Annotated in this window: 47 protein-coding genes and 1 tRNA gene; 45 read left to right on the forward strand and 3 right to left on the reverse strand. The window is 36.9% G+C overall.

Annotated elements, in window-relative coordinates; translation table 11 throughout:
* Positions 1 to 102: 102 nt before the first annotated feature.
* Both HMPREF1865_RS00275 and rpsT read right to left on the reverse strand, forming a co-directional pair.
* Entirely contained in the window at positions 103 to 2307 is a 2205-nt protein-coding gene (locus HMPREF1865_RS00275; protein ID WP_008713789.1) for an RNA ligase, read from the reverse strand.
* A gap of 145 nt (positions 2308 to 2452) precedes the next feature.
* Positions 2453 to 2713, reverse strand: coding sequence for a 30S ribosomal protein S20 (rpsT, locus tag HMPREF1865_RS00280; protein WP_004692998.1), 261 nt, complete (start codon positions 2711 to 2713; stop codon positions 2453 to 2455).
* Between the two features lie 267 nt (positions 2714 to 2980).
* Between rpsT and polA the strand changes: the two genes are divergently transcribed.
* From polA to HMPREF1865_RS00360, 16 genes are all read left to right on the forward strand, one after another.
* Positions 2981 to 5602 (forward strand): DNA polymerase I, encoded by a 2622-nt coding sequence (gene polA / locus HMPREF1865_RS00285; RefSeq protein ID WP_060918824.1) that lies wholly within the window; start codon positions 2981 to 2983, stop codon positions 5600 to 5602.
* A 29-nt stretch (positions 5603 to 5631) separates the two neighbouring features.
* Entirely contained in the window at positions 5632 to 6234 is a 603-nt protein-coding gene (gene coaE / locus HMPREF1865_RS00290; protein ID WP_060918825.1) for a dephospho-CoA kinase, read from the forward strand.
* Positions 6235 to 6395: 161 nt separating this feature from the next.
* On the forward strand, positions 6396 to 6950 hold the full coding sequence (locus HMPREF1865_RS00295; RefSeq protein WP_004693001.1) for a lytic transglycosylase domain-containing protein: 555 nt from the start codon (positions 6396 to 6398) through the stop codon (positions 6948 to 6950).
* Positions 6934 to 7629 (forward strand): hypothetical protein, encoded by a 696-nt coding sequence (locus HMPREF1865_RS00300; protein WP_004693002.1) that lies wholly within the window; start codon positions 6934 to 6936, stop codon positions 7627 to 7629. Before HMPREF1865_RS00295 ends, HMPREF1865_RS00300 begins: the two co-directional genes overlap by 17 nt.
* 262 nt (positions 7630 to 7891) lie before the next feature.
* Positions 7892 to 8350, forward strand: coding sequence for a ribosome maturation factor RimP (locus tag HMPREF1865_RS00305; RefSeq protein ID WP_004693003.1), 459 nt, complete (start codon positions 7892 to 7894; stop codon positions 8348 to 8350).
* Between the two features lie 17 nt (positions 8351 to 8367).
* Positions 8368 to 9444: a transcription termination factor NusA gene (nusA, locus tag HMPREF1865_RS00310; protein WP_004693004.1), complete on the forward strand. Its 1077-nt coding sequence runs from the start codon at positions 8368 to 8370 to the stop codon at positions 9442 to 9444.
* Positions 9445 to 9446: 2 nt separating this feature from the next.
* Positions 9447 to 9716 carry an RNase P modulator RnpM gene (gene rnpM, locus HMPREF1865_RS00315; protein ID WP_060918826.1) on the forward strand — a complete coding sequence of 90 codons (270 nt, stop codon included), beginning with the start codon at positions 9447 to 9449 and terminating at the stop codon, positions 9714 to 9716.
* Between the two features lie 12 nt (positions 9717 to 9728).
* Complete coding sequence (locus tag HMPREF1865_RS00320) at positions 9729 to 10034, forward strand: L7Ae/L30e/S12e/Gadd45 family ribosomal protein (RefSeq protein ID WP_004693007.1); 306 nt, start codon at positions 9729 to 9731, stop codon at positions 10032 to 10034.
* A gap of 15 nt (positions 10035 to 10049) precedes the next feature.
* On the forward strand, positions 10050 to 12497 hold the full coding sequence (gene infB, locus HMPREF1865_RS00325; RefSeq protein ID WP_060918827.1) for a translation initiation factor IF-2: 2448 nt from the start codon (positions 10050 to 10052) through the stop codon (positions 12495 to 12497).
* Between the two features lie 9 nt (positions 12498 to 12506).
* Positions 12507 to 12863, forward strand: coding sequence for a 30S ribosome-binding factor RbfA (gene rbfA / locus HMPREF1865_RS00330; RefSeq protein WP_004693011.1), 357 nt, complete (start codon positions 12507 to 12509; stop codon positions 12861 to 12863).
* A gap of 17 nt (positions 12864 to 12880) precedes the next feature.
* Positions 12881 to 13822, forward strand: a complete 942-nt coding sequence (locus tag HMPREF1865_RS00335) for a DHH family phosphoesterase (RefSeq protein WP_004693013.1) — start codon at positions 12881 to 12883, stop codon at positions 13820 to 13822.
* Positions 13823 to 13824: 2 nt separating this feature from the next.
* Positions 13825 to 14766, forward strand: a complete 942-nt coding sequence (locus tag HMPREF1865_RS00340) for a tRNA pseudouridine synthase B (RefSeq protein WP_004693015.1) — start codon at positions 13825 to 13827, stop codon at positions 14764 to 14766.
* Positions 14767 to 14768: 2 nt separating this feature from the next.
* Positions 14769 to 15701, forward strand: coding sequence for a bifunctional riboflavin kinase/FAD synthetase (locus HMPREF1865_RS00345; protein WP_004693017.1), 933 nt, complete (start codon positions 14769 to 14771; stop codon positions 15699 to 15701).
* Between the two features lie 12 nt (positions 15702 to 15713).
* Positions 15714 to 16478, forward strand: coding sequence for a shikimate kinase (locus HMPREF1865_RS00350; protein ID WP_004693019.1), 765 nt, complete (start codon positions 15714 to 15716; stop codon positions 16476 to 16478).
* Positions 16478 to 18631, forward strand: a complete 2154-nt coding sequence (gene recD2, locus HMPREF1865_RS00355; RefSeq protein WP_004693020.1) for an SF1B family DNA helicase RecD2 — start codon at positions 16478 to 16480, stop codon at positions 18629 to 18631. The genes HMPREF1865_RS00350 and recD2 overlap by 1 nt, the downstream gene beginning before the upstream one ends.
* Complete coding sequence (locus HMPREF1865_RS00360; protein WP_004693022.1) at positions 18631 to 19326, forward strand: ComF family protein; 696 nt, start codon at positions 18631 to 18633, stop codon at positions 19324 to 19326. Before recD2 ends, HMPREF1865_RS00360 begins: the two co-directional genes overlap by 1 nt.
* 41 nt (positions 19327 to 19367) lie before the next feature.
* Here the strand turns inward: HMPREF1865_RS00360 and HMPREF1865_RS00365 are convergent, their stop codons facing one another.
* On the reverse strand, positions 19368 to 19970 hold the full coding sequence (locus HMPREF1865_RS00365; protein ID WP_004693025.1) for an HD-GYP domain-containing protein: 603 nt from the start codon (positions 19968 to 19970) through the stop codon (positions 19368 to 19370).
* 903 nt (positions 19971 to 20873) lie between these two features.
* Here HMPREF1865_RS00365 and HMPREF1865_RS00370 point away from each other — a divergent pair.
* The 29 genes from HMPREF1865_RS00370 to HMPREF1865_RS00510 all read left to right on the forward strand — a co-directional run bounded on the left by HMPREF1865_RS00370 (position 20874) and on the right by HMPREF1865_RS00510 (position 49373).
* Positions 20874 to 21680, forward strand: coding sequence for a basic amino acid ABC transporter substrate-binding protein (locus tag HMPREF1865_RS00370; RefSeq protein ID WP_008600779.1), 807 nt, complete (start codon positions 20874 to 20876; stop codon positions 21678 to 21680).
* A gap of 11 nt (positions 21681 to 21691) precedes the next feature.
* Positions 21692 to 22348: an amino acid ABC transporter permease gene (locus HMPREF1865_RS00375; RefSeq protein ID WP_004693053.1), complete on the forward strand. Its 657-nt coding sequence runs from the start codon at positions 21692 to 21694 to the stop codon at positions 22346 to 22348.
* Positions 22345 to 23070: an amino acid ABC transporter ATP-binding protein gene (locus HMPREF1865_RS00380; protein WP_004693054.1), complete on the forward strand. Its 726-nt coding sequence runs from the start codon at positions 22345 to 22347 to the stop codon at positions 23068 to 23070. Before HMPREF1865_RS00375 ends, HMPREF1865_RS00380 begins: the two co-directional genes overlap by 4 nt.
* A 516-nt stretch (positions 23071 to 23586) precedes the next feature.
* Positions 23587 to 23784, forward strand: a complete 198-nt coding sequence (locus HMPREF1865_RS00385; protein ID WP_004693056.1) for a cold shock domain-containing protein — start codon at positions 23587 to 23589, stop codon at positions 23782 to 23784.
* A gap of 241 nt (positions 23785 to 24025) precedes the next feature.
* A complete protein-coding gene (gene hpf / locus HMPREF1865_RS00390) occupies positions 24026 to 24553 on the forward strand; it encodes a ribosome hibernation-promoting factor, HPF/YfiA family (protein WP_008600782.1) in 528 nt (175 codons plus the stop codon).
* 218 nt (positions 24554 to 24771) lie between these two features.
* Positions 24772 to 27207 carry a preprotein translocase subunit SecA gene (gene secA, locus HMPREF1865_RS00395; protein ID WP_155640495.1) on the forward strand — a complete coding sequence of 812 codons (2436 nt, stop codon included), beginning with the start codon at positions 24772 to 24774 and terminating at the stop codon, positions 27205 to 27207.
* Positions 27208 to 27327: 120 nt separating this feature from the next.
* Positions 27328 to 28435 (forward strand): peptide chain release factor 2 gene (gene prfB, locus HMPREF1865_RS00400; RefSeq protein ID WP_230949585.1). Its coding sequence is split into 2 segments (ribosomal slippage): positions 27328 to 27384 and positions 27386 to 28435, totalling 1107 coding nucleotides; the frame shifts between segments, so codons are not numbered across the junction.
* Between the two features lie 8 nt (positions 28436 to 28443).
* Positions 28444 to 29139, forward strand: a complete 696-nt coding sequence (locus HMPREF1865_RS00405) for an LmeA family phospholipid-binding protein (RefSeq protein WP_004693153.1) — start codon at positions 28444 to 28446, stop codon at positions 29137 to 29139.
* 12 nt (positions 29140 to 29151) lie between these two features.
* Positions 29152 to 31194 carry a DUF5693 family protein gene (locus HMPREF1865_RS00410; protein ID WP_004693155.1) on the forward strand — a complete coding sequence of 681 codons (2043 nt, stop codon included), beginning with the start codon at positions 29152 to 29154 and terminating at the stop codon, positions 31192 to 31194.
* Positions 31187 to 32287 (forward strand): polysaccharide pyruvyl transferase CsaB, encoded by a 1101-nt coding sequence (gene csaB, locus HMPREF1865_RS00415; protein ID WP_060918830.1) that lies wholly within the window; start codon positions 31187 to 31189, stop codon positions 32285 to 32287. The genes HMPREF1865_RS00410 and csaB overlap by 8 nt, the downstream gene beginning before the upstream one ends.
* 33 nt (positions 32288 to 32320) lie before the next feature.
* A complete protein-coding gene (locus tag HMPREF1865_RS00420) occupies positions 32321 to 33157 on the forward strand; it encodes a transketolase (protein WP_004693160.1) in 837 nt (278 codons plus the stop codon).
* Positions 33157 to 34089, forward strand: coding sequence for a transketolase family protein (locus HMPREF1865_RS00425; protein WP_024061787.1), 933 nt, complete (start codon positions 33157 to 33159; stop codon positions 34087 to 34089). The genes HMPREF1865_RS00420 and HMPREF1865_RS00425 overlap by 1 nt, the downstream gene beginning before the upstream one ends.
* Before the next feature lie 14 nt (positions 34090 to 34103).
* The gene (ftsE, locus tag HMPREF1865_RS00430) at positions 34104 to 34790 is read left to right on the forward strand and encodes a cell division ATP-binding protein FtsE (protein ID WP_004693165.1); all 687 of its coding nucleotides are present in this window, start codon (positions 34104 to 34106) and stop codon (positions 34788 to 34790) included.
* Positions 34780 to 35667 carry a permease-like cell division protein FtsX gene (gene ftsX, locus HMPREF1865_RS00435; protein ID WP_004693167.1) on the forward strand — a complete coding sequence of 296 codons (888 nt, stop codon included), beginning with the start codon at positions 34780 to 34782 and terminating at the stop codon, positions 35665 to 35667. Before ftsE ends, ftsX begins: the two co-directional genes overlap by 11 nt.
* 5 nt (positions 35668 to 35672) lie before the next feature.
* Positions 35673 to 36854 (forward strand): murein hydrolase activator EnvC family protein, encoded by a 1182-nt coding sequence (locus tag HMPREF1865_RS00440; RefSeq protein ID WP_004693169.1) that lies wholly within the window; start codon positions 35673 to 35675, stop codon positions 36852 to 36854.
* 1 nt (position 36855) lies between these two features.
* Positions 36856 to 37995 (forward strand): S41 family peptidase, encoded by a 1140-nt coding sequence (locus tag HMPREF1865_RS00445; protein WP_008600791.1) that lies wholly within the window; start codon positions 36856 to 36858, stop codon positions 37993 to 37995.
* Between the two features lie 17 nt (positions 37996 to 38012).
* Positions 38013 to 39284, forward strand: coding sequence for a GTPase ObgE (gene obgE / locus HMPREF1865_RS00450; RefSeq protein WP_060918831.1), 1272 nt, complete (start codon positions 38013 to 38015; stop codon positions 39282 to 39284).
* A gap of 8 nt (positions 39285 to 39292) precedes the next feature.
* Positions 39293 to 39577, forward strand: coding sequence for a ribosome assembly RNA-binding protein YhbY (gene yhbY, locus HMPREF1865_RS00455; RefSeq protein ID WP_004693176.1), 285 nt, complete (start codon positions 39293 to 39295; stop codon positions 39575 to 39577).
* Positions 39578 to 39648: 71 nt separating this feature from the next.
* Positions 39649 to 40770, forward strand: a complete 1122-nt coding sequence (gene proB / locus HMPREF1865_RS00460) for a glutamate 5-kinase (protein ID WP_004693178.1) — start codon at positions 39649 to 39651, stop codon at positions 40768 to 40770.
* A gap of 9 nt (positions 40771 to 40779) precedes the next feature.
* Positions 40780 to 42039 carry a glutamate-5-semialdehyde dehydrogenase gene (locus tag HMPREF1865_RS00465; protein ID WP_060918832.1) on the forward strand — a complete coding sequence of 420 codons (1260 nt, stop codon included), beginning with the start codon at positions 40780 to 40782 and terminating at the stop codon, positions 42037 to 42039.
* Between the two features lie 139 nt (positions 42040 to 42178).
* Entirely contained in the window at positions 42179 to 42793 is a 615-nt protein-coding gene (gene nadD / locus HMPREF1865_RS00470) for a nicotinate-nucleotide adenylyltransferase (RefSeq protein ID WP_060918833.1), read from the forward strand.
* A gap of 3 nt (positions 42794 to 42796) precedes the next feature.
* A complete protein-coding gene (yqeK, locus tag HMPREF1865_RS00475) occupies positions 42797 to 43366 on the forward strand; it encodes a bis(5'-nucleosyl)-tetraphosphatase (symmetrical) YqeK (protein ID WP_024061792.1) in 570 nt (189 codons plus the stop codon).
* A gap of 12 nt (positions 43367 to 43378) precedes the next feature.
* Positions 43379 to 44500, forward strand: a complete 1122-nt coding sequence (locus HMPREF1865_RS00480) for an LCP family protein (RefSeq protein ID WP_021148082.1) — start codon at positions 43379 to 43381, stop codon at positions 44498 to 44500.
* A 16-nt stretch (positions 44501 to 44516) separates the two neighbouring features.
* The gene (gene rsfS / locus HMPREF1865_RS00485) at positions 44517 to 44879 is read left to right on the forward strand and encodes a ribosome silencing factor (RefSeq protein WP_060918834.1); all 363 of its coding nucleotides are present in this window, start codon (positions 44517 to 44519) and stop codon (positions 44877 to 44879) included.
* 1 nt (position 44880) lies between these two features.
* Positions 44881 to 45789, forward strand: coding sequence for a CvfB family protein (locus HMPREF1865_RS00490; protein WP_060918835.1), 909 nt, complete (start codon positions 44881 to 44883; stop codon positions 45787 to 45789).
* A gap of 5 nt (positions 45790 to 45794) precedes the next feature.
* A complete protein-coding gene (gene trkA, locus HMPREF1865_RS00495; RefSeq protein ID WP_008713810.1) occupies positions 45795 to 47135 on the forward strand; it encodes a Trk system potassium transporter TrkA in 1341 nt (446 codons plus the stop codon).
* Positions 47136 to 47147: 12 nt separating this feature from the next.
* Entirely contained in the window at positions 47148 to 48635 is a 1488-nt protein-coding gene (locus HMPREF1865_RS00500) for a TrkH family potassium uptake protein (protein ID WP_060918836.1), read from the forward strand.
* Positions 48636 to 48650: 15 nt separating this feature from the next.
* Positions 48651 to 49247, forward strand: a complete 597-nt coding sequence (locus tag HMPREF1865_RS00505; protein WP_060918837.1) for an MBL fold metallo-hydrolase — start codon at positions 48651 to 48653, stop codon at positions 49245 to 49247.
* 50 nt (positions 49248 to 49297) lie between these two features.
* Positions 49298 to 49373, forward strand: a tRNA-Asp gene (locus HMPREF1865_RS00510).
* Positions 49374 to 49376: the final 3 nt, after the last annotated feature.

Here is a 49376-nt window from a genome sequence, read left to right on the forward strand (position 1 = left end):
GTTGATTATATATAATCAACTAATAGCTATTTTTAGTAGTAAGGGACTATTTGGTTATAGTCCCTTTTGCTTTTATCCTTAAAACAGGATGAGTTTATTTAACTATAACAAGCCTTGACTTTCCATCATATCTTTAATATCAAGTATGGTAGATTTACATACTACATCATAATCTAATGAACCAAGGAAGTTTGCAAATTTAGTGTCATCTTCATTTTTACAGTTTTCATATGGAATTTTACCAAATTTTTGATACGGTTCTAGAATGCGATTTCGTCTGTGTTTCCACATATTATAATAAGGCCCTTTGAATTTAGTCATAAAACCATTGCTATCGACTAATACAAAGCCTTCAGATTCATGGCATGAATTTAGTTCCTCATTTATAATGTCTTGGAGCTCATCCATGGTAGAAATTTGTTGAACTGTTTTAACAATGGAAATCAAGTCAGTGTCATATTTTTGTAAAATTGTATATAGTTCAGCTAATTTTTCTCTAGAGAATGGGACATCTATATGCTTACCATTTACGTCTAGAGTATTTTGAATCATATCAAGCACATAGAGATGGTCTTGGTCGTATTTAATGATATGAGTATCCTCTTGACTGATGACTTCAAATATCATGGAGCAGTTATTACGTGCTAATAAATCTTTGATTTTTGCTTGTAGATTTTCAGGTAATCTATGGAATAGTTTTTTAAATAAATCCACATGTATACCCTCTGTTGTAGATTTAGAGGCAAATACTAATTCTTCGTTGATAACGCCAAGAATAGCAAGGTAACCATTTTCTTTAGTTCTAATTTCAACTGGGAAAGAAAGAGTATTAGCTAGATTATCTAACTCTGTTTCTGGGCGTTCACCAAGATTAAAGAATTTATTATAACTACGTAATTTCACATCTCCTGTAATTCGATCCACAAATAATCCACGAGCGTGTACTGTACTTTCATTCCATAATCGCTTATGGAATACACGAGAGGTAAAGTTCAAGGAATATAGGTTAGGGAAACACTGTTTTACTTTTACTAATTTTGAATTGCCAATAATATTAATATCTTCATTTTGTGTGAAGATGATGTGTTGTGTCATATTTTGGAATTCATGGCGCATATAATCTTTATCATATACATCGTTTTTTATTCCATTTTTTGTGAAAGTATTTGCAGTGATATCGATGTATTTTAGTTCTCCACCAAATTCTACTTCTCCTTCCAAACAGAAGGAGTACTTTCCATCTGGAACACCACGATGACCGTGAATTTGAATGAAGTCCTGACACATGCCTTGTTCGTAATTAGTATCGTAAATATTAGCGATATTTGTTTCGTAAGCTCCAAAACCATTAATAAATGTTGAGGTGGCTATGAAGGTCATATTAGGTACATAGGAGAGGCCACCATGGGAAACTAAATATTTTTTGCCATGGAAGCTGAATGGATAACATTGACGAAGTGATTTATAAAAGAGTCGTAGTTCTCGTTGGAGTGATTCTACTTCTTTTTTCGTCATATCTTTTACGATAGGTGCTACCACATCTTTCATAAAGCGTTTGGAACGATCTAAATTTGTATGGAATGCAAAGTTTGCAATATGTCGCTCGTGATTACCTTCTAACATAATTGTATTAGGTAATGTGCTGAGACGCATCATTTCGTACATCATTTCTTTGTTTTCAATACCGCGTTCTAAATAGTCACCGCAGAAGATGTATAATGTCTTTTCATCCCATGGTGTAATAGCTTGTTGTAATGCGGTGTAGCAACCGTGAATATCACCGATAATACGTACTCGATTATATTTATTTGTTAGATTAGCCGTGAAGTAATTGTTAATTTCATCAATAGAGTTAATTCTTTTGCAAAAGTTTGGTAATGTGCTTGTTTTAATCGTTTTGTACATATAATGAATAACTTGCTCTGGCACACGTTTGTAATCGGTGCGTGCCGCATTACGGGCCAAGCAATCCTCTAAGGATGTATTAGGTTCATAGTAATATACAGTATATTTATATTTGTTAAGCAATTCTTTGTAAGCATTAATAGCTTTAGAGGTAGTGTGAGTAGCATCTAAGACAACAAAGTCGCCATTGCTCATTCGTTTTTCTAAACAATCTAGTAGGAGCTTCCATGTTGGACCATTATCCTCTTGTGAAATATACCAGCCGTTCTCACCAAGGGAAGGGCTACGTAAAAGCATACGGAAATGATCGGCTTCAAGGGTGTAAGCCTCAAGATTGTTGTCACGAATCCACTGAGACTTACCACTAGCAGGAGCACCACGCATTAATAATAGTGTTCTCATAGTAATAGTCCTCTAATCTGCCCATAGGGCGTAATAAAATATAACTGTATAACAAACGAAAAATTTTTTTATGACTAAATAGAAAAAAGGCATAAAAAAACAGTCTCAACGGATAACCGAGAGACTGTCTTGCTTGCTTTTAAAATTATAAAGCGTTTACTTTAGCTGCAAGGTTAGATTTTTTGCGAGCTGCAGTGTTTTTATGAAGTACACCTTTGGAGGCTGCTTTATCAATTACGCTAGTAGCATGAACAAGTGCTTGTTTTGCTTCTTCTACTGCGCCTGCTTGAACAGCTTCAACGGTTTTACGAGCTGCTGTACGAATTTGAGATTTTACAGCGGCATTTTTCGCACGACGTTCAGCATCCGTTTTTACGCTTCTAATACTGGATTTAATGTTTGGCAATTGAGTCACCTCCTTAAAAATCGTTTCTTATACCTGAATGATTATATCATACCAAATATTGATACGCAAGGACTTTTCAGCCCAATATTTTCCTTAATGACATGATTTGTAAAACATTTTCTACTGTTTATTAACAAAAGTATATATGTGGTTTTTAAAATCAAATTACTTACTCATTTTCTAGTGTAACAATATATTAATTTTTATTTATGAAAGTTAAAAGGGTCCTTATGTTATAATGAAGAATAGAATTAAGTGAGGTGTCTTATGAAAAAATTAATGATTATAGATGGCAGCAGTTTGTTATTTCGTGCATTTTTTGCATTACCACCGTTGAAATCCGCTCTGGGAACGCCAACGAATGCAGTATATGGTTTCTTAACAATGCTCATTAAATTGTATGAAGAGATTAATCCTGACTATATTGCCGTAGCTTTTGATAAAGGGCGTCAAACATTCCGAACAGAAATGTATAGCGAGTATAAAGGAAATCGTCCAGATGCACCTGAGGATTTACGTCCGCAGTTTAGTTTAATTCAAGATGTATTAAAAGCATTAGGCATTTGTGTCATCGAAGAAGAAGGTTTTGAAGGGGATGATATTCTCGGATCTTTAAGCAAGAAGTTTGGAGCCCCTGATATGGCTGTTCAAATTATTACAGGAGACCGCGATAATTTACAGCTTGTAACAGAACATAGCCATGTGTTCTTAACTAAAAAAGGTATTTCTGATATGTTAGAGGTTACTCTAGATAATATGGAAGAACTTTATGGCTATGGTCCTGATAAGGTTATCGAAATGAAGGCTCTTATGGGTGACTCTTCCGATAATATTCCAGGTGTACCAGGCGTAGGTGAGAAAACAGCGCTTAAATTAATTACCGAATACGGCAATCTTGAATCTGTATATGATCATATTGAAGATATTTCTGGTAAGAAATTAAAAGAGCGCCTTGTAGAGAATAAAGAGTTAGCCTTCTTGTCTCGTGAGTTGGCTACAATAAAAACAGACATGGAGTTATCTTATAAAGTAGAAGATTTTGTACAAAACTTTCATGCCTCTGAAGTACAACCGTTATTTGAAACTTTAGGTTTTACTAAATTAACACCTCGCATTGCACAAGTAATGGGGTGTGAGGAAGTAGCTCTTGGTGATCCAGGTTCTTTATTTGCACCACAAGAAGAGATTTCTTTAAATGATTTAGCGGATGCTAAATCATTAACCGCTGATTTTTATAAAGATAAAACGGTAGCAGTACATGTTATATTAGATGGTAAAACTCCATTTAGAACGGTAACGAATGCTTATCTATCTAATGGAGATACTATTGTAAAAACAGATGATACTAAAGCTGTTTTAGCTGTATTACAAGGTGCCAAAGCCATCGTTACAACTCAGACCAAGGAGATTATTGAAGCCTTTGGTGCAGATGTGCCAGCTGAAATTTCCTTATTTAATGCTGATAAAACTGTTCGTGTTCACGATATGTCGCTCATTGCGTATTTATTAGATCCTACGCGTACTAATTATGGTTATTTATACCTAACTGAGCGCTTTTCTGTACCTAGCATTGCTAACGGTAGTGTAGACGTAGAATGCGTGTCCATGGTGAAAGCATTACTCGCTATGAATGAAGTTGCTTGTGAGTCTGCGCGCCGTGAAGAGTTATGGTCTTTATATGAGACAATTGAGTTACCTTTGATTCATACCTTAGTTGTGATGGAGAAAAATGGTATCTATATCGATACAGAGAAGTTGGCGGAAACAACGACTCGCTTTAAAGAGGAGCTAACTCAAGTACAAGAAGAGATTTATGAACTAGCAGGAGAAACGTTTAATATTAATTCACCTAAACAATTGGGTGTAATCTTGTTTGAAAAGTTGAACTTGCCAATCATCAAGAAAACTAAGACTGGCTATTCTACAGATGCGGAAGTATTGGATATGCTTCGTCACGAAAGTCCGATTGTTGAAAAAATCTTGGCATACCGTTCTGTTGCTAAATTGGTATCTACCTATTGCGAAGGTTTGGCAGTTCTTATTAATGATAAGACACATCGTATTCATACAACTTTCAATCAAATGGTTACGGCTACAGGTCGTTTGAGCTCATCTGATCCGAACTTGCAAAATATTCCGGTTCGTACCGAAAAAGGCCGTGAAATTCGCGCTTTATTCTATCCAGGTGCTGGATATGATACATTGGTGAGTGCCGATTACTCTCAAATTGAGTTGCGTATCTTAGCTCATTTGTCTGGCGATGAAGCGTTGATTAAAGCTTTTGTGGAAGGTAAGGATATTCACCGCTTTACTGCGGCAGAGGTGCTTGGTAAATCTCAAGATGAGGTAACTAGCGAAGAACGTTCCCATGCGAAGGCTATTAACTTCGGTATTATCTACGGTATTTCTGACTTTGGTTTATCTCGTGACCTTGGTATTACACGGGGTGAAGCTAAAAACTATATTGATCTTTATTTTAGCCGTTATCCTAAGGTTAAAGAGTATATGGATCGAATGGTTCAAGAGGCTCATGAAACTGGCAAAGTTCGCACTATGTTTGGTCGTCAACGTGAGTTACCTGATATCAATAGTCGTAACTTTAACCGTCGTTCCTTTGCTGAGCGGACCGCAATGAATACGCCAATTCAAGGTACCGCCGCAGACATCATTAAGTTAGCTATGAATCAAGTGGAGCAAAAGTTAGAAGAACAAAACTTTACGTCTCGACTCTTATTACAAGTGCATGACGAACTAGTACTTGAAGTGGTGAACTCTGAATTAGAAGCTATAGAAGAGTTACTACGTAGTACAATGCAGTCTGTTGTAGAGTTACAAGTGCCTCTTATTGTAGACGTACACCATGCAGAAAACTGGGCATTAGTAAAGTAATATGTATTTATAATTAATAGAAGGTATATATGTTTAAAATTGGCTTAACTGGTGGCATCGCATCGGGCAAAAGTACAGTTCTTACATATTTTAAGGATAAAGGTATACCATATATCGATGCTGATATTGTGGCTCGTGAAGTTGTTGAGCCTGGTACAAAGGGTTTAGAAGCAGTTGTAGATGCATTTGGAACCGATGTATTGCGCGATGATGGGACATTAAACCGAGAAGCATTAGGAGCTATTGTCTTTCATAATGCAAAAAAGCGCCAACAATTGAATGGTTGTTTAAAGGAGCATATTCAAAATCGAATTATGGAACTTACAGCTCATTATGAGGAGCTACATACACCAGTTTTACTATATGATATCCCTTTACTTATCGAGGGAGAATGGTATACCATGATGGACGAGGTGTGGCTCGTATATGTGAATGAGTCGACTCAAATTGAGCGCTTAATGAGCCGCAATGGATTGACTGAGGAGGAGGCATTGGCTCGTATTAATAGTCAAATGTGTCTTGAGGATAAACGGTCTTACGCGGATGTAATTATTGACAATAATGGTACACCTTTAAATTTAAGGGAACAATTAGATAACATTTGGGATGAGCGCATCGAATTAGTTTTATAAGAACCTCAATGATAGTCATTTTATGTGTCAAAATTGGTATATAAAAATTACTATTAAATGGTATAATAAGCCCATAAAACTTCGTATAATATTAACCTAGTATTTTGTTATATTTTATATCTTGGTGACTATGTATAGTTTCTATATAGAAAGGGGGATATATGAAACGTGCAACGGCAACAGCACTATCTTGTGTCGTACTAGGATGGTTTTATTTTACATATCTAGATGACCATTTGGCGCGTCAGATTGCGTATCCCTTTAACTATAAAGAGGAAGTTATAGCTGCAGCTGAGAAAGAGCAGGTACCTCCATCTTTGGTAGCTAGTGTTATCTTAGCAGAAAGCAAGTATAAAAACACAGCGGAGTCTGAAACGGGGGCTCTTGGATTGATGCAACTCATGCCAGATACGGCTCGTTGGGTGGCACAGCAAGTGGGGCATGGTAACTATACAGATCGTCAACTTAAAGAGCCTACTATAAATATTGAGTTAGGTACATGGTATTTAGGTCACTTGTTAAAGGAATTTAATGGTGATCAGGTGTTAGCATTAGCTGCTTACAATGCTGGTCGTGGTCATGTGGAATCGTGGCTTCGTGAAAATAACTGGAATGGAATGGTCGATACGATTCCGTTCCCTGAGACCCGTAGCTATGTAAAGGCGGTCTTACAGTATCAAGAAAGATATGAGGCGTTATATGGAAACAATTATTGAAGCTTGTAAAGCCTTAGACTATTCTTGGTTACCTCAAACTGTTGACGGCTTTACGTTAGTTACATCTACTGAAAGTGACTATACAATATTAGCTAATCGTATTAGTGCTGGTGAAGACGTATTAAAGGTGCCTATTTTCCACTATCAAAATGAATTGGGGTGGCGTTGGTCTGCCTTATATGATAAAGAGGTAGAGGACTATACAGTACATATAGAAATGCCACTATTTTCCTTTGTGGACATTTCTTTTGTGCGAGCCGATTTAGAGTCTTTTTGGACAGGGCTACAAGAACGATGTGTAAAAGGGTTAACCAATATGTTAATAGAACCTGCTAATAATTTTACTTTTACTTATCGTCGCCGAGGGATTCCTGAATGGGACTTCTCACAAGTTATGCCTGAGGAGTTAGAAGGTTTTGTACGCGATATTGATCCAGCCCATGCGATTCGCATGATTAATGGGTCTTTTATCATCGGCGAATACCACAAGATGGATGAGTGTACAGGCTTACTATTGTATTATAATGAATTGCGTGATGAATACTTTGCGGAACTTCGCTATAAAAGCTATCCAGAAATCGACCATCATTTAGATGCAAAAAATCTAGATGATTTAGCAGTGCTATTGCGTGAGCATTTAGGTGCTATACTAAAAGGCTTGAATGAGCGCATTGATTAAAGTTTGGATAGATTTAACTATGCTATTTTTTGTCATTTTTTGTTTTTATAGAATGACTTATGTGGGATTGGTTTCTTTAATACCCATTCAAAAGCGTAGAATTTGTATATACACAGCAAATGTGATATACTATATATGACTTTTATATAATCTTTTAAAAGAGTGGGCTTATGTCCACTCTTTCATTTATGATTAGCTCAATTTTAGAGTATTTAGAATCAAGAGATATATACAAGATGTAGTAAGTAAGGAGGCGATGGCTATGAAAAGAGAAGCAGTGGAGGAGTTTGTATCCTCTGTAGTTGAAGGTATTATAGCCGGCACCGATATGGAACTCGTCGATGTAGACTATGTACGTGAACGGGATTGGTATTTACGTGTCTACCTTGATAAACCAGGTGGTGTAGATTTGGATGACTGTCAGTTGGTGAGCGAAAAATTAAGTGCTGTCCTCGACGAAAAGGATCCAATTACGGAAAATTATTTATTGGAGGTATCTTCTCCTGGCCTTGATCGAGTTCTAAAGAAAGATAAGGATTTAGTTCGGTATAATGGCCGTGATGTAGATATTCAGTTGTTTAAGCCTGTTAATGGCAGTAAACAATTTACTGGTGCATTACAAGGTTTTACGGACACATCTATCGACTTTACTATTAATGGTGAAAGCATAACATTTGAACGTTCTGCTATTGCACAAATTCGATTACATCTTGATTTTTAATATATGGAGGCATACGAGTGAGTCAAGAATTAATTCAAGCGGTAATGGTGCTTACAAAACAAAAAGGTTTTGCTCCTGAGGTTATTTTTGAATCCTTAGAGGCTGCATTACTGCAAGCATATCGCAAAGAACCAACATCTAATCCAGATGCGTACGTTGTGATTGACCGCGAAACAGGTGTTTATAAAGTAATGGCCAAAAAACAAGTTGTGGAAACTGTTGAATTGCCTGAAACAGAAATTAGCTTGTTGGATGCTCGCAAAAAAGATAAGCGTTTTGAGATTGGTGATGTAGTAGAAGTCGATGTAACTCCTGCTAACTTTGGTCGTAGTGCTGCCCATACTGCAAAACAAATGCTTATTCAACGTTTGAAAGAGGCTGAGCGCAGTGTAGTATATGAGGAATACTACAGTCGTGAAGGTGATATCATCACTGGTGTTATTACACGTGTCGAAGGTAAAAATGTGTTTATCGACCTTGGTAAAACAGAAGCAATTTTACCTCCAACAGAGCAAATTGCTACTGAAACATACCGTGAAGGGGATCGTATTAAATGCTATATCGTAGAGGTTAAGAAAACTACGAAAGGCCCTCAAATTATGATTTCTCGTACACATCCAGGTCTATTAAAACGTCTATTTGAATTAGAGGTTCCAGAAATCTTTGAAGGTGTAGTAGAGCTTAAGTCTGTAGCTCGTGAACCGGGGATGCGTTCTAAAATCGCCGTATATAGTCGTGATGAAAATATTGATCCTGTAGGTGCTTGCGTAGGTCCTAAAGGGCAACGTGTACAACATATTGTTGATGAATTACACGATGAAAAAATAGACATTGTTAAATGGGATGAAGATCCAGCAATTTATATTGCTAACTCCTTAAGCCCTGCGAAGGTTGTATCGGTAGATGTAAGCGAAGAAGAAAAAGCTTCTTATGTAGTCGTACCTGATTATCAATTATCTTTAGCTATTGGTAAGGCTGGTCAAAATGCTCGTTTAGCTGCTAAGTTGACTAACTGGAAAATTGATATTAAAAGCGAAACTCAAGCTGCTGAAGAACCTTTCACAGGTTTTGGCAATGCTGAGGATGGTGAATAGTCATGAAACCAAAATCCCAACCTATGCGTACTTGCGTAGGATGTGGTGAACCTAAGGCAAAACGAGAGTTGATTCGCGTAGCCTTGAGTCCAGACGGCAATATCACTCTTGATCGCAGCGGTAAAGCACCAGGACGTGGAGCTTATTTATGTGAGTCTATGTCGTGTTTTGAGCAGGCTTATAAGGCAAAACGATTAGAACGATCATTAAAACATAGTGTATCTAAAGAGATATACGAAGCATTACAACGTGATTTACAAGAGAATGAGTAATCACTGATATACATGAATGAAGATAAAATTTTGAATCTCTTAGGCTTAGCACAACGAGCAGGAAAAGTTATTTCTGGTGATTTTATCGTAGAAAAAGCTATAAAGAGAAAGGAACCGAAATTGGTACTTCTCGCTGGTGACTGTGCAGCCAATAATGAAAAGAAATATACTCAATTAGCAGAAACCCATCACATTCCACTTCACAGTATTGCCAATAAAGAGGCTTTAGGAACGGCCATTGGTAAGGAAGTTAGGGTAGTAGTTGCCGTACTAGATGATGGATTTGCAAAGGCATTACTTAAAGAGATTGATCGATAATAAGGGGGTATGTAGATGTCCAAAAAGCGCGTTCATGAAATCGCCAAAGAGTTCGGCGTAGAAAGTAAGCAGGTCATTTCTATCTTGCAACAAAATAATATCAATGTTACGAAAGCAGTTAATTCTGTAGATGATTCAGGTTATGAAATTGTAAAAAAACAATTAGGTAAAAAATCTGAAGCTCCTAAAGTAGCACAAAAAATAGAAAAAAAGGTAGAACAAAAGTCTGCTCCTGCAGCTCATAAACAAGAAGTTGCGTCACATAAACAACATCCAAATCGTTCTAACGAACAGAAAAAAGATAAACATAAACAATCTGGTCAAAAACAAGACGATCAATCTAAACAAAAGGACCATAAAAAAGGCAATGTACGTCATGTACAAATCTCTGAGCCTACACGCAAATCCGATGGTAACCAACATGGTGGAGACCGCGCTAACAATCGCCCTAATAATACCCGCAATAATGATAACCGTAATAACGTTCGTTCTAATGATGCGCGTAATAATGATAATCGCAACAACGATAATCGTAATAACGACAACCGCAATTCTAATAATGATCGCCGTAACAAGAAAAATAAAAAAGGTGGCAATAACCGCCCTCAATCCTTGTTATCTACATCTATGCAAAAAAAGAAGAATCGCGTAAAACATCGTAACGAGCAGTACTTACAGCAAAAAGCAGAAGCTGAACGTAAAGCTGAAGCAGCAATTGCTACAGAAATTGAATTGAGCGGTCCTTTAACTGTTAAAGAATTAGCTGAAAAAATGGGTCGTGAAGTATCTGAAATCATCAAGAAATTGATGCTTTTAGGTGTTATGGCCAGCATTAACCAAGAGGTTGATGTAGATACAGCTACTATTGTAGCTGAAGAGTTCGGTGTAACTGTAACTGAAGTAGAACCAGAAGAAGATCCTACAGATGTTATCGAAATTGAAGATGCACCAGAAACGTTAAAACCACGTCCTCCTGTAGTAACTATTATGGGTCACGTTGACCATGGTAAAACATCTTTGTTGGACGTAATTCGTCAAACTAATGTAACAGCTGGCGAAGCTGGTGGTATCACTCAACATATCGGTGCGTACCAAGTTCGCTACAAGGATAATAAAATCACATTCCTTGACACACCTGGTCATGAAGCGTTTACTGCTATGCGTTTACGTGGTGCAAAATCTACAGATATCGCAGTTCTCGTAGTAGCTGCTGACGATGGAGTAATGCCACAAACTATCGAGGCCATTAATCATGCGAAGTCTGCAGATGTACCTATTATTGTAGCCATCAACAAAATGGATAAACCAGGTGCTAACCCAGACCATGTTAAACAACAATTGTCTGAACATGGTCTTTTACCAGAAGAATGGGGCGGCGATGTCATCATGGTTCCTGTATCTGCTAAACAAAAACAAGGTATTGATGACTTACTTGAAAATATTTTGCTTGTAGCAGAGGTTATGGAATTGAAAGCGAACCCTAACCGTAAGGCATATGGCGTAGTTATCGAGGCTCAACTTGATAAAGGTCGTGGTGCTGTATGTACTGTCTTGGTACAAAAAGGTTCTCTTCGTGTAGGTGATACAGTACTTGCTGGTACTGCATACGGTAAAGTACGTGCCATGACAAATGAGCGCGGTGAAAAAGTAAAAGTTGCTCGTCCGTCTATGCCGGTAGAAATTTTGGGCTTCTCCGAAGTTCCACAAGCCGGTGAAATTATAAATGGTATGGATGACAACGAAGCACGTGCAATTGCTGAAAAACGTATTGCTAAGCAACGGGTTCAAGAATTGCAAGCTACACATAAAGTTACATTAGATGATATTTTCAACCAAATTCAACAAGGCGAGTTGAAGGATCTTAATATTATCATCAAAGCCGATGTTCAAGGTTCTGTAGAAGCATTGCGTCAATCTTTAGAAGGCATCAAAAACCCTGAGGTTCGTATTGTTATTGTTCATGCTGCAGTAGGTGCCATTAATGAATCGGATATCATGTTGGCATCTGCATCTAATGCGATTGTAATGGGCTTTAATGTACGCCCTGATGCTAATGTTCGACGTGCAGCGGAACAAGAAAAGGTTGACTTGCGTACATATCGTGTAATTTATGATGCTATCAATGACGTTGAATCTGCTATGCGCGGTATGTTGGCGCCTCAATTTAAAGAGGTTGTCGTAGGTCGTGCAGAAGTGCGTCAGGTTATTTCCACACCAAAGGCTATTGTAGCTGGCTCTTATGTAACAGAAGGTCGTATTACTAACGACTCTGAAGTTCGTTTAATTCGTGACGGCATCGTTGTATTTGAAGGTAAGGTTGATTCTTTACGTCGATTTAAAGATGAAGTTAAGGAAGTTAAAACATCCTTTGAATGTGGTATCTCCTTAGAAGGATACCGCGACATCAAGGAAGGCGACGTTATTGAAGCTTACTTGATGGAAGAAATTGCACCTCAATTATAGGAGGTTTATATGAGTGATGTTCGTGTCAGAAAATTACAAGAATTTATCAAACAAGAGGTAAGTCAAATGTTGATGCGCGGATTGAAAGATCCGCGTATCGGCTTCACTACTATTACCGATGTTCATGTAACAGGTGATTTACGTGAAGCTACGATTTATGTCTCCTTGTTTGGTTCCGATAAGGAAAAAGAAGATACCCTTATCGCATTAAAGCATGCAGCAGGTCATATTCGTACAGAGCTTGGTAAAGTACTTAAATTACGCCATATTCCTTCCATCACCTTTGATAAGGATACGTCTTTAGACTATAGCATGCATATTGAATCCCTTTTGAATGAAATCAAAAAGGATGAAGAAATAAATTAACAAAAAGGATACAGAACATGAGTAAGATTACTATTAATCAATTACATATGGCTCTGTGTGAAGCTAATTCTATTATGCTAACCGTCCATATTAGACCTGATGGTGATGCTATTGGGTCCATGGTAGCCTTTTACGAAGCCCTTGTAGGACAAGGTAAAACTGTATATATGGTAGTGGATGATGTAGTTCCTGAGAAGTACACATTCTTACGATATACGGACCACATTCATGATGTAGCGTATTTTGAAACTAATCCAGTTGATATTGATATGCTTATGGTTTTGGATGCTAGCACGTATGAGCGAATTGGCAAAGTAGGTGCACTTTGGAGTGCACCTATTTTTAATATAGATCACCATATTTCTAATACAGAATTCGCGGACCATCTATATTTAAAGCCTGACTTTGCTGCTACTGGTGAAATTGTTACCGACTTATGTACAAAATGGAATTGGCCTATCACTGAATCTATGGGTACTGCATTATATATGGCGATTGCTACAGATTGTGGTTTCTTTAAATTTAGCAATACTACAGCAAATACTCTTGAGATGGCTGCCAAATGTGTAGCTGCAGGGGCTAGACCAAATGTTATTTCTGAAACCATAGAAGCCGTATCTGCCAGTCGTTTAGAATTAACAAAACAAGTTATGCAAACTATCGAGTTTTACAAGAATGATACGATTGCTACCATCGAGTTGAATCGTGAGGCTATGACTATTCTTGGCGATGATACAGATGGTTTTGTAGATATTATTAGAAATGTTGATACTGTAGACGTGGCAATTTTATTAAAAGCAGAAGCTGATGATATAACACGTGTAAGTTTACGTTCCAAAGGTATTGATGTGAACGTTGTAGCAAGCCATTTTGGTGGTGGTGGTCATATTCGTGCTGCAGGTTGCACTATTAATCTACCATTAGAAGAGGCAAAACAAGCTCTCATTGAGGTAATTTAATAATGGATGGGATATTACCATTTTTAAAACCACCTGGCATTACAAGCCATGATGCCGTTGCTATTTGTCGTCGTATTCTAAAGGAAAAGCGCATTGGTCATAGCGGTACATTGGATCCTATGGCTTATGGTGTATTGCCTGTGTTTCTTGGTAAGGCTACGCGCCTTATAGAATACACGGATGAATTTGATAAAACCTATGTAGCAGAATGTAAATTGGGTACTTTTACAGATACTGAAGATAGCTCAGGACAACCTGTATTGCCAGATAATGATATGCTATTGCGAGATGGTATTGTATTGAATCGAGCTATTCAATCTACAGAAATCTCGACAACGATGGTTAAACCAGGCTTTGAAGAATTGGTTAGTATTTTGAGAAAATTTGCTGGCGTTCAGGACCAAAGGCCGTCTAAGTATTCTGCCATTAAAGTAAATGGTATTCGAGCTTATGAATATGCTCGTAAAGGTATTCCTGTAGAGCTACCATTACGTCAAATTCATATTAAAAATATTGAGCTCATTGCTTATGGATTCCCTTTTTTCACGGTTCGTGTGACATGCTCAGGGGGGACTTATATTCGCTCGTTATTACGCGATATTTGTATTGCTTTAGGTATTCCTGGCGCTATGACTTCTTTGGCACGTACTCAAGTAGGCCCTTTTGATATCGGCTCTGCTAAGATGGCCGAAGAATTGATGCTACATGGTGAAAGTCTGTTGTTGCCAACAGATACGGCTGTTTCTCATCTTTCAAAAGTAACTGTAAATAGTGTACAATTAAGAATGATGATAGAAGGCAAGCAGTTACCGATTGGTAAAGAATTTGCTTTCACAGAAATAGGTCAGCTCTATAGAGCTTATGGACCGAATGGTTTTATTGGTATTATGAAACGAAACAACCACACATTAAAAGTGGAAAAAAATATTTTTATTGAAGGATAAGTATGAAGCAACTACATTCGTTTGATGAACTACGTCAAATCAAAGATACAAAAGTATATGCCCTTGGTACCTTTGATGGCATTCATCGAGGTCATCAACGAGTTATACATAAGGCTGTTGAAGAGGCTATATCAGTCGATGGGGTTAGTATCATCATTACCTTCGAGCATCATCCATTGACTATATTACATCCAGAACGAGTACCTAAACGAGTGATTCAAGAAGAGATTATGGATACTGTGCTAGAAGAACTCAAAGTTGACTATATTTTGCGGTTACCTATGACTGAAGCATTATTAAAAATGACTGCAGATGAATTCTTACATGAACTCTGCAATGATATGAATGTGGAAGCTATTGTAATCGGTGAGAACTTTACATTTGGTGCAAAGGGGCTTGGTAATCCAGAATATATGAAACAAGTGGTAGCGGATAAGAATATACGAGTTCTTGTACAGCCTTTATTACCTTGTGATGGTAGTAGTACACCTATTTCTAGTACAGAAATTAGAAAAGCTATTCATGAAGGGCATTTGGAGGATGCAAATCATTGGCTAGGTAGGCCATTCCAGTTTAAAGGAACTGTGATTAAAGGTGATCAACGGGGACGCACATTAGGATTTCCTACATTAAATCTATTACTTCCTAATGAAATGGCTACACCTCCAGACGGAGTCTATGCTAATCGTGTATGTATTGATGGTATTTGGTATGATGGGGTAGGCAATATTGGAGATAATCCAACCTTTAGAAATCAGTACCATAGATGTGAAGTACACGTTTTTAACTTTGACCAAGATATATATGGAAAAGAAGTAATTGTACAGTTCATTTCTTATATTAGAGGGGAAGTTAAATTTAATAATTTACAAGATCTTATCGATCAAATGAAGGTAGATGAAGAACAGGCTCTAGCTATTTTGGCTAATGCATAAAAGGGGGTTCTCATGGATATTAAAGAAGCTCGAAAACAGATAGATAGTATTGATTCTGTATTAGTTACGGAGTTTGAGAAGCGACTCACACTGATTAAAGAAATTGGTAAATATAAGGATGAACATCACTTACCACTTATTGATGAAGAACGGGATGAAAGTATCATTGCTTTACATACTCAAAATTGTAAAGATAAAGTTTTAGCACCTTATGTTGAAAATTATATAAAAACCGTCGTTTCTATGAGTAATGAGTTCTTAAAGGAGCATATGCATAAGCATATTTTTCTCATTGGTATGCCTGGCGCAGGTAAAACTACTGTTGGTAAGGTTCTAGCAAAAGAGTTAGGCCGCGACTTTTTCGATCTAGACCAAACGATTCAAGACAAGGTAGGTAAATCCGTTCAAAATATTTATATTTACGATGGTAAAGATGCTTTCAGTGAATATGAATATAGTACAATCAAAGAATTAATTCACAATAAACCATCTGTCATTGCTACAGGTGGCGGCACTGTTACCTATGATAAAACTGTTAAATTGATGCGCAATAATGGTCTTGTTGTATTTGTTAACCGCGATGTAAATCATATTTTAGATGATTTGGATCTAGAGATTCGTCCGCTTGTAAAAGAAAGTATCGAATATATTTTTAATGTATATGAAGAACGTTATCCTTTATATGAAGAAGTAGCACATATTAAAATTGGTAACGAAGGCAGTATTACCGATGCAGTGCAAGAAATTATTGAAGCTTTGCCGAATACGGAGAAATAATGGACGCCATACGAGGATTTGTATACCGAACTATATATGAGAATACACAACGTACATATTGCGTGTTTATCCTAAAAGATTATAATGAGGAATACATTACTTGTACTGGCAAATTTGAGTCTCCTAAAGAAGGGGAAGACATCGAAGTACGGGGCCGCTATGTAGAACATGAAAAGTACGGCCGCCAATTTGATGCGAGCAGTGTTGAAAAGTTAAAACCTGATAATATGGGTGCTGCCAAGACTTATTTGTTGAATCTAGGAATAAAAGGTTTTGGTGAAAAATCCGTAGAGAAGGTACTAGAATATTTCGGTATTCGTATTTTAGAAATTTTACGGGAAGAACGTCCAGAAGAGATTAAAGATGTTCCAGGTCTCCGAAAGAGTGTTAAGGATGAGCTATTCAATACCTTACTTGGCGAAGGTATTTTATCTGATTTAAATCATTTTTTTGAAAGTCATCACATTTCATCGAAATGGAGTCGTATTGTATATACCTATTATGGTGTGCAGTCTGTCGCAGTTATAGAGGATAATCCTTATACATTATTACGTGTAGCACCGGATATGCTTTTTGGTACGGCCGATACACTAGCAGAGCATCTTGGTATTAATGGTAGTGATACACGCCGTTTAGAGGCTGGTTTAGAATGGATTCTACGTAGTCTAGATAATCAAGGTCATACATGTTTACCAGTAGACCAACTTATCGGTCGACTTGACGATTTATTACAAACTGATGTAGATGATATTGCGAACTTTATTGAAAGCCTGCTGGAACAAGGTGCACTGTATAGTACGTATTATGAAGATATCTTATATATCTATCCGCCAGAGATGTATGTTTCTGAAGTGGAAGGTGTCCACTATACTCGTGAGTTTCTATTAGAAGCTGATCCAATAGCATTAGATATTTCTAGTTTTATTGAAAAGTTTGAACGAGACAACTACATTATCTTTGGTGATGCTCAAAAAGAAGCTATACAGCTCTCATTTTTTGAAAAGTTTTCTCTTATAACTGGTGGTCCTGGTACAGGTAAAACAACTATCATCAAGGCACTAGTAAAAGGTTTCCAACTCGGTGGATTGGGGCGCATTATACTTTGTGCTCCTACGGGACGTGCTGCAAAGCGTCTGACCGAGGCCACTGAGTTTGAAGCTACTACAATTCATCGTCTATTGGTACCTGTTCAAGGTAGTGACTCCTATGACTTTACAAAGAATGAAGATGATCCTCTAGATATAGATGTCATTATCATCGATGAAGCATCTATGCTTAATGTGCGTTTATTCTATTCTTTGATGGCTGCTATTCCAAAGGAAGCCCATGTCATTATTGTGGGTGACGTAGATCAATTACCACCTATAGGTGCTGGGTTCGTATTAAAAGATTTATTAGATAGTGATTGTGTGCCCTATACACGACTTAATCAGATTTATCGTCAAAGCTCTGGTAATACTATCGTTGAAAGTGCTTACGCAATTAACCGTGGTGAAATGCCTAACCTGGAAGGTGTGAGCGAAGAGTTTTCTTTTATTCCTGTTAAATCTTATGACATGATGATGAAAGCCATCATTGATGTATATAAACGTGAACAAGAGACGATAGAGGATGAATTAGATATTCAAATTATTTCTCCTATGCGCCGTGGTGAAGCAGGTAGTACATTGATATCACAATATGTACAACAAGCCGTAAACCCTCCAGATAGCTATAAGGGAGAAGTTCGTGTCAATGGCATTACGTATCGCGTTGGGGATAAGGTTATTCAAATTCTCAATGATTATGAGTTAGAAGTGTTTAATGGCGAAATTGGCGTTATCTATGCTATTACGCGGACCGATATTTGTATCCGATTTATCCATAAAGAGGTTCGTCTACCTATCGATGAAGCACATATGATTATGCCTGCTTATGCTATTACGGTCCATAAGAGTCAAGGTAGTGAGTATGGTGTAGTTATTATTCCATTTGTTCCACGTTATGGTGGTATGTTACAACGTAATTTGTTGTATACTGCTGTTACACGGGCAAAGCGTAAAGTAATCATCGTTGGTACTACGAGCGCAGTTGAACGTGCTGTGCGTACTGTTAATGCCGATGAACGTTACACATTGTTTAAAGAACGACTACAAGGGAGATGTGATTCGTAATGAGTCTTTGGGATTTCCTATTTCCACCTGTATGCCCTCACTGTGGTGCACCTGTGGCAACACAAGGGGATTGGTGTAAAGCTTGTTTTACAGATTTATTACATATTCGTCATGTACCACATAAATTTTTACACTATGTAGATGATGTATGTGTGTTGGCCGAATATCGTGGTGGTCTAAAGTCTATGATTTACGATGTAAAATTTAATGAAAAAAAGGAGCAGTCCAAAGGGGCCGCTCCTTTTTTAGTATCGTACAACTTTTACATGAAATATAATGAGTCTAATATTGTGAATAGTAATTGTAAAATTATGTATGATTATATTGTTCCTGTACCATCTAGCGAAAAGAAAAAAGCTAAGAGAGGATATAATCAAGTAGATTTATTCTTTCTTGAATGGGCTCATTCTTTATGGGAGATAGATAGAAAAAACTTTAAATGGTTAGATTGTATATACAAGTTTGATACTTCTCGAGATATGTGGGGATTAACAAATAAAGAAAGACATCAAAATATTGATGATGCCTTTGTTATATGTGCTGATTATAAGGATATTGATTTTACCAATAAGAATATATTAATTGTTGATGATATATATACTACAGGTGCCACAATTGAAGCTGTAGCAAAAGTCTTACAAAAGCATAAAGCGCTACGCATTGATGCCCTTACGCTGGCTAGTGGTAGTTTCTAATCTTTATTACTAAATGTAGGAATATAATATTTGATTTCATATTAGCCAAGCACATCAATAAATGCTTTAACTACATCAGGATCAAAGAGTGAGCCAGATGCACTAAAGAGTTCTTCTTTTGCTTTAGCTTTTGTTTTCGCCCAAAATTCAGTAGAAGGATTAACTGTTGTATCATAGTAATCTGCTACAGCAATAATTCGAGCTCCTAACGGAATATTGGCACCACGTAAATGTTTGGGATAACCAGAGCCATCCCATTTTTCATGATGGTAACGAATATAAGGCAAAATTTGTTGGCAGCAAGGATAGTTTTCAATCATATTGGCTCCACTTGCAGCATGTTGTTTATACTTAGACATTTCTTGCTTATTAAGATATGGAGATTTTTGGATTAATGCATTAGGTACCATTAATAGACCCACGTCATGAAGTAGAGCTGCGTGACGAATCTGTTCAATTTCATTTAATGGCAAACCCATTTTAGCTGCGATGCTAACAGCATAGTTTGAAACCTGGATAGAATGTGTATAGAGATGATAGCTTTTCATTTGTATCATCTGTAAAAGTTGTGCGCTTATGGCTTCTAAACTATCTTTCTCCAGTTCATACAAACCTGATGGTTGCATCAATGATAACATAAACATAATAAACCCCTCTAACTAACAAACTGAACATATGGTACAACCCCTCGTACTTATGTTCATATCGTACAACTTTAGGCCGTTCTAATTTAACAGTATACAAATTATACACCATAAATAATTTTTTGTGTATGATACGTATGTTCTTACAAATATGTTGTATTCATATTTGGCATACAAAAACTAATTGACAATTTAAGAATCCACTAGATATGGTACTTAAAAAATGTGATTTTAGAAATATTAAAATATTATGAAGAATATTTTAGGTTTTCTATTCCAATTTTCTATACATCAACAAATAGGGGTTGCAAAATTTATTCTCATTGTTCTAAGAATTATGCGATAGTATGTTTGGTAAAAAAATTATGTTTGGCTACTTAACTATATAATCAAAATTTTTTAAAATAATAGTAAAACTAGACATGAATACTGTTATTCTTTATAATACGTCTATACGGGTCTGTGGTTGAAAGTCGAGGCTAGTCGCAGGCAAAACGATCCACATAAGCAGCCCAAAGGGTTGTGAGCATGGTGCGGCTTAGGTGTAAGTCCTGCCGATAAAATCGAGAGAGGTAGTAGTGGGGAGTCTTGGACTTATGAGCGAACCTTCCAGCAGGCGAGTGTGGGGGCAAAGACCAGGTCAGCCGTATAGGGGCACATGAGGCTTTTCTCATGTGCTTTTTTTATACAGTTGTATATTATAAAATCTATAGAAAACCACTAACTATGGGAAAGTTTTTATACATGAACGTAATATTTATACAAACAATGTATAAAATTAAAATATAAATATAGAGATTTTGCGATTGCATCTAAAATTATATACAAAATTATTGACATAATTATACTTAATCTATATACTATTATAAAGTAGTAGTAAGTTAAAATAATGAGGTTGATAATATGTTAAATAGCAAAGTAAAAAAAATAATTCTTGGCGGTTGTATGTTAGTGATGGCGGCTTCTTTAGTTGGTGGATGTGGTTCTTCTAATCAACCTACATCTAATAAACTTGTCGTTGGCACTAATGCTACATTTGTTCCATTTGAGTTTAAAGATGAAAAAACTCAAGATTATACAGGTTTTGATATTGAATTGATTCGTGCGATCGGTAAGCGTATTAATAAAGATGTAGAGCTAAAAAATGTAGCTTTTGATGCTTTGATTCCAGCTTTGAACACACATGATATTGATGTTGCTGCATCTGGTATGACCATTACAAAAGCGAGAAGTGAAAAAGTATTATTTTCTTCTCCTTATTATGAAAATGCCTTAGCAGTAGTATATAAAGATGGAACGGCTGTGAATTCTCTTGATGACTTAAAGGGTAAAAAAATTGCAGCCCAATTAGGTACTACTGGTGCAGATTTAGCTCATAAAATTGAAGGTACTACTGTAAAAGAATTTGACCATAGTAATGAAGCTTTGTTAGAATTACAAAATAGTGGAGTAGATGCAACTGTAATCGATTTACCTGTAGCTCAATATTACAGTACTAAGCATCCTGATCAACATATTAAATTTATGGCATATCCAAATACTAAAGAATATTTGGGCTTAGCAATTAATAAGGATAACAAAGCATTGCAAGAAGAAATTAATAAAGCAATTGCTGATATGAAGGCTGATGGTGAATTTAATACATTATATAAAAAATGGTTTAATGTAGATACACCTGCTGATATGCCAGTAGTTTTAGAATTTAAATAATAGGAGAGATTATGAGTTTTAATTGGGGGTTAATTGCGGATAATTTACCGCTCTTGCTACAAGGTGCTCTAGTGACTGTAGAAATTACAGCCATGTCTGTAGGTTGTGGCTTTTTTATCGGTCTTTTAGTATCTTTAGCAAATTTATCTAAATTTAGATTAGTTAGATTGCTTGCAAAATGTTATGTAGATATCATTCGTGGTACACCATTACTGGTGCAAATTTTCCTAATCTATTTTGCCTTGCCTATGATTACAGGTCAACGGATTGATCCATATATTGCGGCTGTTACCGCATGTAGTATTAACTCTGGTGCTTATGTATCTGAAATTTTCCGTGCTGGTATTCAATCTATTGATAAAGGTCAAATGGAGGCTGGTCGTTCTCTTGGTTTAACTTGGGGACAAACCATGCGTTACATCATTATGCCTCAAGCTTTTAAAGCAATTATTCCTCCGTTAGGGAACGAATTTATTGCCATGTTGAAAGATTCCTCTTTAGTTTCTGTTATCGGTTTCGAGGAGTTGACACGTCGTGGTCAATTAATCATTGCTAAAACCTATGCATCCTTTGAAATCTGGGGTACGGTTGCTGTGATTTACCTTATTATGACAGTGACTATCTCACAATTAGTTGGATATCTTGAAAGGAAATATAGCATTAAATGATTAAATTAGAAAATGTACATAAATCTTTTGGTAAAAATGAAGTACTAAAAGGTATTAATTTACATATTAAACAAGGTCAAGTAGTTGTAATCATCGGCCCTTCTGGTTCTGGTAAAAGTACGGTACTGCGCACTATGAACTATTTAGAGGAACCTACATCTGGTAAGGTTATCGTAGATGGCATGGATCTTTCTGATAAGAAAAAGTTAAATGACGTTCGTGCTGAAGTAGGAATGGTATTCCAAAACTTTAATTTGTTCCCACATATGACAGTTATGGAAAACCTTACCTTAGCACAAACTAAGGTTCGTAAAACATCTATGGAAGAGGCTAAGAAGATAGGTCAAGCTTTACTTGATCGAGTAGGCTTGGCGGATAAAGCCAATGCATACCCTGATTCTTTGTCAGGCGGTCAAAAGCAGCGTGTTGCTATTGCTCGTGCTTTAGCTATGAAACCAAAAGTAATGCTTTTTGATGAACCTACTTCAGCTCTTGATCCTGAAATGGTTAGTGAAGTGCTAGATGTTATGAAGTCTTTAGCTGAGGAAGGTATGACGATGGTCATCGTTACTCATGAAATGGGCTTTGCGAAAAAGGTAGCGGATAGAGTGTTATTTGTTGATGGTGGCTTGATTTTAGAAGATAATACACCTGAACGCGTATTTGATGCACCTACCAATGAAAGAACAAAATCATTCTTAGATAAAATTTTGTTAGATTAAATAATATAATTATAGGAAGCAAATTCTAGAATTAGAAATTGCTTCCTGTTTTTTTACATTAAATTTAACCTATCTATTTATATTAATTTTTATTATATATGTATAGCTTAATATCTATTAATATATTTGATAACTTTTAGACTGAATTTATTAATTATAAAGAGTTTGTATAAAGATTTACAGGGTAGATTAATCTGAAAAACACGATTATTGCTATAAATATTTGTGATATAACAATAATTTATACAGTCATTTTTTAAAATAATAATTTTTAATTCACATAATTTTATGATTATAAAAATATACAATTAATTTATAGGGTGTATATAATTATTTATAACATGTATAGATATAGGGATTGTTGAGATTTACAGCAAATGATATTCTTATTTCTAGTGTTTGTATATTCATTAAAAATGTAAATATTGTTGTTTGATATTTTATACATGCTGTGTTATGATACACATATAGAGCAAGACAGCAAGACAATATATATATTTTTAGGAGGATGTTACCATGTTAGGTAAAGTAAAATGGTTCAGCGCAGAAAAAGGTTATGGTTTTATTGAACGTGAAGACGGTAGCGATGTATTTGTACACTACTCTGCAATCCAAGACGAAGGTTTCAAATCTTTGACTGAAGGTCAAAATGTAGAATTTGAGATTGTTGATGGAAACCGTGGACCTCAAGCCGCTAACGTTGTTAAAGCGTAACTACATACCAAAAAAATTATAAAAACAATATATAATTGGACCCTGATAGTATATACTATCAGGGTTTTTGATTTTCTATATACATTTTATACATAATTCTACAAAAAATATAAGATTTTTAGATAAAAAAGAAGGAGTTTTACAGTTGGATGTAGAAATACTAAATATAACACGAGAGATAAGGTTATATAATACCACACACTCGCATCTCGTGGATGATTTTTAGAAAGGGTGTTGACTTATGAAAGTAGCAATTAGAGGAAAAAACATTGAAGTAACAGATGCCTTAAGAGCATATATCGAAAAAAGATTGAGTAAATTGACTCGTTACTTCGATGATGAGTTAAATGCACAAGCGGTTTTATCCGTTGTAAAAGATAAATCTACAATTGAACTTACATGCTTTGTTGATAAAATCGTTCTTCGTGGTGTGGAAACCAACGATGATATGTATGCAGCTATTGATTTAGTAGTAGATAAAATTGTTCGCCAAATCCATAAATATAAAACTCGTTTGGCTAAACGTTTCAAAAAACAAGAAGCTTTCCATCCTGAAGCTTTGGCAACTCCTGTGGAAGAAGAAACTATTGAAGTTGTAAAACGCAAACACTTTGTTGTGCGTCCTATGGATGTTGAGGAAGCGATTTTACAAATGAATCTTATTGGTCATGATTTCTTTATGTTCTTCAATGCTGAAACTGAATCGATGAACGTTGTATATCGTAGACATGATGGTTTCTATGGTTTGATCGAGCCAGAACTTCAATAATATATAATGTCGGCTGAACTTAATCCTAACTCCTTTCTACTTTAAATCAGCCGATTATTATATTAAGGTGGATGACTTAAAATAGTCATCCACCTTTTTTGCCAAAATAATATTATAAATAATCTTGAAATGCCTTGAATTCTTTGACTATTCAAGGCTTTTTCGTTATAATAAGTTAGATAAAATAATGTAAGATGTCCCGTAGAGGAGTGATTTGTTTGTTAAGCTTTTTACAAAGGCTATTAGGCAATAATAACGCAAAAGAAATTAAAAAAATGCGTGCTATTGCAGATCATATTAATGAAATTGAACCTAATTATATTAAATTAAGTGATGCTAACTTAGTGGCAAAAACTGATGAGTTTAAACGTCGTTTGCAAAAAGGGGAAACGTTAGACGACCTATTGCCAGAAGCATTCGCTGTAGTTCGTGAAGCATCTAAACGCGTTTTAGGCATGCGTCATTTCGATGTACAGTTAATGGGGGGCATTTGCCTTCATAATGGTAATATCGCGGAGATGCGTACTGGTGAAGGTAAAACATTAGTAGCTACATTGCCCGTATATTTGAATGCATTGACCGGTAAGGGTGTACACGTTGTAACAGTAAATGATTATTTGGCGACTCGTGATAGCGAGCAAATGGGACGTTTATATAATTTCTTAGGACTTTCCACGGGTCTTATTGTGGCTAATCTTGACTTTAATCAACGTAAAGAAGCCTATGCGTGTGATATTACATATGGTACAAATAATGAGTTTGGTTTTGACTATTTACGCGATAACATGGTAACCGATGTTGTTCAAATGGTACAACGACCATTGAATTATGCCATTGTGGATGAAGTAGACTCCATTCTTATTGATGAAGCAAGAACACCATTAATTATCTCAGGCCCTGGTCAACGTTCCACTGATAATTATTATAAATTGGCTAAAATTGTTCCTCACCTTATAAAAGATGAAGACTATGTTATCGATGAAAAACAAAAAACTATTGCCCCTACAGATTCTGGCATCGCAAAGGTTGAAAAAATGCTTGGTGTTGAAAACCTATATGATGCAGAAAATATCGAGTTGAATCATTTGCTTGGTGCTTCTTTGCGTGCCTATGCTATGATGCATCGTGATACAGACTATGTGGTTAAAGATGGTGAAGTTGTTATCGTCGATGAATTTACGGGCCGTTTGATGTTTGGACGCCGTTACTCTGATGGTTTGCATCAGGCTATTGAGGCTAAAGAAGGTTTGAAAGTTGAACGCGAAAGCCAAACCTTAGCATCTGTTACATTCCAGAACTATTTCCGTATGTATGATAAATTATCAGGCATGACAGGTACTGCTAAAACAGAGGAAAAAGAATTTATCGATATTTATGGATTAGAGGTTATACCAATTCCACCAAATAAGCCTTTAATCCGGATGGATTTGCCTGATCAAATTTTTAAAACTAAAGCTGCTAAATATCGTGCTGTAGTACGAAATGCAGTAGAACGGCACCAAATAGGGCAACCTATTCTGATTGGTACTACATCTATTACACAGTCTGAAGAACTTTCAGACATGTTGTTGCGTGAAGGTGTACCTCATAAAGTATTGAATGCTAAACATCATGAACAAGAAGCAGAAATCGTTGCAGCTGCTGGCCAAATGGGAATGGTAACAATCGCTACTAATATGGCTGGTCGTGGTACAGATATTACTCTTGGAGAAGGTGTGCCAGAACTAGGTGGTTTAGCAATTCTGGGGACAGAACGCCATGAAAGCCGACGTATCGATAATCAATTACGCGGACGTGCTGGTCGTCAAGGGGATCCTGGTTCTTCTCAATTCTTCTTATCATTAGAAGATGACTTAATGCGTATCTTTGGTGCTGATAATATTACAGGTATCATGGATAAACTTGGTATGGAAGAGGATGAACCTATCGAGCATTCTTTGATTACTAAATCTATTGAACGTGCTCAAAAGAAAGTAGAGGATCATAACTATAATATTCGTAAATATGTACTCGAGTATGATGATGTTATGAATCAACAACGTGAAGTATTATACGAACAACGACGTCGTATTTTACGTAACGAATCCTTGCGTGAAACAATTAATGAAATGATTGACAAGCTTGTTACCGAATCTGTAGATGCTTATGCTGATGAAAAGCTCTATCCAGAAGAATGGGATTATGAAGGTCTCTATAAACATTTAAGTCAATATTTCTTAACAGAGGAGATTATGTCTTCTCAAGATATGGAAGAATATAGTCGTCAAGACTTATTAGAACGCTTATTAGAAATTGCTCATGAAGAGTATCAAGATCGCGTTGATATGCTTGGAGAGGCTATGTTTAGTCAACTTGAAAAGGCGATTATGTTGCGCGTTGTTGATAATAAATGGATGGAACATTTGGATAATATGGATATGCTACGAGAAGGTATTGGCCTCCGTGCATATGGTCAAAAGAATCCGTTGGTAGAATATAAGTTTGAAGCTTTCGATATGTTCCAAAACATGATTGCAGCTATTCAAGATGAGACAATCATGGCATTATATAAAATTCGTGCACAATTGATTCAAGAAATCGAAGAACCAGTTGATCACTTAGAAGGTGCACAATCCCATCATGAAGATGTGTTGGAGCCACAAAACATAGATTAAGATTTGTGAATGGCACGTTGCTCAAAGGGATTTCCACTGGGCAACGGCCATTTTTCTATTTTGTTAAGGTAATAGTTTATTGATGTAATAGGCTAATTAACTAAAGGTGGTGAACATAAATTGTTAGAAGATTTAAAACCGATTATTTCTAATCTAGAAGAACGTATTTATGGGATGAGGGATTCACTTTAACATCGCTCAGAAGGAAGACCGAATATTTACACTTGATGTACAGATGAGTGATCCTACATTTTGGGATAATCCAGATAAAGCTCGTGAGATTTCTCAAGAGGCCACACAACTAAAAAATGCTGTAGAAAGCTATAAGCAACTTGTTAGTGATATTGAAGATGCTAATGTGATGCTTGAAATGGCTATAGATGAAGATGACCTCTCCATGGAGAGTGAAATCAAGGAATATGTTAAGCAAATAGAAGAAACCTTGGAGAAGCAAGAAGTACTTTTATTGTTAAGTGGTGAATATGATGCAAATAATGCTATTTTAACATTTCATGCTGGTGCTGGTGGGACGGAGGCACAAGATTGGTGTTCTATGTTAATTCGCATGTACTTGCGCTGGGCTGAAAAATCTGGCTTCTCCATCGAGTTAATGGATGAACAACCTGGTGATGAAGCAGGGATAAAATCTGCTACATTCCTTGTTAAAGGTGAAAATGCCTTTGGTTACTTGAAGTCTGAGAAAGGTGTGCATCGTCTCGTTCGTATTTCACCATTTGATGCCGCGGCTCGACGTCATACATCATTTGCTGCTGTCGATGTAATGCCTGAAATCGATGATACTGTAGAAATTAATATCGATATGAAAGACGTTCAAGTTGATACATATCGTGCTAGTGGCGCTGGTGGTCAGCATATTAATAAAACCGATTCTGCTGTTCGTATGACACATAAGCCAACAGGTATTGTAGTACAATGCCAAACACAACGTTCTCAAATGCAGAATAGAGAACAAGCTTTACGTTTGTTACGGGCGAAACTATTTGAGTTAGAGCTCGAAAAGCAAGCTGAACTTAAAGAACAGATTGGAGGTACCTACCAAGCAATTGAGTGGGGGAGTCAAATTCGTTCCTATGTATTCCATCCATATAATCTTGTTAAGGATCATCGTACTAGTGTAGAAACTGGTAATGTTCAAGCTGTTATGGATGGCAACTTAGACCCATTTGTTGAAGGTTTCTTAAAAAAAGAGGCTAACTTAACAATTTAGGAGATACTATGAAAAAATTTTTACTATTCCTATTAGTGCTAATTATTGCTCTTGTAGTGGCATCCCAATTTTTATTACCATCTTTTATTGGCTCTCGTATTGAAAGTCAATTAAATGAAACATTGAAACCAACGGCTCAAACAGTAAATGTTGAGGCTCAACCTGCTTTCAAAATTTTATATGGTGAGGTGGATCGTGTTTATGGCACTTTGGAGAATATTAAACTGGGTAAATTGAATTTTGCTAGCTTCCGATTTGATGCTAAACAAATTCTTGTTAATCCAATTTCTTTATTAGCTAGTCAACAAATTGATATCGTTAGTGTTGGGACTGCTAGTATTGATGGGACTATTAATAAAGCTGATTTAGCGACTTTCTTAAGTAATGAAGCAGGTAGTGATATTCAAGACGTACAAGTTGACATTAGTAAAGATAATATCAGCCTAACCGGTAAAATGAATGTAGGCATGGTGTTTAAAGGGGATGTTAAGTTAGATGGGAATTTAGAGTTAAAGGGCAATACATTATTGTTTTCACCTAAAAAATTCACCATAAATGGTGCTACAATTCCTGGTATGACATCTAATGTGTTAGAAAGTACTCAAATTTATGACTTCAACAATTTTCCAATTCCTGTAAAAGCGGAAAGTTTAACTGTTGATAATGGTGAAATTCTCATTAAAGTTAAACCTGTACTCAACTAGAAAGGATTTGTCGTGAATCATCGGAACGCACAAAAAAGTAAGTACTCATGGATTCTTATACTTTGTATTATTATAGGTCTTTTATCTTCCTTATACTTAGTATTTGAACGCCATCAGATTGAGAAATCTCAAAATCATATTGAAAATATTGTAGACTATGATGCAGTTTTACGAGCCAGCGCCTTTGAAAAGCGTAGTCAACAAGAAGCTTTTGATGCATTACGTAATGCTGGTGTGACTGCTTTTGCTATTTATGATCGCACGTTAGAAAAAGCAAAAGATGCGGGCCAAGTTAAAGTATTAAGCTCTGAAGAGATGGACTCTGTTCGTGTTAATGGCGCTGCGATTAAACCTGGGGCGACTTATGTGGCATTAATTTCAGGTAAAGAAGGTTATTATAAAGAAATTCGAGAGGATTTATACCACCGTATTGGCAAGGACAAGGTGAAAGAGCTTAATACAAGTATTGGTCCTGTTCTTGAATTGTATGGTGCAACAGCAGATAGCTATGCAAAGATGAATCTTGGTATTTCAAAGTTGCAAGCACAAGAGGTTGCAGATCGTGGTTTCAATGTTATCGTTCGTCCAACAAACTATAGAAACGTAACATCTGAAGATATTCAATATGTATTTAAACGACTTGAAGGCATTCCTCATGTAACAGGGATGATTTTTGCTGGTAAAGAAGCTCTAGGTGCACCTAATTTAACGGATGAAACATTAGCATTACTAAATAAAAACCATATTCCACTAGTTGGTATCGAAGCTGTAAATCAGTTGCAGTATGAGCCACAACAAGGTTTCTTGGAAATGGCGGCCAAAAATAATTATAGTGTAGGTCGTGTGTATACTATCGCTAAAGAGGAGTTAAAGAAAATTACCCCTGAAGAAGCGGCACAACGCTTTTACATTAGTGATATAGAGCGAAATATTCGTTTTAACTTGTTTCCGATGTATGAAACAGGTATAAATAATGAAACTGTATTACAGACTACAATCAACTATATTAACATAGCTACAGAGAAATTGGCTGTAAAAGGTTATGAATTTGGTCCAGCGGATATTTATCCTGCTTATACACCAAATCCATTATTAGTAGTTATTACAATGATCGGGGCTATAGCACTTTTTGTATATGTTCTACAAATGATGTTACCAATGTCTAAGCATACGCAACTTGTGGCCTTTTTTGGCATTTCTTTGGCATCCATTGTTGTATTTATTCTTACAAGTGGTACCTTAATTACTCAAATATGGGCTCTATCTAGTGCTATTATGGCTCCTGTAGGTGCTATGATACGCTTGATGGAAGAGTGGCGCCGTTATGATGGTGCACGTCCATTAGGTGCCATTAAGTCTACTATTCTTGCCTTATTATATCTTGTAATTGCTGCATTATTTGCTGCTATTGGCGGAATGTATATCGCATCTTTATTGGGCAATACGAAATTCTTTATGGAGTTTGCTCTCTTTAGAGGTGTTAAGTTGACCTTTGTTCTGCCAATTATTCTAGTTATTATTGCGTACCTTCAACGATTCCCATTGTGGAACGGCCGCATGATTAATTCCAAAGAAGAAGCGAAAACATTTGTAGTGGAATTCTTAACTATGGATGTTAAATTATATGTATTCTTTATAATAGCAGCACTTGGTGGTGCAGTATGGGTATTTGTTGGCCGTAGTGGACACACTGCAGGTGTTCCTGTACCAGGCTTTGAACTTATGCTACGTCGTTTTCTTGAAAATACAATGTATGCGAGACCGCGTGAAAAAGAGTTCATTATTGGTCATCCTGCTTTAATGCTAGCTACCTTTGCGTTCATGCGTAAGTGGCCTACAGTAATTCATTTCTTGTTAACTCTAGCTGGTGTTATTGGCATTGCTTCGATGGTTGAAACCTTCTGTCATCTTAGAACGCCAGTGTTCATGTCCATCATGCGTGGTTATGATGGTTTGTTAATTGGCGCCCTTTTTGGAGTGCTTCTTATCATCGCAGTACGGTTTATGATGTACGTAACACAATGGTTCCAAGCTAGGGAGGTTGACCATGAGTAATATTGTTATCTCTGGTTATTATGGCTTTGGTAATGCTGGTGATGAGGCCATGCTTTGTGCTATTATCGATGCTATTCGTAAAGAAGAGGCTGATGCACATATTACTGTAATTTCTGGTAATCCTAAAGAGACTAGTAAAAAGCATAATATTAATACTGTAGGTACATTTTCTGCATTGGGTATCTTAAAAGCAATTGCTCATTCGGATCTTGTTATTAGTGGTGGTGGTAGTTTATTACAAGATGCTACTAGTATTCGCAATACTTACTATTACTTAAGTATTATGGCGTTAGCAAAGTTGCTTGGGAAAAAAGTAATGCTATACTCCCAAGGTATTGGTCCTTTAAATCGTTCATCAACACGTCGTGCCGTTGGATTTGTATTGCGTTTTGTAGATACTATTACAGTTAGAGATTCTATTTCAAAAGATGAACTAGTTTCTTTGGGAATTGAAGATGTAGAAGTTACTGCAGATGCGGTATTGGCCATGCAACCAGCAGATCTTTCAATTGGCTCTCATATTCTGAAAGGGTATATATCTAAAATATCTGAAGCAGATGAACAACGTAAACGAATTGGTGTGGCGGTTCGTAGTTGGAAAGAGGATACAGAGTATAGAGAATCCTTAGCTAATGTATTGAGCAGATTACAAGAACAAGATAATGTGGAAATTATCTTTATTCCTATGTCACATCCTGAGGATACAAAAGAGGCTAAGATCATTGCCAGCTATATGCCGAATGGCGCTATTGTGCTAGAAGGTCCGTTCTCTACAGAGCAACAAGTGTCATTATCTGGAAATGTGGACCTCATGATTGGTATACGTCTTCACGCTTTAGTTTTTAGTTCTTTAATGGGAAAACCAGTTATTGGTATTTCCTATGATCCTAAAATTACAAGCTTTTTACATATGATTGGTCAAGAGCCTATTGGCACAATGACTCATTTGCGTGAAGAAGCCTTATATCAATGGTGTCATAAATTGTTGAATTCTCGTGAGGAGTATCAAGCATCTTATGATCGCATTGAATCATTGCGTGTAGATTCCCAACGCAATGCAGAAATTGCTATTTCATTACTTAAAGATTATTAATATATTGGATTTTATCCAGAAAGTGAGGTCTCTATGGCTACATTAACACAAGATGTTAAACAATTAGTTCAAGAGAAGGCAAAAGCTATTCGCGTTGGTATTGTACAGTCTGTAACGGCAGCGAAATCCGGTCACCCAGGTGGTTCATTATCCATCGCCGATGTGATGGCCTTGTTGTACTATGTTGAGATGAATGTAGATCCAGCAAATCCAAAAGCTCCTAATAGAGATCGTTTTGTCCTTTCTAAAGGTCATGCAGCGCCTGCACTATACGCTACATTGGCTGAAAAAGGTTATTTCCCTAAAGAAGAACTCATGAACTTACGTAAAATTAATCATATGTTACAAGGCCATCCTGATATGAAACACACACCAGGTGTAGATATGTCTACAGGTTCTTTAGGACAAGGCATTTCTGCGGCTTGTGGTATGGCATTGGCAGGCAAAATTGATAATGCAGATTACCGTGTATACTCTATTCTTGGTGATGGTGAGCTTGAAGAAGGTCAAGTGTGGGAAGCTGCAATGTTTGCTGGCTTTTATAAACTGAATAATTTGACAGCTTTTGTCGATTTTAACGGTCTTCAAATTGATGGTGATATTACTAAAGTTCTTTCTCCATTACCAATTCCAGAAAAGTTCAAGGCTTTCAATTGGAATGTTATTGAAGTTAATGGTCATGACCTTGATGAGCTTCATAATGCTATTGAAACTGCGAAAGCTTTCACAGAAGGCCCAACATGTATTGTCATGCATACTGTAAAGGGTAAAGGCGTTGAAGAGATGGAAGGTCAAGCAGGCTGGCATGGTAAAGCACCAAGTGAAGAGCAAGGTGTAGCCTTTGTTAATGAAATTATGGGGGTGCAATAATGGGTAAAGCAACACGTGAAGCATATGGTAATGCGCTAGCTCGCATTGGTAAAGAGAATACTAATATTATCGTACTAGATGCGGATTTATCCAAATCTACTAAAACAGACACATTTAAAGCTGTGTGCCCGGAACGTTTCTTTAACGTAGGTATTGCAGAGCAAAACTTGATTTCTGTTGGTGCTGGACTTGCAGCGGCAGGTAAGATTCCATTTGTATCATCTTTCTCCATGTTTGCTACAGGACGTGCATTTGAACAAATTCGCAATGCTGTATGCTATCCTAAATTAAACGTGAAAGTATGTGCTACACATGCGGGCATTACTGTTGGTGAGGATGGTGCAACGCACCAAAGTTTAGAGGATATTTCCTGTATGCGTACATTGCCAAATATGACTGTAGTGGTACCTGCTGATGAGCGTGAAACAGAGGCTGTTATCGAATGGGCTGCATCTTATAACGGCCCAGTATACGTTCGTTTGGGGCGTGCTGGTGTAGATGATGTAACAACAGAAGGCTACTCATTTGTGCCAGGTAAATCTACTATTTTGGTAGATGGTTCTGATGTTACAATTATTGCTTGTGGTGCATTAGTTGGACCTGCTGTAGAGGCATCTAAAACTTTATCTGAATCTAATATATCTGCACGTGTTATTAATATGGCATCTATTAAACCTATTGATGCTGAAGCAATTATAAAAGCCGCTGCGGAAACTGGTGCTATCGTTACAGCTGAAGAACATAATATTATTGGTGGCCTCGGTTCTGCTGTATCTGAAGTAGTAGCATCTAATAAGCCTGTACCTATGGAATTCGTTGGTGTCCAAGATACATTTGGGGAGAGTGGAACACCAAAAGAACTAATGGCAAAGTATGGCTTAACTGCCAATGATATTGTAGAAGCCGTAAAACGTGTAATCGCTCGTAAATAATCAAAGGGGATCCCATGATTGAATTTAAGAATGTTAGTAAAGTCTATGATAATGGTTCTGTTGCATTAGACGATGTGTGTTTAACCATTAACGATGGTGAATTTGTTCTCGTTTGTGGTCACAGTGGTGCAGGGAAATCAACATTATTTAAGTTATTAACGCATGAGGTAGTGCCAGATGCTGGTACTGTCATTGTTGATGACTTTGATGTTACGCGTATGAAGCGCAGTAAAATTCCTAAATTGCGGAGAAAGCTTGGCGTTGTATTCCAAGACTTCCGATTATTGCCTAATAAAACGGTAGCAGAGAATATTGCTTTTGCTCTTGAAGTTATTGAAGAAAAACCAAAAATCATTAAAGAAAAGGTGAGTCATGTATTAGACCTTGTTGGTTTATCTGAGAAGGCTAATGACTTACCAGAGGATCTTTCTGGTGGGGAACAACAACGTGTTGCTATTGCGCGTGCAATTGTTAATCGCCCAACAGTATTAATTGCTGATGAACCTACTGGTAACCTTGATCCTGATACTAGTAAGGATATTGTTGAATTGTTTAAGCATATTAACAATTTCGGCACTACCGTTATTATGGTTACCCATAATATGGATCTTGTTTCATACTTGAATAAACGCGTTATTCGTTTAAAAGACGGCCGTGTTCAAAGTGATAATATGAGAGGTGCAGAAATTAATGAAGCCTAGAACGATAAAATACTATTTTAAAGAAGCACTGAAGTCTATGAAACGTAATGGACTTATGACATTAGCGTCCATTTCTACAGTGGCTTTATCCTTATTTATGCTCGGTGTATTCCTTTGTGGTGTCATTAATTTGAATAACATGGCATCCAGTCTAGAAAATCAAGTACAGTTAAGTATTTACTTAAAGGATGGTTTAACAACTGATCAAATTATGGCAGTAGGAAAGCAAATTAAGGCTATACCTAACTTAAAGCATTTAGAATTTGTTAATAAAGAGCAAGCTATGAAGGAGTTTAAAGAACGCCTTGGTGATCAGCAACAATTGGTGAATGCTTTAGGTGATGTAAATCCGTTGCCTAACTCGTACGTGTTAACCTTTGATAATCCTAGCGATGTAAAAGCAACTGCAAAATTAGCTACGACATTCCAAGGCGTAGAAAGTACACATTATGGTCAAGATATTGTAGAAGAGCTTTTCCGCATTACGCAAGTAATTCGTATTGGTGGGATTGTATTGATTGCTTTCCTAGCAGCTGCAACACTATTCATCATTTCAAATACAATTCGGTTGACTGTATTCGCACGTCGTAAAGAAATTGCAATCATGAAATATGTAGGTGCTACTAATGGATTTATTCGTTGGCCATTTTTGATTGAAGGCATGTTGTTAGGCTTAATTGGTGCTATCATTGCCGTTCTTTGCGTTGGTGAATTTTATCACTTCATCACAATGGAAGTTTCTGAATCATTAGCATTCTTCCCTTTAGTACCAATGTTCCCATTCTTCTATGATGTAGCCCTTTATATCTTAGGTGGCGGCATAGTAGTAGGTGCTATTGGTAGTACTATTTCTTTGAAACAATACATGAAGGTGTAATGTTTATGAATAATAGTATATTTAAATCTCGCTTCGTAGCGGCAATTTTGACTGGTATAGTGGTATTGGGAACACCATTATACATCGTTGCAGAGGACGAAGATTTAACAAATCAACTTGATTCAATTCAACAACAAGTTAATCAACAAAATGCTAAAAAGGCAGATGCTGAAACTGTAATAGTCAGTGTATCCGAACAGTTACGTCAAATCGAAGAACAATTACGTCAGGCTCAGCAACAATTGGATTCTATTCAACAACAACGTATAGCTGTTGAAAATGATATTACAGTGAATGAAAAATTACTTGCTGAAGCACAAAAACGACTAGAAGGGCGAGAAGCCGTATTTTATAAGCGTGTACGTGATATTTATATTAACGGTCGTTTAAGTTACTTAGATGTAGTTATTGGATCTAAAGATTTTACAGACTTTGCTAATCGTTTAGAAATTTTAAAACGAATTATTGATTCTGATATTAAATTAATTGAGGAAATCAAAAAAGAGCGCGCTGAAATAGCGGCTCGAAAGCAAGCACTAGAACAGTCTCGCGCAAAACTAGTTGAGCTTGAAAAAGCAGCTGCGGCAAAACGAGCTGAAATAGAGCAAAAGAAGAAAGAACGTGAGGTAGTTCTTCAAAAGGCTCAAAATGATCGTGCTACAGCAATGCAAGCAGTAGAAGAATTAAATGCATCTTCTGCACAGATTACAGCGTTATTGAAAGCACGTCAAGCAGAGCGTGCCGCTGCTCGTGCTGCAGCAGCGGCTCAACAATCTTCACCAACTTACTCTTGGGTACAAGGGTCTGGTCAACTTGGGTGGCCTGTAAGTGGTGAAATTACCTCTCCATATGGCTATCGTACACATCCGATTTGGGGCACTACAATTTATCATTCTGGCATTGATATTGGTGTTGATGAAGGTACACCTGTTCATGCTGCAGATGGTGGTACTGTTGCTTGGTCGGGTTGGATGGGTGGCTATGGTTATGCCGTAGTTATCGATCATGGTAATGGCATGTCTACTCTTTATGGACATAATTCTGAACTTGCTGTCTCTGAAGGGCAAGATGTAGGTAAGGGTCAAGTTATTGCCTATGCTGGTAGCACAGGTAATAGTACAGGGCCACATGTACATTTTGAAGTTCGTATAAGTGGGGATCCTGTGGATCCTATGGGATATTTATAATATGAAATTTGATACACGTACAGTGTTATGGAGTCTATTGAAATATATAGGCTCTGGCATTGTTATTATGTGGCTTACATTTTGGTATCTTTCCGGTTCATTCTGGGGGCTACCAAGATTATTTATAGCCTATTATACTGCGAGTCAAGTTTTTATGACACCTATGGCTAAAACTACCCTTTATGATGGTATGCTAAAGGGGTTAATTGACTCTTTGGGAGAACCGCATAGTGTTTATTTAAATGCAGAAGAATATAAATCTATGAAAATGCAAACATCTGCAACATATGCTGGTGTTGGTATGGTCCTTGGTACTGATGATAAAGGTCTATATGCAGTTAGCGTAATGGAAGACCAACCAGCTTTTAAAGCTGGAATTAAACCTGGAGACCACATTATTGCTATCGATGGACAATCCACTACTGAAATTCCGGTAGAGGAAGCATCTTCTCGTATTCGTGGCGAAGCTGGTACTACCGTATCTTTAGATATTGAACGTAATGGTGAAAAGTTGCATTTTGATATCACTCGTGAATCCATAGTTTTGCCTACTGTTAAAAGTAAAATGCTTACTAGCACAGTTGGATATATTCGTATTAGTCAGTTTGCAGAAAATACCGCAGAAGATTTTGCCACTCAATATAAAGAGCTTCAATCTCAAGGTATGAAGGCCCTTGTCTTGGACCTACGAGATAATCCAGGCGGTTTATTATCTACTACTGAAAAGATATCTAACTATATTATGCCTCCAGGTACACTCGTAACAGTACAAAATCGATCAGGTAAAAAGGATACTTATAAGTCAGATGGACCTGATGTAGCTATGCCATTGGTTGTTTTAGTTAATAAGGGCTCTGCTAGTGCATCAGAAATCATAGCAGGGGCTGTTCAAGATCGTAAATTAGGCACTATCGTAGGTACTAATACATATGGTAAAGGTACCGTTCAAACTATTTTCCCTAGTTTAGATGATGAAGGAATTAAAGTAACTATTGCTAAGTACCATACGCCAAGTGATCGTGTTATTGATGGAACAGGTATTAAACCTGATGTAGAAATCGATTTACCAAAAGGTGTACATCCATCTAGTACATTAGATGATATTCAAATTAAAAAAGCATTAGAGCTATTACAGCAATAATGCATAGGAGTTAAATTATGTTTATAGATAGAGCGCGCGTCTTTGTTAAAGCTGGTGACGGTGGGGATGGTATGTCCAGCTTCCGTCGAGAAAAATACGTGCCAAATGGCGGCCCTAGTGGTGGTGATGGTGGTAAAGGTGCGGATGTTATTTTTAAAGCTGACAAGAATATTAATACGCTTGTAGACTTTAGATATAAACGTCAGTTTAAGGCACCAGCTGGCGGTAATGGTGAAAGCTCTAATAAGCACGGTCGAGGTTCCGATCCTCTTATCATTCCAGTTCCATTGGGGACAGTAATTAAAGATGAGGAAACAGGAAAAATCTTTTGCGACCTTGTCAACGATGGCGATACCTTTGTTATTGCCAAAGGTGGTCGTGGCGGTCGTGGCAATGCTCGATTCCAAACTAGTGCTAACCGTGCACCAACCTTTGCAGAAAAGGGTGAACCTGGTGAAGAATTCTGGTTACAATTAGAGCTTAAAGTATTAGCTGATGTAGGTTTATTAGGTTATCCATCTGTTGGTAAATCTAGTATTTTGCGAAAAGTATCTAAAGCTCAACCAGAGGTGGCAGCATATCACTTTACTACACTAACACCAGTACTTGGGGTAGTTACAATTTCTGGAGATCGTAGCTTTGTTTTGGCCGATATTCCGGGCCTTATTGAAGGGGCTAGTGAAGGTGTAGGTCTAGGTCACAATTTTCTACGTCATGTTGAACGTACGAATATTTTAATTCATGTTCTAGATGTATCTGGTATGGAAGGCCGAGACCCTAAGGTCGACTTTGATGCGATTAATGAAGAGTTACGTAAATACTCTGAAAAATTGGCTAATAAGAAACAAATTATAGCTCTCAATAAGATCGATATGGTCTTTGATGACACGACGATTCCCGAAACAAAAAAATATTTTGAAGATAAAGGCTATGAAGTATTTCTCATTAACGCCTTAAGTGGTGAAGGTTTGTCAGAGCTTATGGAACGAGCTTACTACTATGTAGAAAACTACGAACCAGAGCCTGAAGCAAATGATGACACAGTTGTATACGAAGCAAAACAAGATGTAGAATTTGTCATTACTCGTGGTGATGATGCTGCTTTCTACATTACTGGTAAACGTATTGAACGATTAGTAGCTATGACAAATCTTGACGATGATCAATCTCTTCGTAGATTCCAACGCATTTGGCGCTTTATGGAGCTTGATGCAAAATTGAAGGAAAAAGGCTGTAAAGACGGTGATGAAGTTGTAATCGGCGATCAGCGCTTTACTTTCCAAGAGTAGGAGTAATAATGACAGGAAAACAAAAACGGTATTTACGTTCATTGGCGGCTACAATACCACCGGTTGTCCAAATTGGTAAAAATGGTTTAGAGGATAGCGTTATAGATAGTGCTCGTGCAGCGATTACAGCACGTGAGCTTATTAAGGTTAAATTACATAATAATAGTCCTGAAGATAAGACAATTTTTCAAGATTTAGCAGATATGCTTGGCGCTGAATTAGTTCAAGTGATTGGTTTTAATGGTGTTTTATATAAAGCTAAAAAAGAACCTAAAATCATTTTGCCAAAATAATTTTATATCTAGTAGATCATAAAAATTTGTATACATCGTAGTTAAGAATTTCAACCTTAGGAGGTTAGTCTATGCGCAGCGCCATCGTTAATGCAAAACGAATTGTAGTCAAAGTTGGTAGCAGTACGCTTTGTTACACTAACGGACATTTAAATTTGGAGCGTATTGAAAGATTAGTGCGCCAATTATCAGATTTGGCTAACCAAGGTAAAGAGATTATTCTTGTTTCCTCTGGTGCTACTGGTGCAGGTCTTGCCCCTTTAGGCTTTAAAGAAAAGCCTAGAGATCTCGTATTAAAACAAGCAGCTGCTGCAGTAGGTCAAGGTATTCTCATTCATATGTACGAGCGCATGTTTCGAGAATATGGTCGAACCGTAGGGCAAATTCTTTTAACGAAAGAGGATAGTACTGGACGACATAGTTATCTTAACTTGCGTAATACATTACATACTTTATTGCAACTTAACGTTATTCCTATTATTAATGAAAATGACGTGGTTGCTATCGAAGAATTTAAAATCGGTGATAACGATACATTATCTGCTACTGTTGCAGGTATTGTAGATGCAGATTTACTTATCATTTTGTCAGATATTGAAGGCTTATATACAGCTAACCCAGCCACTAATCCAGATGCTACTTTGATAGAAACTGTTTCTGAAATTAACGATGAAACCTATGCTATTGCAGGTGGTGCTGGTTCTAATATGGGAACGGGTGGTATGTATACAAAAATTAAAGCTGCTCATATGGCAACAAATTCTGGTGTACCAATGGTTATCACCTCCGGTGAAGTAGAGGATTCTGTTCGTCGTGTATGTAAGGGTGAACAAATTGGGACACTCTTTGAAGCCCATGATGCAAGTTTATCTGGTAAACATCATTGGTTAGCTTTTGGTAAACGATTAAAAGGCTCCATTACGATTGATGACGGATGTGCTCGCGCTGTTTTAGATAAGGGTGCTAGCATTCTGCCCGCTGGTATTATTGAAGTAGAGGGGACTTTTGGACCTGGTGATACAATTTCCATTTATCATGATCATAAGGAAATTGGTCGTGGACTTATTAATTATAGTATTGATGATATGAAGGCGATTAAAGGTCACAATACAAATGATATAGCCGAAATTCTGGGTATTAATACGACCTATGATGAGGCTGTACATCGTAATAATCTAGTTTTATTACACTGAGGAAATCCTATGAACCAGTATGAAAAAATTTGTAAAGATATGGGCCAGAGAGCTAAAACGGCATCTTTTGAATTAGCCCAACTCGATCAAGAAACTTTAGATTCTGCATTGTTAGCAATTGCTGATGCTGTAGAAGCACAAACAGATGAAATTATGGCGGCTAATGAGTTAGACCTAGAAAAATCTGTTGACTATAATTTACCTCGAACTATGATAGATCGATTGACTTTGACACCTAGTCGCATTGCTCAAATGGCAGAAGGGGTGCGTCAAGTGGCTGCTCTTGAAAGTCCTGTAGGTTCCATTATAGAAACAATCACTCGTCCTAATGGTTTGATTATTGAAAAGCGATCCGTACCTTTTGGTGTAATTGGTATTATCTTTGAAGCCCGTCCTAATGTAACCATAGATGCAGGTGTTCTTTGTTTAAAGACAGCAAATGCTACAATTTTACGAGGTGGTAAGGAGGCATTTCACACGAATCAAATCATCGTGTCTATTATGCGGAATACCTTAGAGTCGTTAGGTATTAATGGTGACTCTATTCAACTAGTTGAGGTGCTTGATCGAGATCTGGTTGGAGTACTTTTACAACAACGGGAATATATTGATGTAATCATTCCACGTGGGGGTGCTGGACTTATTCGCCGTGTTGTAGAAGATAGTAGTATCCCTGTTATTGAAACTGGCAGCGGTGTATGTCATACCTTTGTTGATGAATTTGCTGATTTAGAGATGGCTCTAGAAATTGCAGTCAATGCTAAAGTTCAACGTCCATCTGTATGTAACTCTATGGAAACCTTACTAGTTCATCAAGCTGTGGCTAGAGAGTTTTTACCACGCCTTAATATAGCACTACTAGAATATGGTGTTCGTATTCATGGTGATGAGGCTGTAGCTCAATATATGGAGAATACAATTCCTTTAACAGAAGAGTCTTTCAGCACAGAATACAATGATATGGACTTAAATGTGCGTATCGTTGAAAATCTTGAAGAAGCTATTGATCATGTGAATCGGTATACTACACATCACTCTGAGGCTATTATCACAGATGAACCTATGCGTGCTAATGTGTTTATGAATTTAGTAGATTGCTCTACTGTGTATCATAATGCATCTACACGTTTTACAGATGGCTTTGAGTTTGGCTTTGGTGCTGAGATTGGCATTAGTACACAAAAACTCCATGCTCGAGGCCCTATGGGGTTACAAGCTCTGACATCTTATAAATATTTTGTATTTGGAGAAGGCCAAGTACGGACGTGAAGAAACTATATTATTTTATAAGAGCATATTATAGATACATTCAAACACCAAAGGGTCGATATGAATGGATATCCTATATAAAAGCATTGCTCATATTCATCATTATTTGTGTCATTGTCATTAAGGGAGTGACCACATTATGGTAGATAAACGTCGCATAGGTATAATTGGTGGAACATTTAATCCCATTCATTTAGGTCATCTAATGATTGCAGAGGTGGCTTGTGAAAGCTTTAATTTAGAAAAGGTTATCTTTGTACCTGCTCGTATTCCACCACATAAGCAACATGATGTGATTGATAGTCATCATCGATATGCTATGACGGCGGCCGCAGTTTCGGATAATCCAAATTTTGAAATTTCTGATGTAGAGATGCGCCGAGAAGGCCCTTCGTATACCGTTGATACGATTCAATATTTTAAAAAACTATATGGTTCTACTGTTGAATTTTACTTTATTGCAGGGACTGATACTATTCGTGCATTACCGACTTGGAAATTTATAGATGAACTTATAGATGAGGTTCATTTTATTGGAGCTACTAGGCCAGATGGATCAAGTGCTATTGATTCTACTTTGGATGAGTTAGGATCTAAAGCACGTGAAAAAATACATGTTATGGAAGTGCCTGAAATGAAATTGTCTGCTACGTATTTACGAGAGCGCTTACGGTCTGGAAAGACAGTTCGTTATATGTTGCCTAAATGTGTAGTGGATTATATAGAAGAAAACCATATATATGGGAAGGAATAAATGATGTTATCGTTTGATGAAATACAGCATAGGGTAAGCCAATGGATGGGGAAAAAACGTTTTAAGCATACTCTAGGTGTTGTTGAATCCGCAACTCAGTTGGCTAAACTTTATAATGTTGATGTAGAAAAAGCACGATTAGCGGCATTGCTACATGATTGTGCTAAAGAAATGCCTTTGAAAGAGATGCAAGATTTGGTGAAGGAGAATAATTACAAAGCTGATGAAGAATTATTAGCCAATGGTAATCTTTTACATGGATTAGCAGGTATGATTCGAGCTAAACTTGAGTTCTCTATAACCGATTCAGAGATTTTAGAAGCTATTCGTGTTCATACAACTGGTAAGGTGGGAATGTCTAAATTAGATAAAGTTATATTCTTAGCAGATTATATTGAACCCAATCGTGATTTCCCAGGTGTTGATGAACTTCGAAAGATGGCTAAAAAAGATCTAAATAAGGCTGTATTGCTTGGTTTTGACAATACTATTAACCACCTTATTGAGCAACATCTTTCAATTTATCCTTTGACCATTCTTGGTCGTAATGATGTATTAAAATCTTGTAAATAATGGAGTTTTTATATGGACGAACGTGAACGTGCAAGAGCTCGTCGACGTAGAAAAAGACGTCAACAAAAGCCATCTGTGAAGTGGCCTAGAGTTATTTTGGCTATTGTTGTAGTTTTCACTTTGCTCGGTGGGATAGGGTATGGCATATATAGTGGTGTATCTTATGCATATAGAGCAATTGTAGGAACTACTGAAGCTACTGAAGCCGTGACAGATAGTGGAAATAAACAGGACGCAAATACTGTATCAGTAGAGCAAAAAGGCTTAGATAAACCTTTATATATTTTGGTTATCGGCACTGATGACAATAATCCTAGTCAAGGTGATAGTCTATTCCTATTATCTGTAAACCTTGATCAAAAAACGATGGACGTTATCGGCATTCCAAGTAATAGTAAAATCGATAATCGTGATCAAACCGATGCGACTATGTTAAATAGTATTTATGAAAAAGGAGGCATTGAACTTACTAAAGCTGTAATTGAGGATATGTTCCATATTTCAATCCCGTACTATGTAGTAGTTAATCAAACTGCCTTCAAGAAAACTAATGATGTGTTAGGAAATCAGCAAATTTATGTAGAACAACCGATGGAACATATTGATGCAGAAGGCAATATAGATATTGATTTGCGACGTGGTTACCAAACTTTAGATAGTAATAATGCCTTAGCGTATTTACGATATTCAGATCCTAAACACGATACCTTTACTCGTGTGCAACGACAAGAAAGATTCCTAAAATTGTGGGTGGAACAAGAACATAATGCATTTTTCTTAACAAATGCATGGCATATTTGGCGTATTTGGGATCATTATGATAGTAATATTTCTACTTTAGATGCTATTAAGTTGGTATACAATGCGAGCAAAATTAATAAGGAAGAAATTCATTTCTATATTCTTCCTGGAGAAAAAGAGCTTATAGGTGAAACGACTTATTGGAAGGTAAACCCTACGGAAGCTCAACGTTTAGTAGGGATAACAATGGGTAATTTGCCAGCTAATGAAATGACACAATTTATATCTGCACCAACTAATAGTACGTCGAAGGTTGCACCTGAATCAGAACATAATGGTGGCACTATTACAAAGCCCACAGAACCTGGTGAGGAGAGCGGTAGTAAGCGATAAGATAAGAGGCTAAATAATGAAAAAGAAAGAAGATATTAAACAAATCGTATTAGAGCTTGCACAAGCTGCATTTGATAAAAAGGGGAGAGATATTGAGATTCTTGATTTAGAAGGAATTTCTATGTTAGGCGACTATTTCTTAATTGTTAGTGCAAATAATAGTAAGCAATCTCAAAGTATTGCTGATGAAATGGAAGATAAAGCAGCCGAATTAGGTATAACAGTACAGCATAGAGAAGGTTATCGTGAAGGTGAATGGATCTTATTGGATTTTGGCGATATAATTTGTCATGTCTTTGGTGGTGATGAATTGCGTGAATTCTACAGTCTAGAAGAATTGTGGAATGATGCTGGTCGAGTTCCATATGAAGGAGTATAATATGGCTACAGAATTGTTGGAAAATACAATTGCCACATTAAAAGTGTTGCGTACTAGTGATCAAGGTGCTTTTTTAGATGGTCAAACTGGCAATACTAATGATGATATATTGCTTCATAAAGATCAACAAATTGCTCCTGTGGCTATCGGAGATGAAGTCGAGGTTTTTTTATATCGAGATCCAAAAGGTCGTTTAACTGCCTCTATGCGTCTACCAGCCATGAAGGTTGGCCAAATTGGTTATGTTGAGGTTATCAATACTACAAATTTTGGTTGTTTTGTTGAGGTAGGTACAGAACGTGGTATCTTTATGCCTCATGCGGAGATGCGTGGTAGACCTCAGGTAGGTGAAAAAGTATGGGTTCGTCTATATACTGATAAATCCGGTCGTTTGGCGGTATCCATGGATGTAGATGATGAAATGCGTCGTGCTTCTAAAGCTGCAACAGAAGCTATGGTAGGACAACTTGTAAAGGGGGCAATCTATAATTTAACTAGTGAGGGGGCTTTTTTTATTACCCCTGAACGTTGGATTGCCTTTTTGCATCGTTCCGAAATGACGAGAAAGTTAAAAGTAGGGGAAATGATTGAAGGCCGTATTACTTTCAAACGTGATGATGGTCGCGTTAATGTCTCTATGCGTCCTACAAAGGAAAAGGCTCTTGTTTCAGATGGAGATATTATCATGGGGTACCTGTTAAATCGTGGGGGTAAGATGCCTTATAGTGATGAATCTTCTGCTATGTTGATTAAAGATAAATTTAACATTAGCAAATCTGCCTTCAAACGTGCTTTGGGGCATTTAATGAAAGAGAAAAAGATTGTTCAAGAGGAGGGGTGGACATTACTTACCGACATAGGTCTGCAGTGGACACCGCCTGCTAATAATGAGTCCCAAGATGAGGAATAAAGTCAATGAAAATAGTCATTGTAGGTGCTGGTAAGGTTGGTTATTCATTAGCACAACGACTTATTCAAGATGATCATGATGTATATGTCATCGACCGTTCTCCAGAACGCATTCATAATCTTGAAAATACGTTAGATGTTAGTCTAGTTCTAGGGAATGGCAGTGATGTTCAATTATTGAATGAAATCGATATGTCTGATGTTGGTATGTTTATTGCTGTTACTGATTCAGATGAGGTTAATATGCTATCCTGTTCGGTAGCTAAAATAAAAGGTGTTCCTACGACTATTGCACGCGTTCGCGATAATAGTGTGGCGGAACATATGGATGAGGAGATACGAGCTCAATTAGGTGTTGATCTCTTCATCAATCCTGAAATGGTTACAGCTCAAGAGTTATTACGAATTTTAGAAACACCATCAGCTATAGATGTTGAGGAGTTCGGACAGGGTGCTGTGCGCCTTATGGAATTCAAATTGAATAATGAATTTCCTCTATTAGGACAGCCATTAAAAGAGATTCGCTTTCCTGAAGGTGTTCTGTTAGTTGGTATTTTACGCTATGGTGAAATGATTATTCCTCATGGTGAAAGTCGATTACAGGCTGATGATAGTGTATTTTTCCTAGGTTTGAAAGAGTCCGTTTCTGAAGTGGAGAACCTTTGGTTCCATAATTATAATACATTCTATAAACGGGCTGTCATTATTGGGGCAGGTCTCTTAGGTCGGAACTTAACTGTATTACTAGAAAAAGCTGGTTTTTCTGTGAAGGTTATTGAAAAAGACTTTGACCGTTGTGAGAACCTGGCAAATCAAGTGGATAAAGCCATGGTTATCAATGGAGATGGCACTGATTTTGATTTGCTCGAAGCTGAGGAAATTGCTGATAGTGATGTAATTATTGCTCTAACTGATGACGATAAACTTAATTTACTAGTAGCACTCGTAGGTAAGCATATGGGCATCCCAAAAACCGTTGTTCGTGTGGGACGGCCAGAATATATTATGCTGATGGAGCAAGTAGGTATTGACGTTGTATTTTCTCCACGTTTATTAACAGCAAGTCAAATTTTGCGCTTTGTACGAAGTGGAGAAGGGGTTGTATCTATTTCCACCTTTGAAGGTGGTAAAGCTGAATCTATCGAAATTGAAATTACCAATGAATCGCCTGTGGCAGGTAAACAATTGAAAGATATACGTTTACCTGGGAAGGCCTTAGTAGGTGTAATTTTACGGGAAAATGAAGCTATCGTACCTCGTGGTAATACTCAAATTTTAGATGGTGATCATATCGTTCTCTTTACATTACCTGAATCGGTAAGCAAATTGCTTAAATATCTTACTTAGTAAGGAGGGGCTATGCGAATTCAAATCGTTATGTCCTTAGTGGGTCGACTACTCTATATATTTGGGGTTTTTACTTTAATCCCTTTTATATACAGTGTTGTATTTGAAACTGCATATTGGTCATTCCTTATAACTACAAGCCTTTCTTTAGTTTTGGGGACGCTTTTATCTTATTACGGTTGTGAAAGTCAAAGCTTTAGTATTCGTGATGGGTTCTTAGTTGTATCCTCTACTTGGATATTCACGGTTATTTTGGGGGCTTTACCTTTTTTGGGGAGTGGCATATTGACTAATGTTTTTGATGCTTTATTTGAAGCCACTTCGGGTATTACTGCAACTGGTGCAACTATTATTTATAGTGTTGATGCGTTACCAAACACATTTGTATTGTGGCGTGGTCTTATGCACTGGGTTGGAGGGATGGGGATCATCGTCCTTATCTTATCATTTTTAAAGAATTTAGGAGCAGATGCAGCACATTTCTTTAATGCAGAGGCATCTGTACCAAAGCCTGGCGTTGTAATGCCACGTATTCAATCAATGGCCAGCAAGCTTTGGCAGTTGTATATTGCCTTTACTGCTCTTTGCTTTCTTATGCTGTGGGCTGGCGGTATTGAACCTTTTGATGCGTTAAATTATGCCTTTTCTATTATTGCCACGGGTGGATTTGCACCGACATCAGCAGGGGCTTTTATTTATGAACAAAGTAATTATATTTGTTTCGTATTTATATTCTTTATGTTTCTTGCTGGTGGCAATTTCTCTGTGTATTACAATGCACTTCAAAAAGGAATTCGCGTTTTAATTAATGATTTTGAAACACGTATGTACTGGCTTGTAGTGTTTATTGGTATTGCCATTGTATCAATATCTCTAGCATTACAATCTAGCTATTCTAGTCCTTTAGAGATTGTTAGAAATGCTGCCTTTAATTTAGTTTCGCTTCAAACTGGTAGTGGTTTTGCTATTAGTGATTATGATTTGTGGCCTGCTGCAGCACAGATGATGTTATTTATTTGTACATTTTTTGGTGGCTGTAGTGGTTCTACAACGGGCGGTGTAAAAATTATACGACTTATTATTTTGATTAAGAGTTCTATAATTTATCTGCGAAAATCAATTCATCCTGATATGGTTCAAGTAGTACGTATTAATGGCAAACCGATGCCTACTAAATGGATCCAGATGACACATCAATTTTTATTTTTATATTTAATGATTTATGTGGTATCTGTTTTTCTAATGACTTGTACTGGTCTTAATACATATGATTCTATGCAAGTGGTTACGGCCTTTCTTAGCAATGTAGGACTAGGGTTTGGTGGCTTTGGTCCTACTGACTCCTTTAGTGTTATGCCGGATACTGCTAAATGTATTGCTATTGTAGACATGTTACTAGGTCGTTTGGAGTTATTTACGATTTTAGTTATGCTTCACCCTCAGTTTTGGGAAGGGTATTTTATTAAAAAAGAGGTTCCTAAACGATATCGTATTCTATAGAAGGGCGGGAACTATATGGAAGTTATAAAACGTCCTCTAGGGCTTTATAAAGCAAATTGTTATGTGCTTATCAAAGAGGGAAAATCTATAATCATTGATCCGGGCTTTCATTGTAACCACATTATTGATATGGTTGCAGATTCTGAGCCCATAGCAGTTTTATTGACACATGGTCATTGTGATCATGTGTCAGCCTTGGATGAAGTGTGTATACATTATAATATTCCCGCTTATTTACATCCTTTAGATCAAGAGTTGTTACAGTTAATTCGACGGAGACCAAGTGTATATAAGAAAAAAATGTATACACACTGTAATGATTTAGTAGAGGGGCAATTAAATTTAGATCCTTTTGATATATTAGTTCATCATACACCTGGGCATAGTGCGGGATCGGTTTGTTTAGAAATTGAAGGTTATCTATTTACTGGTGATACCTTATTTAAGCAAAATGTGGGAAATACAGATAATTATAAAAGTGATCCAGCTGATTTGATTAAGAGTTTGAAATATCTTTTAACCTTGTCCAAGGATTTGATTGTTGAGCCAGGACATAGGGAATCTACCATATTAAAAAATGAGGAAGAATTTATTAAAAATATTGTAGTATAGTGTTGACAAAAGTCCTGATAACCGATATACTAAGCAAGTACTTTGGTTACGGCCCCGTGGTGTAGCGGTTAACATGTCGCCCTGTCACGGCGAAGATCGTCAGTTCAAATCTGATCGGGGTCGCCATTT

It is taken from the genome of Veillonella parvula, assembly GCF_001553335.1.
In the GTDB taxonomy this organism is placed as follows: Bacteria; Bacillota; Negativicutes; order Veillonellales; family Veillonellaceae; genus Veillonella; species Veillonella parvula_S.

Coding starts and splice junctions, on each gene's coding strand:
- HMPREF1865_RS00275 (WP_008713789.1), bottom strand. CDS start 2,307: ATGAGAACACTATTATTAATGCGTGGTGCTCCTGCTAGTGGTAAGTCT.
- polA (WP_060918824.1), top strand. CDS start 2,981: ATGAAAAAATTAATGATTATAGATGGCAGCAGTTTGTTATTTCGTGCA.
- coaE (WP_060918825.1), top strand. CDS start 5,632: ATGTTTAAAATTGGCTTAACTGGTGGCATCGCATCGGGCAAAAGTACA.
- HMPREF1865_RS00295 (WP_004693001.1), top strand. CDS start 6,396: ATGAAACGTGCAACGGCAACAGCACTATCTTGTGTCGTACTAGGATGG.
- HMPREF1865_RS00300 (WP_004693002.1), top strand. CDS start 6,934: ATGGAAACAATTATTGAAGCTTGTAAAGCCTTAGACTATTCTTGGTTA.
- HMPREF1865_RS00305 (WP_004693003.1), top strand. CDS start 7,892: ATGAAAAGAGAAGCAGTGGAGGAGTTTGTATCCTCTGTAGTTGAAGGT.
- rnpM (WP_060918826.1), top strand. CDS start 9,447: ATGAAACCAAAATCCCAACCTATGCGTACTTGCGTAGGATGTGGTGAA.
- HMPREF1865_RS00320 (WP_004693007.1), top strand. CDS start 9,729: ATGAATGAAGATAAAATTTTGAATCTCTTAGGCTTAGCACAACGAGCA.
- infB (WP_060918827.1), top strand. CDS start 10,050: ATGTCCAAAAAGCGCGTTCATGAAATCGCCAAAGAGTTCGGCGTAGAA.
- rbfA (WP_004693011.1), top strand. CDS start 12,507: ATGAGTGATGTTCGTGTCAGAAAATTACAAGAATTTATCAAACAAGAG.
- HMPREF1865_RS00335 (WP_004693013.1), top strand. CDS start 12,881: ATGAGTAAGATTACTATTAATCAATTACATATGGCTCTGTGTGAAGCT.
- HMPREF1865_RS00340 (WP_004693015.1), top strand. CDS start 13,825: ATGGATGGGATATTACCATTTTTAAAACCACCTGGCATTACAAGCCAT.
- HMPREF1865_RS00345 (WP_004693017.1), top strand. CDS start 14,769: ATGAAGCAACTACATTCGTTTGATGAACTACGTCAAATCAAAGATACA.
- HMPREF1865_RS00350 (WP_004693019.1), top strand. CDS start 15,714: ATGGATATTAAAGAAGCTCGAAAACAGATAGATAGTATTGATTCTGTA.
- recD2 (WP_004693020.1), top strand. CDS start 16,478: ATGGACGCCATACGAGGATTTGTATACCGAACTATATATGAGAATACA.
- HMPREF1865_RS00360 (WP_004693022.1), top strand. CDS start 18,631: ATGAGTCTTTGGGATTTCCTATTTCCACCTGTATGCCCTCACTGTGGT.
- HMPREF1865_RS00365 (WP_004693025.1), bottom strand. CDS start 19,970: ATGTTTATGTTATCATTGATGCAACCATCAGGTTTGTATGAACTGGAG.
- HMPREF1865_RS00370 (WP_008600779.1), top strand. CDS start 20,874: ATGTTAAATAGCAAAGTAAAAAAAATAATTCTTGGCGGTTGTATGTTA.
- HMPREF1865_RS00375 (WP_004693053.1), top strand. CDS start 21,692: ATGAGTTTTAATTGGGGGTTAATTGCGGATAATTTACCGCTCTTGCTA.
- HMPREF1865_RS00380 (WP_004693054.1), top strand. CDS start 22,345: ATGATTAAATTAGAAAATGTACATAAATCTTTTGGTAAAAATGAAGTA.
- HMPREF1865_RS00385 (WP_004693056.1), top strand. CDS start 23,587: ATGTTAGGTAAAGTAAAATGGTTCAGCGCAGAAAAAGGTTATGGTTTT.
- hpf (WP_008600782.1), top strand. CDS start 24,026: ATGAAAGTAGCAATTAGAGGAAAAAACATTGAAGTAACAGATGCCTTA.
- HMPREF1865_RS00405 (WP_004693153.1), top strand. CDS start 28,444: ATGAAAAAATTTTTACTATTCCTATTAGTGCTAATTATTGCTCTTGTA.
- csaB (WP_060918830.1), top strand. CDS start 31,187: ATGAGTAATATTGTTATCTCTGGTTATTATGGCTTTGGTAATGCTGGT.
- HMPREF1865_RS00420 (WP_004693160.1), top strand. CDS start 32,321: ATGGCTACATTAACACAAGATGTTAAACAATTAGTTCAAGAGAAGGCA.
- HMPREF1865_RS00425 (WP_024061787.1), top strand. CDS start 33,157: ATGGGTAAAGCAACACGTGAAGCATATGGTAATGCGCTAGCTCGCATT.
- ftsE (WP_004693165.1), top strand. CDS start 34,104: ATGATTGAATTTAAGAATGTTAGTAAAGTCTATGATAATGGTTCTGTT.
- ftsX (WP_004693167.1), top strand. CDS start 34,780: ATGAAGCCTAGAACGATAAAATACTATTTTAAAGAAGCACTGAAGTCT.
- HMPREF1865_RS00440 (WP_004693169.1), top strand. CDS start 35,673: ATGAATAATAGTATATTTAAATCTCGCTTCGTAGCGGCAATTTTGACT.
- HMPREF1865_RS00445 (WP_008600791.1), top strand. CDS start 36,856: ATGAAATTTGATACACGTACAGTGTTATGGAGTCTATTGAAATATATA.
- obgE (WP_060918831.1), top strand. CDS start 38,013: ATGTTTATAGATAGAGCGCGCGTCTTTGTTAAAGCTGGTGACGGTGGG.
- yhbY (WP_004693176.1), top strand. CDS start 39,293: ATGACAGGAAAACAAAAACGGTATTTACGTTCATTGGCGGCTACAATA.
- proB (WP_004693178.1), top strand. CDS start 39,649: ATGCGCAGCGCCATCGTTAATGCAAAACGAATTGTAGTCAAAGTTGGT.
- HMPREF1865_RS00465 (WP_060918832.1), top strand. CDS start 40,780: ATGAACCAGTATGAAAAAATTTGTAAAGATATGGGCCAGAGAGCTAAA.
- nadD (WP_060918833.1), top strand. CDS start 42,179: ATGGTAGATAAACGTCGCATAGGTATAATTGGTGGAACATTTAATCCC.
- yqeK (WP_024061792.1), top strand. CDS start 42,797: ATGTTATCGTTTGATGAAATACAGCATAGGGTAAGCCAATGGATGGGG.
- HMPREF1865_RS00480 (WP_021148082.1), top strand. CDS start 43,379: ATGGACGAACGTGAACGTGCAAGAGCTCGTCGACGTAGAAAAAGACGT.
- rsfS (WP_060918834.1), top strand. CDS start 44,517: ATGAAAAAGAAAGAAGATATTAAACAAATCGTATTAGAGCTTGCACAA.
- HMPREF1865_RS00490 (WP_060918835.1), top strand. CDS start 44,881: ATGGCTACAGAATTGTTGGAAAATACAATTGCCACATTAAAAGTGTTG.
- trkA (WP_008713810.1), top strand. CDS start 45,795: ATGAAAATAGTCATTGTAGGTGCTGGTAAGGTTGGTTATTCATTAGCA.
- HMPREF1865_RS00500 (WP_060918836.1), top strand. CDS start 47,148: ATGCGAATTCAAATCGTTATGTCCTTAGTGGGTCGACTACTCTATATA.
- HMPREF1865_RS00505 (WP_060918837.1), top strand. CDS start 48,651: ATGGAAGTTATAAAACGTCCTCTAGGGCTTTATAAAGCAAATTGTTAT.